Source organism: Aeromicrobium stalagmiti, assembly GCF_013283745.1.
In the GTDB taxonomy this organism is placed as follows: Bacteria; Actinomycetota; Actinomycetes; order Propionibacteriales; family Nocardioidaceae; genus Aeromicrobium; species Aeromicrobium stalagmiti.
On the sequence record NZ_JABSTZ010000001.1, the window covers coordinates 225941 to 282693 of the forward strand.

Below are 56753 nucleotides of genomic sequence, written 5' to 3' on the forward strand. Positions count from 1 at the left end.
TTCAACGGCACGTCGATGGCATCGCCGCAGGCGGCCGGCGGAGCAGCGCTGCTGCTGTCGGCATCGTCGGCGAGCGACCTGCCTGTCACGCCGCGCAAGCTGAGGGACGCTCTCTACTCCTCGGCCGACCGCATCCCGTCGGTGCAGTCGATCGCCCAGGGCACGGGCCAGATGGACGTCCCGGGTGCATGGAGCCTGCTCAACAAGGCCGGCAACGGTCGGACGTTCAAGGTCACCGCGCCCGTCTGCTCGCCGCTGTCGGGCCTGCTCGCGACGCCGCAGCAGGGATCCGGCATCTACAACCGGTGCCCCGCCGGCGCCGGAGGTCAGAAGCTCAACACCGCCAAAGCCTACAAGCTCAAGGTCACCCGCACGTCCGGCAAGACGGGATCGATCCGGCACAACCTGCGCATCGTCGGCAACGACGGCACGTTCTCGGTCGCCAAGTCCATCTCGTTCACCCGCGGCAGCACCAAGACGATCAACGTCACGGCCAAGGCCAAGACAGCCGGGCTGCACTCGGCGATCCTCGAGATCGACGATCCGGCGAGCCCCGTCGTCGACCACCGGGTCATGCTGACCGTCGTCCAGTCGACGGCGTTCACCGAGCCGAGCTTCTCGCAGACCAGCACCGGCGAGGCGCAGCGCAACCTGGCGTCGTCACGGTTCGTCACGGTGCCCGAGGGCACCAAGGCGCTGCAGGTCAACCTGACGGGCATCGCGACCAAGAGCCAGACCCGGTTCATCGCGATCAACCCCTACGGCGTACCGGTCGACCCGACGGCGACGACGGCCTGCTACACCAACTACAGCGACCCGTCGGTGTGCAAGCCGACCTCGCGCAGCTACGCCGACCCGATCCCGGGCGTGTGGGAGATCGTCACCGAGTCACGGCGCACGTCGCCGTTCCTCAAGAACCCCTACACCCTCAAGGCCGCGATCCAGGGCGTAACGGTCGATCCGGCGTCGCAGACGCTCGAGTCGGTCACCACGGGCGCCGCCACCCCCCTGGAGTGGGACGTCAAGAACGACTTCGGTCCGGTCACCATCAAGCCGACCGGCGGCGACCTCGGCAGCGCGCTGTCGGAGCGCAAGACGATCGGTGACGGCGACAGCCAGGAGTTCGAGGTCGAGGTGCCCGAAGGTGCGTCGACGTTCACCGCCACGATCGGCAGGACGGCGGACGCCTCGGCAGACCTCGACCTGACGATCTACGACGCCGAGGGTGCCGTGGCCGGGCAGTCGGCCGACGGTGACTCCGAGGAGTCGGTGACGCTGGATGCTCCGGCGGCCGGCACCTACTCGGTCGTCGTCGACGGCTACTCGGTCCCGGCCGGCAGCACCGAGTACGACTACCTCGACGTGTTCTACTCCGGCGGCCTCGGCACGCTCGACGTCGCCGGCACGGAGGTCGAGCTGGCTCGCGGCGCGACGGTGAAGATCACCGGAGCGCTCACGGCCGAGACCGCGCCTGAGGAGGGACGCCGGCTCTTCGGCGAGCTGCGCGTCCTGTCGGGCGAGGGTGCCGTGCTCGGCACCGGGTCCGTCACGGTCGGCGGTGTGACCGCCGAGTAGTCGCGCGTCGAACGGTCAGCCCGGCTCCACGGCCTCGACCACGAACGGTGTCCCCTGCTGGCACCGCGTGGCGAGGTCGGGGGCCGGGCTTCCGCGTACGGTGACCCGGTCGCCCGCGACGACACCCGCCGTCGACCCGACCAGCAGCCACGTCGTGCGGGTGCCCGTGGTGGTCGTGAGCGTCAGGCAGCCGCTCTCGTCGGTTGCACCGACCACTCCCGTCAGGACGACACCCTGGGCTGTCGGAGTCGTGGGGGCCGGCTCGTCAGGCGTCGTCGTGCTCGCGGACGTCGTCTGCGGCGTCGGATCCTCCGGCTCGTCGGAGCCGGCTCCGCATCCCGCGGCGAGCAGGAGCGCCGTCACCGCCAGCATCACGCGCATCGTCATCGCTCCATCGTGCCCCAGCCGTCCACGGACGACGCCCGATGAGGCAACTGAGTCGCTACTGCGGCACCACGGCAAACTCGTTGCCGTCGGGATCGAGCATGTCGACGGCACCGTCCTTGCGGGTGGTGACTCTGGTCGCGCCGAGCGCGACCAGCCGGTCGACCTCGGCGCCCTGCCCGCTGCCGGCCGCAGGCACCAGGTCGAGCTGCAGCCGGTTGCGACCCGTCTTGGAGTTGACCGGCGGCCCGCCCCAGGAGATCTTCGAGCCACCCTGCAGCGACTGGATCGCCGTCTCCTCGTCCTGGTCCCAGACCAGCGGCCAGCCGAGCGCCTTGCTCCAGAAGTAGCCCACTGCCTGCGTGCCGTCGCTCGACAGCGCGCCGATGAACGCCGTGTCGGCCAGGAAGTTGTTGCCGGCCGCGATGACGCAGAGCTCGTTGCCCTCGGGGTCGGCCATCACGACATGGGTGTCGTCCGGTCCCTGCCCGATGTCGAGGTGGCGTCCGCCGAGCTCCAGGACGCGCGCCACGGTCACCTTCTGGTCGCCGGGCCAGTTGCTCGTGAGGTCGAAGTGCATCTGGTTGGGTCCGGTCTTGTCGCCCGGCTGCTCGACGAACCGGACCGGGAAGTCGGTGGCCTCGCCCGGCAGCACGGTCACCCCGTCCTCACCCAGCTCCCGGCGCAGGACACCCGCCCAGAAGTGCGCCAGCTCGTGCGGTTCGTTCGCGCCGAACGACATTGCGTGCAGGTGTGCCGTCATGAGTTCTGCCCCCTGATCAGATGCCCACCGGCTGCGGGCCCGTCGCTTCCACGCTAGGGCGCCCCTGCGGATGCTGCAAAAGCGGCCCCTGACGGGCAGGGCACTCAGTCTCGATACTGCAGCTCGGCGGTGACCCTCAGCCCGTCGTGGTGCTCCACGGTCCACGCGTCGCAGATGTGCTCGACGATCGCCAGGCCACGCCCCCGCGCGCCGTCGTCGCTGAACGAGACCTTGCGCAACGTCGAGGGCGGCCCGCCGTCGCACACGCTGATGCGCACCACGCCGTCGTCGATGCACCACGAGATGTCGATGAGCCCGTCGGCGTTCGGCCTGCCGTGCTCGAGGCCGTTGGCAGCCAGCTCGCCCAGCACCAGCTCGGCGTCGTGCACGAAGGTGTCGCGCATCCCCAGCATCCTGAGCTCGGCCACCAGCTGCTTGCGGGCCACTCGTGCACTGGCCGGCTCGAACGGCAGGTGCAGCGCCGTGCAGGGGTCGTCGTCACGTTGCTGCCGGTCGTGGCGCGAAGTCATCGTGAGTGCCTCTGTGCGGGGAAGGTGCGGATGACTAGGTCTACCCCGAACAGCCACTTTCATGCCATCCGGGCCCGCGGTACGCGTCGGGGGCATGAGTCGCGGCACCTCACGGCCACCTGCAGGTTCTCAGGATTTTTTCAATTGCCGCCCTTGAACGATCACGAGATCCACGTCTATAACTATCCGTAGTTGAGTCATGTCGGCTCAACTCTGACTGAGAGGAGAACTGCCATGAACGCAATGACTTTCGATCCTTTCGGAGGGCTCGACCGCCTGGCCCAGAACCTGACCCAGATGAGCACCGGTCCCCGCGCCGTGCCGGTCGACCTGTTCAAGGACGGCGACCGCTACCTGCTCAACGCGGACCTGCCCGGCGTCGACCCCGGCTCGATCGACATCGACCTCGACGGACATCTGCTCACGATCCGCGCCGAGCGCACCGCCGCCGCACACGAGGGCGTCAGCTGGATCGCTCGGGAGCGACGCGCCGGCAGCTACGTCCGCCAGTTCACGCTGGGCGAGGGCCTGGACACCGAGCGCATCTCGGCCAGCTACGACAACGGCGTGCTGTCGCTCGTCATCCCGTTGACCGAGCGGGCCAAGCCGCGCAAGATCCAGCTCTCGACCGCAGACGGCCGGGCATCCATCTCCGCGTGACCTGATCGTCGCGTCCTCGCCCACCCTCGAGGGCGCGGGCCGTGCCGACTCACGCAGACGGCGCGGTCCGCGTCCTCCACTGCTGGCGTCCTTGCTGTGGAGCCTCCGACAGTGTGCTGCTTCAGGACATACCGGACAGATGTCTCAAGACATCCCGGACATGGCGATGATGCTCCGTGAGTGAGCAAAGCCCGCCTGGTCATCACCGCCGTCATCGTGGAGAAGCGCAAAGTGGCCGAGGTCGCCAAGACCTACGGCGTCTCGCGGTCCTGGCTCTATGAGCTCCTCGCCCGATATCGAGACGAGGGCGAAGCGGCATTCGAACCCCGGTCCAGACAGCCCAAGACAGTGCCGCGGGCAGTGCCCGCGACCACCGTCGAGCTCATCCTCAAGATCCGTCGTGCCCTCACAGCCGCGGGCCTGGACGCAGGCCCCGACACGATCGGCTGGCACCTGGCGCAGCACCATCAGGTCGTCGTCTCCCGGGCCACGATCTCCCGCCACCTGACCCGCGCCGGCCTCGTGACACCGGAGCCGAAGAAGAAGCCGAAGTCGTCCTACATCCGCTTCGCCGCGGCGATGCCGAACGAGACCTGGCAATCAGACTTCACCCACCACCGACTCACCAACGAAGACGGCAGCACCGGTGCTGACGTCGAGATCCTGACCTGGCTCGATGACTGCACCAGGTTCGCGATCCGCGTCACCGCCCACCCCCGAATCACCGGCCCAACCGTCGTCGCTGAGTTCCGCCAAGCGATCAAAACCCACGGAATCCCAGCCTCAACACTGACCGACAACGGCATGGTCTTCACCACCCGCTTCTCCGGTGGCAGAGGCGGACGCAACGGATTCGAGTCCGAACTCAGACGCCTGCACATCATCCAGAAGAACGGCAAAGCCAACCACCCCACCACCCAGGGCAAGGTCGAGCGCTATCAGCAGACCATGAAGAAGTGGCTACGCGGACAACCCGAACAGCCCGCAACGATCGACCAGCTACAGACCCTGCTCGACACCTTCGTCGACGAGTACAACCACCGCCGACCACACCGCTCCCTGCCCCACCTGGCCACCCCAGCAGCCCTGTTCACCACCATGCCGAAGGCTCTGCCCGGAGCCAGCCGAGACGCCGACACCCTCGAACGCGTCCGCCACGACCGCATCGATGAATCCGGCTGCGTCACCCTGCGAGTCAACGGGAAAATGCACCACATCGGCCTCGGACGAACCCTCGCCCGAACCCACGTCCTGATCCTCGCCCAAGACCTCGAGGTCCGAGTCATCAACGCCATCACCGGCGAGCTCATCCGAGAACTCACCATCAACCCCGACCGCGACTACCAACCCACCGGCGCACCCAAAGGACCCACCCGAAAATGACGAACCCCGGACCAGTCGTGGGTCCGGGAGTCCGGGATGTCTTGAGACATCACATGGAGCCTCCGACAGGATTCGAACCCGCGACATCCTTATTACAAGTAAGGCGCTCTACCGACTGAGCTACAGAGGCGACGGGCCAAGGCCCGGTGTCGAGTGTAGTGGCCGACCAGACTGCCCACCGAACGGCCCGAGCGGCCAGAAAAACAATTGCGCCCAATCTCGTACGAGACATTCTCTCAGCCCTCTACCGTGGCCAGACCAACATCTGCGAATGGGAGTACGCGATGAAGAGAACAGCAATTCTGCTCGCCGGGGGAATGATCTCGGTGGGACTGGTCGGCGGGCCTGCACAGGCCTCGGGGAGCGACGATCCAGACGACGTGAACGCCTGTGGTGCGGACTACGTCCTCGCCGGGCACACCAAGATCGAGGGTCCGACGGGACGCGAGTCGCTGGGCAAGATCGTCCAGACGACCAACCTGCCACCCTCGACGCCTGCACGTTCGTGGTGCTCAAGAAGGACAGAGGCACCACTGGAACGCTCACGGTGACGGTGCGGACGGCGGGGGCCGAGACGCCCGAGGGCACGTGGGACACCACGACCCCGACCGACACCGCGATCGACCTGGGCGAGAGCTTCGTGTCGCCGCCGACCTATCTTGCCGCCGCGGACGTCAGCCGCGCCTCCGTCACGGTCGACATCGTCGGCGAGGCGCTGCAGGGCAAGCAGCACGGCAAGAAGAGGCTCGTCGTCGTCCCGGCCACGAAGGCCGAGAAGAAGGCCGCGCTGAAGGCGTACAAGGACGCCGTCAAGGCTGCCCGCAAGGCGCTGCGCAAGCACGATGACGACGACCGCTACGACCGTGCGGTCGAGCGGGCCCGCGACCGGCGGGACGACAAGCTCGACGGGCGCAAGAAGCACGTGATCGTGCAGGTCGGCGTCGCGACGCCGTTCACCACGACGGCCACGCACGAGTTCGAGCTCGCGACCGCCATCCCGACACCGGACGACGACTCGGATGAGCCGGTGGTCGACCCGATGCAGGGCTGACCGACCCGTCACCACGAACGGCACCTCGCACCGCGGGGTGCCGTTCGTGCGTCAGACGGCGCCGTCGCGGCAGCGCTTGAGGTAGTCGGCGTCCACCTGCTCGTCGACGTCGAGGTCGGGCATCTCGACGTCATCGGCGTTGCCCACGCGAGCGAACGTCCTCAGGTCGGACGTCGTCTCGTCGAGGTCGGCATCGGGCACCAGGTGGTCGTCGAGCGCGAGCGCGCAGTCGCCGGCGCCGAACTCCTGCCAGCCTCCGCTGACACCGAAGTCGTCGGTCGTGTCGTCGTAGGCGCTGAGGCCGTGCACCCGCAGCACCCCGATCACGCGGGTCGGGCCGTCGTCGCCGAGCCGCACCTCGTACGCAGCGCGGGTCTGCAGCTCCAGCACGACGTACGGCTTGCCGTCCTCGTCGTCGGCTTGCGACACCTGCCACGCGGTCGTGACCTTGGGCTTGCCGATCACCGTGACGTCGTCGGCGAACACGTTGGCGACCGCGAGCCGCGGGGACACCGCGTCCTTCGTCTGCCGCCGCAGCGCGTCGCCGGCCTTGCCGCTGAGCACCTTCCCGACAGCGTCGACCGGTGCCGCGCCGTGCCACACGGAGGTGTCGAGGGTCGTGACCTCGGCCCAGTCGCTGAGCGTCGTGACCATCCGGTCGTACGTCTCCGCGTCGAACCCGCCGGGACGAGCTGGCGGGTCACCCGGCTCCAGCTCAGTGCGCCACCCGAGGTCGAGCGACGCCAGCGTCAGGTCGGTGTCCGGGGCCGACGTCGGCGCGGCCTTCGCGTCCGATCCGCCGGTGCACCCCGCGCACACGACGAGTGCTGCCACGACCAACCCCAGAAGCCTGCGCATCGCCCCAGTATCCGTGACCCCGCCAACCGATCCGGTTGCGACATACTGACCAGATGCCACAGCCGTACGACCGACTGCTCGCCGCGACGTCGTCGCTGGACACCCCGTTCGCGGTCGTCGACGCCCCTGCGCTGTGGTCCAACGCCGACGACCTGGTCCGGCGCGCGGCCGGCGTGCCGATCCGCGTCGCCAGCAAGTCGGTGCGCGTCCGGTCGATCGTCGAGCAGACCCTCGCCCGCGACGGGTTCGCCGGCGTCATGTCCTACTCGCTCGCCGAGTCGAACTGGCTGGTCGACCAGGGCCTCGACGACGTCCTCCTGGCCTATCCGACGACGAGCCGTCAGGCACTGGCCGACCTCGTCGCCGACGACCGCCGCCGCGCCGCCATCACCGTCATGGTCGACAGCACCGAGTCGCTCGACCACATCGACGCCCTGCTGGGCGCCGACCACCCGGCCATCCGGGTCTGCATCGACGTGGACTCCTCGCTCAAGATCGGGCCCGTCCACCTCGGCGTGCGTCGCTCCCCCGTCCACACGGCCGAGCAGGCCGGCACGCTCGCCGCCGCGATCGAGAAGCGCGCGGGCTTCGACCTCGTCGGCGTGATGTTCTACGACGCGCAGATCGCCGGGCTCCCCGACTCCTCACCCGCGGTGCGCCTGGTCAAGAAGCGCTCGGCCGCCGAGCTGCTCGAGCGCCGGACGACAGTCGTCGAGGCAGTTCGGCTGCACGCCGACCTCGAGATCGTCAACGCCGGCGGCACCGGCAGCCTCGAGGTCACGGGGCTCGACCCGTCGATCACCGAGCTCACCGCCGGGTCCGGGCTGTTCTCCCCCGTCCTGTTCGACGGCTACGACGCCTTCGAGTCGCGCCCCGCCGCCTACTTCGTGCTCTCGGTCGTGCGCAAGCCCGCTCCCGACATCGCCACGCTGTTCGCCGGCGGCTACATCGCCTCGGGACCGACCAACAAGAACCGCCAGCCCGCGCCGACCTGGCCCGAGGGCCTCTCCGCGATCGGCACCGAGGGCGCCGGCGAGGTGCAGAGCCCGGTCAAGGGAGCGGCGGCCCGCGACCTGTCGATCGGTGACCGCGTCGTCATGCGCTACGCCAAGGCCGGCGAGATGTGCGAGCGGTTCGACCAGGTCGCTGTCGTCGACGCCGACGGCGGAGTCGACCTCGTCCCCACCTATCGCGGAGAGGGCAAGAACTTTGGCTGAGACCCGTTCGACGCAGACCTGGCAGAACTGGGGCCGCAGCGTCGAGACCCACCCCGTACGCATCGCGCACCCCGCGTCGACCGCCGAGGTCGTCACGATCGTCCGCGAGGCCGTCGCCGCCGGGCACCCGGTCAAGGCGGTCGGCGCCAGCCACTCCTTCACCGCGATCGGCGCCACCGACGGCGTCCTGCTCAGGCTCGACCGCATGAACGCGATCGTCGGCACCGACGTCGCGACCCGGCGGGTCCGCGTCCAGGCCGGCATCTCGCTGCACGACCTCAACCCCCGGCTCAAGGCCATGGGCCTGGCGCTGCCCAACCTCGGCGACGTCGACCCGCAGTCGGTGGCCGGAGCCATCTCGACCGGCACCCACGGCACGGGCGGACGCCTGTTCGGCATCTCCCGGGCCGTCGTCGGCGTGCAGATCGTCACGGCGACGGGCGACGTCCTCGAGATCAACGAGCAGCACGAGTGGTTCGGCGCGAGCCGGGTGACGCTGGGCGCGCTGGGCATCGTCACCGAGGTCACGCTGCAGTGCGTCCCGGCGTTCCTCCTCCACGCCCGCGAGGAGCCGATGGCGCTGCCCGAGGTGATGGGCCGCATCGACGAGCTCGTCGCCGACAACGACCACTTCGAGTTCTACTGGTTCCCCCACACCGAGAGGACGTCGATCAAGCGCAACAACCGTGTGCCCGAGGGCACCGAGCGCCGGCCGATCGGACGGTTCCGGCACTGGCTCGACGACGAGTTCCTCAGCAACACCGCCTTCGAGGGCATCAACCGCGTCGTGGCGAAGCGGCGATCGTGGATCCCGCGGGTCAACGCGATCGCAGCCTCGACGCTGAGCGCCCGTGAGTACGTCGACGACTCGTTCAACGTCTTCGTGTCGCCGCGCACCGTTCGCTTCCGCGAGTCGGAGTTCGCGATGCCCCGTGAGGCACTCCCCCACGTGCTCGGCGAGCTGGCGGCGTGGTTCGGCGCCGGCCACGAGAACGTCTCGTTCCCCATCGAGGTGCGGTTCACCGCCGCCGACGACGTCTGGATGTCGACCGGCCACGAGCGCGACAACTGCTACGTCGCCGTCCACCAGTACTGGCGCAGCGACTACACCGACTACTTCGCCGCCGCCCAGGACATCTTCACCGCCCACGAGGGCCGTCCACACTGGGGCAAGATCCACACGCTCGACGCGTCGTACTTCGCCCAGCGGTATGCCCGCTTCGGCGACTTCGTCGCGATCCGCGACGAGCTCGACCCCGGGCGGACGTTCAGCAACGCCTACCTGGACCGCGTCCTCGGCTGACCCCCGCTGCGTCATACCTTCTGAGGTCCCGGACCCACAGAAGGTATGACGCAACACCGGGGATCACTCAGGCAGGAGAGTTGACGACGACCAGCGAGGTCGGGACGTCCTCCAGGGTCGAGCGCTCGCGCTCCTTCCCGCTCGTGAGGTCGAAGACCGCGACAGAACGGTCACGCGGGTCGGTGACCCAGGCGAAGCCGCCGCCGATCGCGACCTGCGGCTTGGGGTCGCTGAACTCCTCCGTCATGGTCCACGGCTCCACGACCTTCAGCGTCCGGACGACCTTGCGCGACTCGTCGTCGACGACGTGCAGGGCCCCGTCGGTGCCGAGCGCCACGGTCTGACCGTCGGCGCGGACGAAGCCGGAGTACTCGACGCCCAGGTCGACGGATGCGACCTCCTTCGCCTCGACGTCATAGAACGCGATGCGCTGTGCCATCTCGGCGTCCTGCTCGCTGAAGAGATTCCCGACCACGACATCGGAGTCGTCGGCTCCCACGAGGGTGCTCGTCCCGGAACCCTCGAACGGCGCCTTGATCAACGACCCCTCGCCGTCCTCGACGACGAGCACGCCGTCGGAGCAGCCGAAGGCGTAGCCGTCATCTCCGACGTGCGTCTCGCCGTGCAGCCCGTTGCAGCCGTCGATGCGGTCCGTCTCCTTGCCCTGGGCGTCGAGCACCAGCAACCCGGCAGCCTCCTCGCCCTCGGGGTAGGACGCGAGAAATCCACCGTCGGCCGTCGGTGCTGCGACACCGTGGTGAGGCGCGCCGGTCTCGACACGCTGGACCTCGACGTCGTCGTCCTCGAGACCTGTCCAGTCGAAGGCCTCGAACGAGCCGTCGTCATCGAACCAGACGATGCTGCGCTCGTCGTCGCTGACGGCGTGATAGCTCGTGCCACGATCGAAAGTCGTGTCGAGCACCGAGGGAGCCGTGACGTACGCGTGGCTGTGGTCGCCGTGCGCCTCGGACCACGTGCCGGCGTCGACGACGCCGACCTCCTTGGCATCCGACTGCAGCGTGAACACGTGGCGGCCGTCGCCCGCGACCTGCAGCTTGGGACGGCTGGCCATCGGAAAGCGGCCCAGGCCCTCCAGGTCGGAGCCTGCGACGAGCTCGACACCCGCGTCCGAGCCGATCACGAGGCGTGGCTGGGCGGTGGGGGTCGACTGGCGTCCGGAAGTCTCCGCGGTCGCCCCCGCGTCGGTCTCTGGTCGAGGGTCGGACTCCGCGCAGGCGGCCACGGTGGCGCCGAGAGCGAGGAGGGTGATCACGGTGCGGGTCATGTGCTGTCTCATGAGACGACATCCCACCCTTAACGAGAATGATTGTCAAATTCATCTAGAGGTCAGCGAGCATCTAGCACGCCGGAGGGGATGCCGGGCGGCTCGTCCACGTCGTGAGAGCCGCCCCGCCCGCCGGCGGATCGGCCTACGTTCGAGGCATGTTGACGACGGCACAGCGCACCGCGCAGGGACGCCCTTGTCCGTCCTGCCGCTGTCTCCGCTGAGCACCGCTCGCACACCGCTCCCACCCATCCACCTCCCTGAAGGGACAGCCTTGCCATGCCCATCTCCCCCGACCCGCTGAAGTTCGCCTACTGGGTCCCCAACGTCTCCGGCGGCCTCGTCACCAGCACGATCGAGCAGCGCACCGACTGGTCGTACGACTTCAACGTCGAGGTCGCGCAGCTCGCTGAGAAGGTCGGCTTCGAGTACGCCCTGAGCCAGGTCCGCTACACCGCGTCGTACGGCGCCGACCAGCAACACGAGTCGACCAGCTTCTCGCTCGGCCTGCTGACGCAGACCGAGAAGCTCAAGGTCATCGCGGCGGTCCACCCCGGCCTGTGGCACCCCGCCGTCCTCGCCAAGCTCATCATCACCGCCGACCACATCTCGGGTGGCCGGGCTGCGGTGAACGTCGTGAGCGGCTGGTTCAAGGACGAGTTCACCGGCCTCGGCGAGGCATGGCTCGAGCACGACGAGCGCTACCGCCGCAGCGAGGAGTTCATCCGCGTCCTGCGCGGACTGTGGACCGAGCAGGGCTTCGAGCACCGCGGCGACTTCTACAGGATCCACGACTTCACGCTGCAGCCCGGCCCGGTCGACGTCCCCGGCCGCCCGCACCCGGAGATCTTCCAGGGCGGCAACTCCACCGCCGCCCGTCGCAACGGCGGCACGGTCGCCGACTGGTACTTCTCAAACGGCAAGGACTTCGACGGCTTCACCGAGCAGTACCTCGAGGTCAACCAGAACGCGGCGCTCGCCGGCCGCGAGGGACAGGTCAAGTTCGGCCTCAACGGATTCGTCGTCGCCCGCGACTCCGAGGAGGAGGCACACGCCGTCCTGGAGGAGATCATCGAGAAGGCCAACCCCGACGCGGTCGAGGGGTTCCGCCAGGCCGTCCAGCAGGCCGGCAGCTCGACCGGTGACGGCAAGGGCATGTGGTCGGACTCCACGACCCGCGACCTCGTCCAGTACAACGACGGATTCCGCACCGGCCTCATCGGCACGCCCGAGCAGATCGCGACCCGGATCGTCGACTACAAGTTGCTCGGCGTCGACCTGTTCCTCCTGGGCTTCCTGCACTACCTGGAGGACATCGCCTACTTCGGCGAGAAGGTCCTGCCCCTCGTCCGCGAGCTCGAGGCCGACGCCGTCCGCGCCGGCGAGCTGGCACCCACCCGCTGAACCACTCCCCCACGAAAAGTGCCTGCCGGGTCGACCAGGACCCGGCAGGCATGTCATCCCCAGTAGAGAGACAAGGAAAGACTATGACCATCACCGTCCAGGAGGCCCTGTCCTCCTCCCCCTGGGCCGACCAGCCCCGCCCGACCACCGCCGCCGGATGGCTCGACCGGGCCGCGGAGGTCGCGGGCATCCTTGCCGTCGACGCCGTCGAGCGCGATCGCGCGCAGGCCGTCCCCGCAGCCGAGGTGCAGCTGCTCAAGGACGCCGGCCTCGTGACGCTGCTCGGCCCCGTCGAGCACGGCGGCGCCGGCCAGACCTGGGAGACCGCCTACCAGATCATCCGTGAGATCGCCTCCGGCGACGGCTCGATCGGCCAGCTCATCGGCTACCACTACCTCTGGGCCTGGGCCGTCCGTCTCGTCGGTACACCCGACCAGATCGCCGCGGTCGAGGAGCTCTACACGACGCAGAACTTCTTCTTCGGCGGCGCGGTGAACCCGCGCGACAACGACCTGACGATCACCGAGGACGGCGACGAGCTGGTCTACAACGGCCGCAAGTCGTTCTCGACCGGCTCGAAGATCAGCGACCTGACCGTTCTCGAGGGCGTCTTGGAAGGGACCGAGAAGCACATCTTCGCGATCGTCCCGACCCAGCAGGAGGGCATCGTCTTCCTCGACGACTGGGACAACCTCGGCCAGCGCCTCACCGAGTCCGGCGGCGTCACGATCACCGATGTCCGGATCCCGTGGGCGGCCGCGGCCGGCTACGTCGACAAGGAGCCGGTCGAGCTGACGTACGGGACGCTCAACCTGCCGACGATCCAGCTGGTCTTCGCCAACTTCTACCTCGGGATCGCCAAGGGTGGCCTCAAGGCCGGCACGGCGTACGCCCGAGAGAAGACGCGTGCCTGGCCCTACGGCGGCGACGACAAGGAGACCGCCGGCGAGGAGTGGTACCTGCTCGAGGGCTACGGGCGTCTGCAGTCGCAGCTCTGGGCAGCCGAGGCCCTCGCCGACGATGCCGGCCGGGAGATCGCGGTCCTGCTGCACGCCGACCGGGAGGCCCTGACGCCCGAGCAGCGGGGTCACGCCGCCGTCCGCATCGCAGCCGTCAAGCAGCTCGCGACCGACGTCTCGCTCGAGGTCGGCACCAAGATCTTCGAGCTCACCGGTGCGCGCGCCTCGAGCAACGCGGTCGGTCTCGACATCTTCTGGCGCAACGCCCGCACGCACACCCTGCACGACCCGGTCGCCTACAAGCGCCGGGAGGTCGGCGAGTACGCGCTGCTCAACAAGATCCCCGAGCCCACCTGGTACACGTGAGCCGCACCTAGCACGGGACGTCGTGTCCCGCTCGGCGGTCCGGATCGCAGGAACGAGCGATCCGGACCGCCGTTGCGGGTCACGATCAAGACATCAACCCCTGAGAGGAACACCATGAGCAAGCAGATCGTCCCGTTCGTCGTCGACGGCCGCGGCACCGGCGTCGCCCAGCAGCTGACCGTCGCCGGCGACAACGCCCACACGTTCTCGGCCGACACCTATCCGGCGTTCGGCGGCGCCGACGCGGCACCCAGCCCGCTCGCCTACACGCTGGGCGCCCTGACGTCGTGCAACCAGATCGCGGCCCAGCTCGTCGCCCAGGACCTCGGCGTGACCCTCGGCGAGTTCCGGATCTCGGCACGCGGCGACTTCGACCCGTCGGTGTTCGTCGGTGGCGCCGACGGCAACGCCAACTTCGACGCCGTCACGGTCACCGCCTCGGTGCAGACCGACGCGGACGAGGAGACGTTCACGACCTTCGTCAGCGAGCTCGAGCGCCGCTGCCCCGTCACGCAGCTGTTCAAGCGCAGCGGCCTCGAGTACGTCTCGAGCTGGACCGCCGTCCCGCTGGACACGGCCTCCTGATCGTGTCCGAGACGCTGCTCCGTACCGCCCAGCTTGCCGCGACGTTCGCTGTGGGTGCCGTTGATCGCGACCGTGACCGCACGCTGCCGCGCGACGAGCTCGACGCCCTGTCGTCAGCCGGCGCACTGGCGGTCACCGTGCCCACCGGGCACGGCGGTCCCGGTGGTGGTGCGGCGGCAGCGTTCGAGGTCACCCGCCTGCTGGCCACCGCCGATCCGAGCATCGCGCAGATCCCGCAGAGTCACTTCGTCTACCTCCGCCTCGTCGAGCTCGCCGGCACGCCCGCGCTGCGCGACGAGATCTTTGACGCCGTGCAGACCGGCGCCCGGGTCGCCAACGCCCAGTCCGAGCGTGGCGGCGCCACGATCACCGACATCCGCACCCGGGTCCGCGCCGAGGGCGAGGAGGCCGTCGTCGACGGCGAGAAGTTCTACAGCACCGGCAGCCTGCTGGCCGACTGGCTGGCCGTCCTCGCCCGCGACGACGGCGGGGTCGACCACATCGCCTTCGTGCGCGCCGACGCCCCGGGCGTCACGATCGTCGACGACTGGACCGGCATGGGGCAGCGCACGACCGCGAGCGGCACGGTCCGGCTCGACGGCGTACGCCTGCCGCTCACCCACCTGGCGCCCCGGTCGGCCGCCGTGACCGGCCCGTTCGCGTACGGTGCGTTCGCCCAGGGTCTGCACGCCGCGATCGACACCGGGCTGGCCCGGGGAGCCCTCGCGGAGGCGGCGCACTTCGTGCGCGTCTCGAGCCGTCCGTGGTTCGAGGCCGGGGTCGATCGGGCAGACCAGGACCCGTTGCTCCTGCAGCGCTTCGGCGAGCTCGAGGTCGAGGTACGGGCCGCGGAGTCCGCCCTGACCACGGCCGCGACAGCCGTCGACACCGCCGACGAGCGACGGTCCGACGACGCAGCCGCCGAAGCCTCCCTGACCGTCGCGACGGCCAAGGTGCTGGCTGATCGCGCCGCGCTCTCGGTGACCAACGCCCTGTTCGAGCTCGGCGGCACCCGCGCCAGCGACGACCAGCTCAACCTGCACCGGCACTGGCGCAACGCCCGGACCCACACCCTGCACGACCCCGTCCGCTGGAAGCTGCAGCACCTCGGGCGGTGGGCCGTCCGCGGCGAGCTGCCCCCGCGCGGCCCCCAGCTCTGACCCCGACACCAAGGACCCCCATGAGCCTGACGTTCGACTGGTTCCTGCCCACGACCGGCGACAGCCGCGCCCTCGTCGGGGGCGGCCACAGCGTGCCGAGCGACCTCGGCCGGGCCGGCGGCTCGATCGACACCGCCGGACGCTTTCGCGAGCCCGACCTGCGCTATCTCGCCCACGTCGCCCGGACGGCCGAGGACCTCGGCTTCGACGCCGTCCTGACCCCGACCGGCACACCGTGCGAGGACGCATGGGTCGTGGCGTCCGCGCTGATCCCCGAGACCGAGCGGCTCAAGTTCCTGGTCGCCCTGCGGCCCGGTCTCATCACGCCGACGCTGCTGGCCCAGATGTCGTCGACGTTCCAGCGACTGTCGGGCAACCGGCTGCTGCTCAACGTCGTGGTGGGTGGAGACCCGTCCGAGCAGTTGCGCTTCGGCGACCGGGTCCAGAAGGACGACCGATATGCCCGAGCTGCCGAGTTCCTCCAGGTGTTCCGGGAGTCGTTCACGGAGGCGGGCAGCAGCTTCACCGGCGCCTTCTACGACGTCGAGGACGCGCGGACCCGGCGGCCTGCACCCGTCCCCGAGATCTACCTGGGTGGCTCGTCGGCGGCGGCCGGTCCGGTCACCGCGGCCCACACCGACGTCTACCTGACGTGGGGCGAGCCACCGGCCGCCGTCGCGGAGAAGATCGCGTGGATCCGGGGACTCGCCGACGAGGAGGGTCGCACGGTTCGTTTCGGGGTTCGCCTGCACACGATCAGCCGCGACCACTCCGAGGACGCCTGGCGCTTCGCCGACGCCCTCCTCGCCCAGCTCGATCCTGCGGAGGTCGCGAAGGCTCAGGACGTCATCGCAAGCAGCGAGTCGGAGGGGCAGAAGCGCATGCGCGACCTCCACGGCGGCCAGTACGACCCCCAGGACGCCCGGTCACTCGAGGTGCACCCCGCACTCTGGTCGGGCATCGGCCTGATGCGCAGCGGCGCCGGGACGGCCCTCGTCGGCAGCCACACCGAGGTCGCCGACCTCATCGGTGAGTACGCCGAGGTGGGCATCGAGGAGTTCGTGCTGTCGGGCTACCCGCACGTCGAGGAGGCGTACTGGTTCGCGGAGGGAGTCCTGCCGATCGTTCGGCGGCGCGGCCTCATCGCGCCGTGACGGGGTGCAGAATCGCACACTTTTTGCACTGTAATTGTAATGAATTATGGTCAGATGCGCCTTGCACTCGAACATCTGTTCGAGTAGGCTGGAGTCATGAATCCGCAGCCGACGATCGAGGCGATGCGCACTGCTGCGCGGGTCCTGTCGTCGGGGGATGTGCGGGAGTCGTTGCATGCGGTGCAGGTCGCCCAGGACGCGTTGGATGCGGCGAAGTCCATGTTGCTGGCCGAGCTGCAGGCGTCGAAGGAGTTCGAGCTCGATGGTGCGTCGACCCTAAATGCGTGGGTCCGCAACCAGCTGCGGTTGAAGCCCGGTCAGGCCAGCATCTTGGTCAGGAACGTTCAGGCGTTGTCCGATCTTCCGGGAGTCGCGGAAGCTGCTCTGGCCGGCAAGATGTCCGCGGCTCATGTGGCGGTGTTCGCCTATGGTTTGCGGCACATCGGTTTGGAGTCGATGCGTGAGTTCGAGGCCGAGTTCGTCGACGTGGCACTGGCTCGTGTGCCGGGTGATCTGTTCGAGGCGGTCAAGCATCTGCAGGACGTGCTGCATCCCGAGGACCTGGATGAGAAGTACCTCGACGGGATGGAGAAGGAGGACTTCTCGATCGACGCCCTGCCGGACGGTTTCCACGTGACCGGGTTCTTGAACACCGTCACCGGGTCGAAGCTGAAGAAGGCCATCGACGCGTTGTCGGCCCCCAAGGACGCTGACGACAAGCGCACCGGGGCCGAGCGGCGGGTCCAAGCGGTCGACGACCTCGCGTCGGCGTTCCTCGGTTCGGGTCTTCCGGCTGACAAGGGCGTGAAGCCGCACATGAGCGTGTTCGTGGACGCTGAAACGCTCGCTGCCGCGGCCGAGCACGTGGAGCAGACGACCAAGAAGCCTTATCTGAATCCTCCGGCGATGCCGGCGACGGAGCCCGCGGTGCTGGCCGGTCACGGAGCGATCGGCCCACAGCTGTTGATGATGCTGACGTGCATGGCTGCTGTGACGCCGATCGTGCACACGGTGCAGGCCAACCCCTCGGACGTCACCACAGGCCGAGCGAAGCGAGGCAGGTGCCCGGGCGAAGCCCGGCAGCGACGTAGTCGCTGATGCGGCGAGGAACGAGCCGCGCACCCCATCACTCGATCTGGTGGTCCATGGGTGGCCCGACCGACATCGACCTGCTCGTCGGGTTGTGCACGAGGTGCCATCACCTGGTGCACCGCAACCTCCTGCAGATCAGCGGGGACGCCGTCACCGGATTCACCTTCACGACCCGCGACGGCAGACGACTACGCCGCCGACGACGAACCGGCTACCGCCAAGCCGCCTGACCAGCCACCGCCCCTGGTCCGGCGGCCCACCGGCACGCCCGGACTCAGAAGCGTTGGTGCGTCCCGAAGGCGCGCTGCCAGTAGGTGAGAGGAGCGACGTCGCGGGCATCCGCGGCCTCAACAAGACCCAGCACCAGCGTGTGGTCACCGGCCACGACGAGACTGTCGACCGTCAGCGACACCCATGCGTGGCGGTCGCGCAGAGCAGGTGCACCGTCCTCGAGGTCCCATGGGATGTCGAGGAACTTGTCCTCTCCCTTGCCCGCGAACCGCAGGGCGATCTGGTCGTGGTGGGCGGCGAGGACGTTGACCCCGAACCGTGAGCCGACCGCGAGCTTGCTCAGCAGGTTCGAGGTGTTGTCGAGCGAGACGAGCAGCATCGGTGGGTCCATCGAGAGCGACGAGAAGGCGCTGACAGTCGTCCCGTGCGGGCCGCCGTCGTGGAACGTCGTCACCACCGACACGGCAGTGGCGACGTTGCCCATCGCGGACCGGAACGACTTCTGCAGCACCTCGGCATCGACGTCGGGCCCGTCCTGGTGCTTCATGCTCATGCCATCGACGGTAGGTCGAACGAGCGTCGACACCTGACCGTTCCCGGATGGCGGACGCGGGCCCGGATCGTCACCTGATGAGGTACGCGACCGCGTCGTCGGCTGACCCCGTTGCGTCATACCTTCTGGGGTGCGGGGGCCCCGGAAGGTATGACGCAGGGTCGGAGGGTCAGCCGCGCTGCTTCGAGATCGCGTAGAGCGCGATGCCCGCCGCGACGCCGGCGTTGAGAGACTCAAGACCCGTCGACATGGGGATCGACACGATCTCGTCGCACGTCTCACCGACCAGGCGTGACAGGCCCTTGCCCTCGCTGCCGATCACGACGACCAGCGGGCCGTCGATCATCTGGGAGTCGGCAACGTCGACCGTGCCGTCGGCGGCCAGGCCGATGACCATGCAGCCGTCCTCCTGGAACTCCTTGAGCGTGCGGGTGATGTTGGTGACTCGCGCGACCGGCACCCGGGCCGCAGCACCGGCGGACGTCTTCCACGCGGCGGCCGTGATCTGCGCGGCCCGACGCTCCGGGATGACGACGCCGTGCGCGCCGAAGCCGGAGGCCGACCGGATGATCGCACCGAGGTTGCGGGGGTCGGTGATGCCGTCCAGCACGAGGATCAGGGCCGGCTCGTCGCGCTCGGCGGCGAGCTCCATGAGGTCCTGCGGCGCGGCGTACTCGTAGGCGTTGAGCTTGGCGGCGATGCCCTGGTGGACGGCGCCACCGGTGAGCTTGTCGAGCTCGATGCGGCCGATCTCGAGCAGGCTGACGTGCTGCTCGGCGGCCAGCTTGAAGATCTCGCGGACCTTCTCGTCGCGATCGGTGCCCTCGGCGACGTAGAGCCCGTGCACCGGGACGGTGGCCTTGAGCAGCTCGAGGACGGAGTTGCGTCCAGCGACCCACTCGGCGGCGTCACCCTGCTTGCGCTTGGGCCGAGCGGCCTCGCGCTTCGCGGTGGCGTTCTTCATCTTGTAGATCTTGTGGTTGGGACGGTCCTCCGCGCGCGGAGTCGGCCCCTTGCCCTCAAGACCCTGACGGCGGCGTCCACCGGAGCCGGCAGTGGGGTTGCCCTTGCCGGTCTTCTTGATGGCGCCTCTGCGCTTGCTGTTGCCTGGCATTGCTCAGCCCTTCACGGACCAGCGCGCACCCTGCGGCGTGTCCTCGATCTCGATGCCGGCCGCCATGAGCTGGTCGCGTACGCGGTCTGCGGTGGCGAAGTCCTTGGTGGCGCGTGCCTCCTGGCGCTGCTCGAGCAGTCCCTCGACGAGGGAGTCGATCACCTGCGCATAGGCCGCATCGTCACCCCTAGTTTCCCACGTGGAGGACAGAGGATCCAAACCGAGCACGTCGAGCATGACCCGGACGTCGGCCAGGGCGGCCGAGAGGTCAGCCGATGCGCCCGCCGCGAGCAGCTGGTTGCCGTCGGAGACCCGCCCCTGCAGCACCGCCAGGGCGGCCGGCACGGACAGGTCGTCGTCCATCGCTGCGGCGAAGGCCGCCGGCACCTCGCCGAGCTCGCCGGGGCCGACCAGCTCGGTCGCGCGGGTCACGAACCCCTCGATGCGGTCGAACGCCGTCGCGGCCTCGGCCAGCGACTCCTCGGAGAACTCCACGATCGAGCGGTAGTGCGACGCCGCGAGGTAGTAGCGCAGCGCGATCGGACGGACGCGCTTGACGACCTCGCTCACCATCAACGTGTTGCCGACCGACTTCGACATCTTGGCGCCCGCGAGGTTGAGCATCGCGTTGTGCATCCAGAATCGGGCGAACGGCTGTCCCGCCGCCCGCGACTGGGCCAGCTCGTTCTCGTGGTGCGGGAACCGCAGGTCGAGGCCGCCGCCGTGGATGTCGAACTCGTGGCCCAGATACTTCGCGGCCATCGCCGAGCACTCCAGGTGCCAGCCGGGACGTCCGCGCCCCCACGGGGTCGCCCACGAGGCGGACTCCGGGTCGCCGACCTTGTGGCCCTTCCACAGGGCGAAGTCGCGACCGTCGCGCTTGCCCTCCGGCGGAGCGTCCTCGGCCGGGAGCATGTCGTCGACCTTCTGGTTCGACAGCTCGCCGTAGGCCGGCCACGACCGGACGTCGAAGTAGACGTCGCCCGAGCCGCCGGCCGCCGGGTAGGCGTGACCCCGCTCGATGAGCTCTTGCATCATCTCGATCATCTCGGGCACGACGCCCGTCGCGCGCGGCTCGTACGTCGGCGGGATGCAGCCCAGCACCTCGTACGCCGCGTGGAGCGCCCGCTCGTTCTCGTAGGCGACCGCGAACCAGGGGCGTCCTTGCTCGACCCCCTTGGCGAGGATCTTGTCGTCGATGTCGGTGACGTTGGCGACGATCGCGACCTCGAGGCCCGACCGCTCGAGCCAACGCCGCAGGACGTCGAAGACGACCTCCTTGCGGATGTGACCGATGTGCGGCGGCCCCTGCACCGTCAGCCCGCAGTGATAGATCGAGACGCGTCCGGGGATGACCGGGACGAGCTCGCGAATCTGCCGGGATGCGGTGTCGTAGAGGTGAAATGCCACATGGCAACCCTATCGGCTCCGACGACCTCCGCGGCCCGCGAACGACCAGCGATCACTTGTCACATCTGCCCCATGCGTCACAGATCTCGCCTAGCATGGACAGATGCGTCGTCATCTTCCCCTGCTCGTCGCCGCCGTGCTCGGTCTCACCCTGCTGCCGGGCCTGCCCGCCACGGCCGCCACCGACAAGGCCGCGTTCGCCCGCTGGACCCTCAGCCGTGACTTCGCGAAGGGCGACTCCTACGGGCTCAAGGCCGGCACCGGGCAGATGACGCTCGGCTCGGGCACCGTCCTGCACCGCTACGACGACCCGGAGGTCTCGGGCGGCACCAAGACCTACGACCGCGGCTACTGGAAGGGTCCGTGGCAGAAGGCGGGCTTCGACGCCAAGGCCCTCATTCCGTCGTGGAGCATCACGACCCCCGGCGGCACCTGGGCGCGCATCGACGTGCGGGTGCGTGACGGCGCCACCGTCGGCAGCTGGGACACCGTGGCCCGTTGGGCCGGCGGCACGTCGAGCATCAAGCGCTCGTCGTACGGCTCACAGTCCGACGACCTCGCCAGGCTGTCGACCGACACCGTGCTCGCCAACAGCGGCAAGACGTTCGACCAGTGGCAGGTGCGGGTGCTGCTGCTCAAGCCCCGCGGCACCAAGACCAGCCCCACCCTGCACGCCGTCAACGGCGTCGCGTCGACCTACACCGCGCGCAACCTCAACAGCGCGAGCAGCACCACGATGACCTCGACCAAGGACCTCGCCGTCCCGATGTCGTCGCAGATGATCCACGAGGGCGAGTTCCCGCAGTACGGGGGTGGCGGCGAGGCATGGTGCTCGCCGACCTCGACGTCGATGGTCATGCGCTACTTCGGCAAGGGCCCCGCCAAGGCCGACTACACGTGGTCTCCCTACGCCGACTCGTTCGTCGACCACGCCGCCCGCTACACGTTCGACCACGCCTACGACGGCACCGGCAACTGGCCCTTCAACACCGCCTACGCAGCCGGCTACTCGCTCGACACCTTCGTGACCCGCCTGCACACCCTGCGAGACGCCGAGGCGTTCATCAAGGCCGGCATCCCGCTGGTCGCCTCGGTCGCGTTCGGCAAGGGCGAGCTGTCGGGCTCGCCGATCTCCGCGACCCCCGGGCACCTGATGGTCATCCGCGGCTTCACGTCGTCGGGCCAGGTCATCGCCAACGACCCGGCTGCGCCGAAGAACTCGACCGTCCGCCGCACCTACTCGCGCGCCCAGTTCGAGCGCGCCTGGCTGCGCGGCTCCGGTGGCGTCGTCTATGTCATCCGACCGACGAGCCGAGCCCTCCCGGCCGACACGCCCCGCTGGTAGGGCGCGCTGCGGTGCTCGGTCGGGCTGCGGTCAGCCCGCCGACACCTGGATGCCGTGATAGCCCGTGGCGCCGTCGGGCAGCACGTCGGCACGCTCGGCCGTCTGGGTCTCGCCCGTGCGATCGGTCGCCCGCACCTGGATGACGTGGTCGCCCTTCTGGGCCGACCAGTCGATCTTCCACTGCACCCACGTGTCGACGCTGGGTGACTCCGCGATCGTGGCCTCGCGCCACTCCCCTTCGTCGACGCGCACCTCGACCTTCTCGATGCCCGTGTGCTGCGCCCAGGCGACACCGGCGATCGTGACGTCGCCGACGTCGACCGAGTCGCTGTTGCGCGGCACGTCGATCCGCGACTGGGTCTTGATCGGACCGCGCTCGCCCCAGCCGCGCTGCGTCCAGTAGGCCTGGAAGTCGGCGAACCGGGTGACCTCCCAGTCGGTGACCCACTTGGTCGCCGACACGTAGCCGTACAGCCCGGGGACGACCTGCCGCACCGGGAACCCGTGCGGCACGGGCAGCGGCTCGCCGTTCATGGTCAGCGCCAGCAGCGCGTCGCGGCCGTCGGTGAGGGCGGCGAGCGGGGTGCCGCACGTCCACCCGTCCTCCGACGTCGACAGCAGGGCGTCTGCGCCGGACTGGATGCCGACCTCCTCGAGGATGCCCTTGATCGGGACACCGCCCCAGACCGTGTTGCCGATCAGGTCGCCGCCGACGGTGTTGGACACGCAGCAGATCGTGATCCACGCATCGGTCAGGCCGCGGTCGAGCAGGTCCTGATAGGTCAGGGTGATCTCGCGGTCGACCATGCCGTGGATCCGCAGGGTCCAGTCGGCCGGGTCGATCAGCGGCGGCGAGAGCGTCGTGTCGATCCGGTAGAAGTCGCGGTTGGACGTCAACCACGGCTCCTGCCCGGCCACCTGCAGGTCGGTGCCCGCGGGAGCACTGACCCGGCGCGACGGGAGCGTCAGCGAGGCACGGACGTCCTCGATCTCCTGACGGCGGCGGCGCCGGGTCGCCAGCGCCTGGCTGCCCACGCCCACCACGGCGGTCGCGACGGCGATGATGCCGAACGTCCGCAGGAACCCGCGCCGGGCGAGGTCGGCCGGCTTGCGCTCCCCCGCGCTGAGCAGCAGCTCGAGGACGCCCATGACGACCACCCCGGCGGCGACACAGGCGAAGACGCCGGGCGCCGAGGCGTACGGGCGAGACAGGATCGACGCCGCCGCCAGCACCACGAGCACGCCGACCAGCGCGCAGGCTGCGACCCGGCGGGCGACCCACCACCGGCCGGCCAGCGCCCCGAGCAGCAGGATCGCCACGATCACGCTCGCGATGGCGAGCGGCTTGTCGGCCGTGCCGACGACGCCGATGATCGCCTCCGCGATCGGGCCCGGCGTCAGCTCGATGACGGACTGGCCGACAGACAGCACGGGCGACTCCCGCAGGTCGAGCACGGCGGCCAGGGCCTCGCTCGCGGCGATGCCGGCCAGGGCAGCCAGGACGCCGGCGGCGGTCGTCATTCGAGATCTCACGTCTCCATCGTCCCTCGCCCACCGGGGGTGCGCCGCGCGAACTGGCATGATCAACCTGTGACATCTGCACGCATCGGCATCGGCACCGACGTCCACCGCCTCGTGGACGGCCGCCCGATGTGGCTGGCCGGTCTCGAGTGGCCGGGCGAGCCCCAGGGCCTCGAGGGCCACTCCGACGGCGACTGTGCCTCGCACGCGATCGTCGACGCCGTGCTCGGTGCCGCCGGCCTCGGCGACATCGGCGGCCACTTCGGCACCGGTGACCCCGAGTGGGCCGGCGCCTCAGGCGTCGACTTCCTGGTGGAGACCGCCCGGCGCCTGCGCGAGCACGGCTGGGCCGTCGGCAACGTGTCGGTCCAGGTGATCGGCAACCGGCCCAAGATCGGCACACGGCGCGACCAGGCCCAACGCGTCCTCTCCGACGCGATCGGCGCCCCGGTGGGCCTCTCGGCCACGACCACCGACGGCCTCGGCCTCACCGGTCGCGGCGAGGGCATCGCCGCGATCGCCACGGCGCTCGTGCACCCGCTCTGAGCCTCCCGGCCACACCGTCCCGCCGCACCGTCCCGCCGCACCGTCCCGCCCGGGAACGACGAAGCCCCGGCTCGCGAGTAGCCGGGGCTTCGTACGGGTCAGATCAGGACGCGAGGACCTCGTCGAGACGAGTCTCGGCCTTGTCCTCGTTGGTCTTCTCGGCGAGCGCGAGCTCGGAGACCAGGATCTGGCGGGCCTTGGCCAGCATGCGCTTCTCACCAGCGGACAGTCCGCGCTCGTGGTCGCGGCGCCACAGGTCGCGGACGACCTCGGCCACCTTCAGGACATCACCGGAGTGCAGCTTCTCGAGGTTCGCCTTGTAGCGACGCGACCAGTTGGTCGGCTCCTCGACGTGCTCGGCACGCAGGACTCCGAACACCCGCTCGAGTCCAGCCTCGTCGACGACGTCGCGAACACCGACCAGATCGAGGTTGCACGCGGGGACGCGGACGACCAGATCGTTCTGCGAGACGATGCGCAGCACGAGGTAATCACGCTCCTCGCCCTTGATCGTCCGGGTCTCGATGTCCTCGATGACTGCAGCGCCGTGATTGGGATAGACAACGGTTTCGCCGACAGTAAAAGTCATAGAGAAAACACCCTTCGTAGAATCCAAGAATACCATGAAGAGCCGACAAGAGCCCCTGCCGTTTCAGGGGTCGGACGCCATAGCAGACGACGTGTCTGCAGGTCAAAGGCAATGTGGCGGGCCGTCTCCGATACCATCGTCCCGGGGTCTCGCACCCCTCGAAACCCACCGACCGAAAGAGTGATCTGGTGAGCTCTGCACGACGTCGTCCTCTGGCGGCCGCATCCCTGGCCGTGGCCATGACCCTGGGCCTCGGTGGCTGCGGGACCGGTTTCAGCGCCCAGACCAATCAGGTCTACCAGCCGGGAGTCGGAGCCAACGCCCGCGGCGACGTCGACTCGCTCAACACGCTGCTCGTCGCCAACAGCGACGGCACGGCCACGCTGTCGGCCTCGCTGCACAACAACCTCGACGCCGAGCAGTCGCTCTCGTCGGTCAAGGTCGCCTCGCTGAGCGGCGAGGAGCTGGTCGTCCAGAGCCCCAAGATCATGCTGCCGCTGCCCGCAGATGGCGTCGAGACGCTCGGCGGCCCGCAGTCGGCCGGCATCTTCACCGTCACCAAGGACGCCCCCGCCGGTGCCTACGTCACGGTGACCTACACGTTCTCCGACTCGCCCGCGCTGACGGTGCAGGCCCCGATCGTGGCGCGCTCGGCCGAGTACGCGTCGGTCTCCCCCGGCGGTGCCGGCGAGCCCGACGCGGAGCCCGCCGCCGAGTAGTCCCGGGGGCTGCCTGGCAGGTGGCCCCGGACAGACAGAACCCCCGCTGCGGCAGGCAGCAGGGGTTCTCGGGTGGGTCGGACGGTCTCAGGTCAGCTGACCCGTGACCAGGTACACGACCCGGCGCGCCATCGAGACCGCGTGGTCACCGATGCGCTCGTAGTAGCGGCCGAGCAGGGCCACGTCGACAGCCGGCTCGACGCCGTGGTCCCACGAGTCACCGAGCAGCGAGCGGAACAGGTCCTTGCGGAGCAGGTCCATCTCGTCGTCCTCGGACTCCAGCTGCGCGGCCTTCGCGACGTCGCGGTTGGCGACGATGCGTGAGGCGGAGTCGATCATCGAGTCGGCGACCGCAGCCATCGACAAGATGGTCGGGTGCAGGTGCTCCGGCACGGCGGAGTCGGGCATGCGACGCCGGGCGATCTTCGCGACGTGCACCGACAGATCACCCATCCGCTGCAGGTCCGCGAGCATCCGCAGCGTCGCGATGAGCTGACGCAGGTCGGTGGCGACGGGCTGCTGGGTGGCGAGGAGCAGCAGGGCTCGCTCCTCGATGACCTCGGTCGTCTCGTCGATGTCCTTGTCGCCGGCGATGACCGCCTCCGCGATCTGGCCGTCTGCTTCGAGCAGGGCCTTGGTCGCATTGGCGACGGCACGGCGGACCGTCCCGGTCAGGTCCACCAGGTCGTCGACGATGGCATCGAGCTGTTCGTAATACTGATCGCGCATGCCCTGCACTCTAGGCAGGCGCGGTGAACGGACGGCGACCCCCGGTGAACGGGATGTGAACGCCAGCGGAAAGGCCTGTCGTACCGGGCCTCGCAACGGGCCTCCGCAGCGTCGCGCCCCCTATCCTCATGATGTGGACACCAGCGCAGGAGTGTTGATCGCCGGAGCTATCGGCGCTGTCATCGGCGCGATGGTCACCTACCTCTGGCGCTACAGCGAAAGGCAGCAGCACACCGTGGACGAGCCGACACCCGTGGTTCCCGCCGGCGCCGAGCTGGTCCTCTCGGTGCTCTCCTCCTCGGCAGTGCTGATCGACTCGGCCGACACGGTCGTCAAGGCGTCCGCACCCGCGTTCGCGATGGGGATCATCAACGACGACCGCCTCGAGCCCGACGAGCTGATGGGTCTGGTGCGCCAGGTGCGCCGCGACGGCCAGGTCCGCGAGGCCGACATCTCCCTGCAGCCCAAGCGCGGGACGACGGCCTACATCCACGCTCGCGTCGCCCCGCTGACCTCCCGGCTGATCCTCGTGCTGGCCGACGACCGCACCCGCGAGCAGCGGGTCGAGTCGATCCGCCGCGACTTCGTCGCCAACGTGAGCCACGAGCTGAAGACTCCGGTCGGCGCCCTCAACCTGCTGGCCGAGGCCGTCGGCGAGGCCAAGGACGACCCCGAGGCCGTGGTCCGCTTCTCCAGCCGCATGCACCTGGAGAGCGAGCGGCTCACCCGCCTGGTGCAGCAGATCATCGACCTGTCCCGCCTGCAGAACGACATCCTCAGCGACGACGCCACCGTGGTCAAGATCGGCGAGCTGGTGTCCGAGGCGTGCGAGCACTCCGCCACCGAGGCCGAGCACAAGGACATCGAGATCGTCACGTCGCTCGAGCCCGACCTCTTCGTCCACGGCGACCGTGCCCAGCTGCACGCCGCGGTGAGCAACCTGGTCGAGAACGCCGTGACCTACAGCCCGTCCGGCTCGCGGGTGACCGTCACCGCGCAGCTCACGGACGACGACGTGCGACTGACCGTGACCGACAACGGCATCGGCATCCCCGGTGACGAGCTCGACCGGATCTTCGAGCGGTTCTACCGCGTCGACCCGGCCCGCGCCCGCGCCACCGGCGGCACCGGGCTCGGCCTGTCGATCGTCAAGCACGTCGCCGCCAGCAACGGCGGCAGCGTCGAGGTGTGGAGCGAGCCGGGCCTCGGCTCCTCGTTCACCCTCGTGCTGCCCGCCCACAACGAAGACATGGAAGAGGAGCACGCGTGACGAAGGTACTGGTCGTCGAGGACGAGACGAGCTACAGCGAGGCGCTGTCGTACGTCCTGCGCAAGGAAGGGTTCGATGTCGCCATCGCGGAGACCGGGCCCGACGCGCTGACCGAGTTCGACCGGGGCGGGGCGGACATCGTCCTGCTCGACCTCATGCTGCCCGGGCTGTCGGGCACCGAGGTGTGCCGCGCCCTGCGCCAGATCTCGTCGGTGCCGATCATCATGGTCAGCGCCAAGGACACCGAGGTCGACAAGGTCGTGGGCCTCGAGCTCGGTGCCGACGACTACGTCACCAAGCCCTACTCGCCCCGCGAGCTCGTCGCCCGCATCCGAGCCGTGCTGCGCCGCGGTGTCACCGACGAGATCGACGACAACGCGTCGCTCGAGGCCGGACGGGTCCGCATGGACGTCGACCGGCACCTCGTCACGATCGACGGCGAGGTCGCGAAGTTCCCGCTCAAGGAGTTCGAGCTGCTGGAGTACTTCCTGCGCAACCCCGGCCGGGTGCTGACGCGGGGCCAGCTCATCGACCGGGTCTGGGGCGCCGACTACGTGGGCGACACCAAGACCCTCGACGTCCACGTCAAGCGTCTGCGCGCCAAGATCGAGCCTGATCCGACCAACCCCGTCACCCTGACGACGGTCCGAGGCCTCGGCTACAAGTACGACTCGTAGCCGAGGGCCGGGGCGTCAGTTGCGGACGCGGATCGTGCTGGCGCTGTACCACCGGCCAGCGTCCTTGATCGAGAACGACACAGCCTCGCAGGTGTCGTCGGCGACGATCATGGTGGTCTGGGCCCCCCGCATCGGCCCGGCTCCGCTGCCCGCCGCGCCCAGCTGCCGACCGCACACGCCGTCGACTCGTACGTAGGTCGCCTTGCCGGTGCTGCCGGTGACCGTCCGGCCACCGGTCTGGAACTGCACGCAGTAGCGGTGGTAGTTGGCCACGGTCCCGGTCACGACGAGCCGGCCGTAGGACAGCGTGTCGCCACCGTTCGTGAGCTGGTAGACCTCGCGGCGGTCGGGGTTGAGCTGCTGGCTGCAGGCGTCGGCGGTCGCTGCCCCTGCTGACGCACCGATCACCCCTGGGCCGACGATGGTGAGACCGATGACTCCGACGGCGCCGATGAGCGTGGCCATGATCCTGCGCATGATGTGTCCTCCCGATGACGTGCCACGCCCCCTGCGCGCACCGCGCCACGATACCGACACGCCTCGGCCGGCCGGCACCTTGGCCGGCCGAGCGGTCCGGTTCAGCGACCCTGGTTGGCGACCGCGGCGATCGCGGCCTCAGCGGCCGACGGGTCGAGGTAGGTGCCGCCCTTGACGGTCGGCCTCAGGTCGGCGTCGAGGTCGTAGACCAGCGGGATGCCGGTGGGGATGTTGAGGCCCACGACCTCGTCCTCGCCCAGCCCGTCGAGGTGCTTGACCAGAGCGCGCAGGGAGTTGCCGTGCGCCGTCACCAGCACGACCTTGTCGTCGAGCAGGTCGGGGACGATCGAGTCGTACCAGTAGGGCAGCATGCGGTCGAGCACGTCCGCCAGGCACTCGGTGCGCGGCAGCAGCTCGTCGGGCAGCGCGGCGTAGCGCGGGTCCTCGGCCTGGCTGAACTCGTCGTCGTCGGCGATCGCCGGCGGCGGGACGTCGTAGGAACGGCGCCAGGTCATGAACTGCTCCTCGCCGTACTCCGCCAGCGTGGCCTTCTTGTCCTTGCCCTGCAGCGCCCCGTAGTGACGCTCGTTGAGACGCCACGACCGCTTGACCGGGATCCAGTGACGGTCGACGCCGTCCAGCACGATCTGCGAGGTGCGGATCGCGCGGCGCAGCAGCGACGTGTGCGACACGTCTGGCAGCAGACCGGCGTCGGCCAGCATCGTGGAGCCCTTGCCGGCCTCCTCGACGCCCTGCTCGTTGAGGTCGACGTCGACCCATCCGGTGAAGAGGTTCTTGGCGTTCCACTCGCTGTGGCCATGACGCAGCAGGATCAGGGTGCTCATCGACGTGCTCGCTTCGCTCCGTGCGCCGACGAGGTACGCCGAACGCTGTGCTGAATGATTCGCTCGCTCATGCCAGTGAGCCTAGTCGGCGGCTTCGGCGCCCTTCCACTCCGTGTAGATCTGGTGCAGCGCCTGCACGTAGTCGTTCTGCGACTGCACCCCGGTCAGCGTCCACTGCTGCTCGATCGCGATGTAGGGCAGCTGGGTGATGCCCAGCGCCTCGCCCGTCTCGCGCTGCGTGCGGACCTCGTCGGCGTACTCCGTGCTCGCCAGCAGCGCCTCGGCCGTCTCGAGCTCCAGGCCGACCAGGGCGGCGCGGGTCGCGAGCGTGAAGTGGTCGCCGATGTCGGCGCCCTCGAGGAAGTGACCGCGCCACAGCTGGTGCGCGAGGTCGCGCTGCAGCCCCGGGCCCGCTTCGTCGGCCCAGGTGAGCAGGCGCCACGCGTCGAAGGAGTTGGCCTGGACAGCCTCGTCGAAGTTGAGGTCGATACCGGTGATCCGCGCGGCGGCGGTGACCTGCGCGTTGATCAGGTCGACCTTGTCGCGGCCCCCGAGGCGCTCCTCGAGCGCCTCCAGCAGCAGCCGACCGTCGCTGGGCTCGTCGGGCTCGACCTGGAAGGCCCTATACGTGAGCTCGACCGGCTCGCCCGTCAGGATCGAGAACATCGCCGCAGCACGCTCGAACCTGGTCGATCCGATGTATGCCCACGGGTCCGTCACGTCGGCGAACACGATGACCTTCACGCGTCCCACGCTACGCGAGACGCGGTGACCACGCCCCTAGGGCTTGAGGTGCTTGAACGCCTCGAGGTTGTGGGTCGGCTCGCCGCGCGACTCGCGCCACTCCCACTCCTTGCGGATCGAGGTGGCGAAGCCGAGCTCGAGGATCGTGTTGAACGACTCGTCGGCGTAGGTGAGGACGGCGCCGAGCACGCGGTCGAGCTCGTCGGCCGTGACGGCCTCGAGCGGCATTCGGCCGTCGAGGTAGATGTCGCCGGAGGAGTCGACCGCGAACGCGACGCCGAACATCTTCAGGTTGCGCTCGAGCAGCCAGCGGTAGACGACCTGGTGGTTCTCGTCGGGGTTGCGCGCGACGAAGGCGTGGATGCCGAGCGCGTGCTTGCCGATCTCGAGCCGGCACGTGGTCTGCAGCTTGCGCTCGCCCGGCAGGGTCACCTCGAACGTGCCGGTCTGGTGCTCGGTGTAGGCGAGCTCGGACGCCTCGAGGGTGTCGATGATCGTGGCGCGGACGGTGCTCATGCAGTGGCCTCCTGGTGGGCGATGACAGCCTGGTCGTAGACGGCGAGCGTGCGGTCGGCGGTGACGTCCCACCCGAAGCCCTCGGCATGACGGACGGCCTTGTGGCTCATCGCGTCGCGCAGGCCCGGATCGGTCAGCAGCGGGTGGAGCGCCGAGGCGTAGTCGGCCGGGTCGTGACCGTCGACGAGCACGCCGGTGACACCGTCGGAGACGGCGGTCGACAGGCCGCCGACGCGGGCGGCCACGACGGGAGTGCCGCACGCCTGGGCCTCGATCGCGACGAGGCCGAACGACTCGTTGTGCGACGGGACGCACGCGACCGTCGCTGCGGCGTACCAGTCGGCGAGCTCGCGCTGGCTGACGGTCGGGACGAATCTGACCACGTCCTGCAGACCCAGCTCGACGTTGAGGTCGGCGAGGGCGGTGGGGTGCTCGAGGCCCGACCCGGAGGCGCCGCCCACGACGGCCACGACCAGCCGCTCGCGCAGCGCCGGGTCGCGCTCGAGCAGCACGGCAGCGGCCTTGAGGACGACGTCGGGCGCCTTGAGCGGCTGGATGCGGCCGGCGAACAGGATCAGCGCAGCATCGGCAGGGATGCCCAGCAGCTCGCGGGCCTCGGCGTGACGCCCGGGACGGAACACCTCGACGTCGACGCCGGGGTGCACGACGGCGACCCGGTCGGGTGCGGCGTCATAGAGCTCGATGAGCTCGCGGCGCTCCTCGGCGGTGTTGGCGATGAGACGGTCGGCCAGCCGGACGATCTCCTCCTCGCCGTAGATGCGTCCGATCGGCTCGGCGGCATCACCGTCGGCGAGCATCGCGTTCTTGACCTTCGCCATGGTGTGCATGGTGTGCACGAGCGGGACGTTCCACCGCTCGCGGGCGACCGTGCCGACCTGGCCCGACAGCCAGTAGTGCGAGTGCACGAGGTCGAAGTGGCCCGGCTCGCGCTCGACCTCTGCCCGCAGGACGTCGCGGACGAACGAGCACAGCTGCGACGGGAGGTCGTTCTTCTCCAGGCCCTCGAACGGCCCCGCGGCGACGTGGTGCACTCGGATGCCGGGCTCCGCGTCGTGGACCGCAGGCTGGTGGCGGGACGTGGCACGGGTGAAGACCTCGACCTCGATGCCCCGGGCGGCGAGCTGGCGGGACAGCTCGAGCACGTAGACGTTCATGCCACCGGCATCCCCGTCGCCGGGCTGCTCGAGCGGCGACGTGTGCGCCGAGAGCATCGCAATTCGCTGGAGCATCTGCACCCGCCTTTCGGCTCCATCGTCCCACCCACGTCCCACTCCGTCATTCCCAGTGCGCGGGCCCCGGCGCCGGAGCAGTCGCGCTGCACGTGCTGCGCACGCCGCCGCGACCGCCCTCTGCGACGATGGAGCCATGCCCACAGCCGTCGTGACCGGAGCCAGCAGCGGCATCGGCGCCGCCACCGCCCGATCCCTCTCCACCGCCGGATTCCACGTCTTCTGCGTCGCTCGACGCACCGAGCGCGTCGAGGCGCTCGCCGCAGAGATCGGCGGCACCGCCATCACCTGCGACGTCACCGACGAGGCGCAGGTCTCGGCCCTCGCCGAGGCCGTCGGGCCCACGCTCGACCTGCTGCTCAACAACGCCGGTGGCGCGATCGGCACCGACGCGGTCGCCGACGCCGACCCTGCCGACTGGCGGCGGATGTACGAGGTCAACGTCATCGGCACCCTGCTCGTGACGCGCGCCCTGCTGCCCGCCCTCGTCGCCAGCGGCGCCGGCACCCTGATCAACCTCGGCTCCACCGCGGGCCACGTCACGTACGAGGGCGGGGGCGGTTACACCGCGGCCAAGCACGGCGTCACCGCGATGACCGAGACACTGCGCCTCGAGCTCAACGGCCAGCCCGTGCGGGTCACCGAGATCGCGCCGGGCATGGTGCGCACCGACGAGTTCGCGCTCAACCGGTTCGAGGGTGACGCCGACAAGGCCGCCTCGGTCTATGCCGGCGTCCGCGAGCCGCTCGTCGCCGAGGACATCGCCGACGCGATCGCGTGGGTCGCCACCCGGCCCCAGCACGTCAACGTCGACCTCATGGTGCTCAAGCCCATCGCGCAGGCCGCGCAGCACAAGGTCGACCGCTCGGGCTGACCACGACCGGTGGGCGCGATCCACTCGTGCCGGTCACACCCCAGACGACGACGGCCCCACCGGGAACCCGGTGGGGCCGTCATCGTCAGCGGGCGATCAGTGCATCATGACCGGCGGCGTGGCGCCGTCCTCGCCCTCGAGCAGGTGGGACTCCTCGCGCTTGCGCGGCAGGAACGCCACCGGCACCAGGGTCACGACCAGCACGAAGAACGCGACCCAGTACGACGACTGGAAGGCGTCGGCGAGGTCCTGGAAGCCCCTGGCCAGCACGTCCTTCGAGACGTCCAGCGCCTCGACGATCCCCGCACCCTGTTCGGTGTTGGAGGTGGCCGCCAGCTGCGCCGCCGTCAGACCGCCGTCGACACCCGGCAGCTGCTGCGAGCCGGCGAGGACGTCGCCGCTCTTCATGGCGTTGGTCAGGACGACCGAGATCGTCGCGATGCCGGTGGCGCTCGCCACCTGCTGCGTCACGTTGAGCAGCGTCGAGCCACGGGCGACGTCGGCCGCCTTGAGCGTCTTGAGCGCCGACGTGAACAGCGGCATCATCGTCGCCCCCATGCCGAGGCCGGTCACGAACAGCCAGCCCATGATGGTCACGTCGGACGTGCCCGGATCGGTGCTCTGGGTCAGGCCGAACATGCCGACCAGGATGCCGAGGAAGCCGAACGGGACGATGCGTCCGACCGGCATCTTGTCGGTCAGGGCGCCGGCGATCGGCATCGTCAGCATCGCGCCGATGCCCTGGGCCGCGATGAGCAGTCCGGCCTTCTTGACCGAGTAGCCGTCGACCTGCTGGAAGTAGGTCGGGACCAGCAGCAGCGCACCGAAGAACGCCGCGGCGAACAGGAACATCGTGATGATCGAGACCGTGAGGTTGCGATCCTTGAACAGGCGCAGGTCGAGCAGCGGGTGCTGCGGCTTGAACGACCAGAACACGAACGCGCCGATCAGCAGCACGCCCAGGATCGCGGGGACCAGGACCTTCGCCGCCAGGACGGTGCCCTGCTCGGGGATCGTCGAGACGCCGTAGAGCAGCGCCGCGAGGCCCGGCGACAGCAGGAGCATGCCGACGACGTCGAGCGACTCGCTCGGCTCGGGCGCGTCCTTGGGGAGGACCCGCTGCGCGTAGAGCAGGCCGACGATGCCGATCGGCAGGTTGATGATGAACACCCAGTGCCACGACGCAGCATCGATCAGGATGCCGCCGATGATCGGGCCCAGGATCGGTCCGAGGAGCATCGGGATGCCCAGGATCGCCATGAGGCGGCCCATGCGGTGAGGGCCGGCGGCCTTGGTCATGATCGTCATGCCCAGCGGCATCAGCATGCCGCCGCCGAGCCCCTGGAGCACGCGGAACCCGATGAGCGCCTCGATGTTCCACGCGGTCGCGCACAGCAGCGAGCCGAGCGTGAACAGGCCGATCGCGGTCATGTAGAGGCGCTTGGTCCCGAAGCGGTCAGCAGCCCATCCCGTGAGCGGGATGACGGCGGCCAGGGCCAGCATGTAGGCGGTCGCCGTCCAGGCCACCGTCGAGTAGGCCAGCGCCTCGCCGTTGCTGGACAGCTCGGTCTGGAAGGTCGGCAGCGCGACGTTAACGACGGTCACGTCGAGGATCGACATGATGGCGCCGAGGACGACGACACCTGCGATCTTGAGCAGCTCCGGGGTGATCTTGTCGTCGTCGGATATCTGTTCGGCTTGCGTGGTCATAGGCAGGTCTCCTGATCTTTGCGCGGGCCGAGGGTGCCGCCCGCGAGGATGTCGGACAGAGCGCGATGCAGGTCGTCGCGCTGCTGGGGTGGAAGGGCCGCTGTGAAGGCCTTGATGGAGTCTCGCTTCGCCTCGAGCTGGCTGTCGGCGATCTTCTCCCCGACCGGCGTCAGGGAGACGAGCTTGACCCGACGGTCGTCGGGGCTCTCCCGCCGCTCGACGACGTCGAGCTTGAGGAGACGGTCGACGTTGCGACCTGTGGCCGCGTCGGACAGGCCCAGCCGTGCCGCGATGGCATGGATGGGCATGGGCTCACCGTTCTTGGCCAGGAGGAACAGCGTCCGGGCCTGGGAGAACGAGAGGTCGAGCTCGACGAGGGCGTCCATGCTGTCGGACTCCGAGAGGTGCATCAGGCGCATCACGAAGTCCTCGAGCGAGTCGTAGAGCTCTGCAGGAGTGGTCACCGGAAAATAGTAACGTTTGCGCAACTATTGATCAAATGAAGTCTTTGTTAACACGCAATGACTTCGGTGCGTCGGCACCTGGCACCGCGATTCGTCCCCGGAGGCCTGCCACCCGTAGAATGTCAAGGCTCCGACTTCTGTGAGCATTCCCCACGCTTAGGACATTTTTTCGCATGCCCATTCGCTCTGATCTGCGCAACGTCGCAATCGTCGCCCACGTCGACCACGGCAAGACGACGCTCGTCGACGCCATGCTCCAGCAGCAGGGCCACTTCGACGAGCACCACCAGCTGACCGAGCGGGCCATGGACTCCGGTGACCTCGAGCGCGAGAAGGGCATCACGATCCTCGCGAAGAACACCGCCGTCCGCTACAACGGCCCCGGTTCGCCCGAGGGCGGCGTCACCATCAACATCATCGACACCCCCGGCCACGCCGACTTCGGTGGTGAGGTCGAGCGCGGCCTGTCGATGGTCGACGCGGTCATCCTGCTCGTCGACGCGTCGGAGGGCCCGCTCCCCCAGACCCGCTTCGTGCTCCGCAAGGCCCTCGCGGCCAAGATGCCCGTCGTCCTGGTGGTCAACAAGGTCGACCGTCCCGACTCCCGCATCGCCGAGGTCGTCGACGAGACCTACGAGCTGTTCCTCGACCTGCTCGAGGACGGCGCGAGCGAGGACGCCCTCGACTTCCCCGTCGTCTACGCCTCGGCCCGCGCCGGTCGCGCCTCGCTCAACCAGCCCGAGGACGGCGGCCTGCCCGACAGCGAGAACCTCATCCCGCTGTTCCAGACGATCATGGACGCCGTGCCGGCCCCCGAGTACACCGAGGGCGCGCCGCTGCAGGCGCACGTCACCAACCTCGACGCCTCGCCGTTCCTGGGCCGCCTCGCACTCGTCCGCGTCTTCGAGGGCACCCTCAAGAAGGGCGCACAGGTCGCGTGGATGAAGCAGGACGGCACGACCGAGCGGGTCAAGATCACCGAGCTGCTGGTGACCGAGGAGCTCGAGCGCGTGCCCGGCGAGAGCGCCGGCCCCGGTGACATCGTCGCGATCGCCGGCATCCCCGAGATTACGATCGGCGAGACGCTGGCCGACCCCGAGAACCCCGTCGCGCTGCCGCTCATCACGGTCGACCAGCCGGCCATCTCGATGACGATCGGCACCAACACGTCCCCGCTCGCCGGTCGCGAGAAGGGCACCAAGGTCACGGCCCGCCTGGTCAAGGACCGCCTCGACCGCGAGCTCATCGGCAACGTGTCGCTCAAGGTCGTCGACACCGAGCGTCCCGACGCCTGGGAGGTCCAGGGACGTGGCGAGCTCGCCCTGGCGATCCTGGTCGAGCAGATGCGTCGCGAGGGCTACGAGCTCACGGTCGGCAAGCCGCAGGTCGTCACCAAGGAGGTCGACGGCAAGGTGCACGAGCCCATGGAGCGCCTGACGATCGACGCCCCCGAGGAGTACCTCGGTGCCATCACGCAGCTGCTCGCGGTCCGTCGCGGTCGCATGGAGCAGATGATCAACCACGGCACCGGCTGGGTCCGCATGGAGTTCATCGTCCCCGCACGTGGCCTGATCGGCTTCCGCACCGAGTTCCTCACCGACACCCGCGGCACCGGCATCGCGCACCAGACGTTCGAGAAGTACGAGCCGTGGGCCGGCGAGATCTCGACGCGTCCGTCGGGCTCGCTCGTCTCCGACCGCGCCGGTGCGGCCACCTCCTACGCGATGACGAACATCCAGGAGCGCGGCACGCTGTTCATCGAGCCCGCGACCGAGGTCTACGAGGGCATGATCGTCGGCGAGAACTCGCGCGCCGACGACATGGACATCAACATCGTCCGCGAGAAGAAGCAGACCAACGTCCGCTCCAACGCCGACGAGTTCGAGAAGCTGGTCCCGCCGCGCAAGCTGTCGCTGGAGCAGTCGTTGGAGTTCTGCCGCGAGGACGAGTGCGTCGAGGTCACCCCGGCGTCGGTCCGCATCCGCAAGATCATCCTCGACGCCACCGAGCGCAACCGCGCCAACCGCGGCAAGAAGTGACGTAGCGGCCACACCTCCCCCGGCGCGGTGTGCTGGCGTCCACTCGGCTCGAGTTCTTGGACGCTGGCGCACCGCCCCGGGTCAGGGGGATGGCCGTGGGACTGGACACCCTCCACCGTCGAACGTCCCGGGCGATCGCTGCGACGACCGACGTCAGACCTGTGGACGCCAGCGCACCGCCTTGATCAGAGGACGCCGCGGGGGCGGAACTGGACGCTGATGCGGGGGCCCACGGGCCGGGCCGTCTTGAGGATCGCGTGGTCCCACGTGCGCTGGCAGGAGCCGCCCATCACGACGAGGTCGCCGTGACCGAGGGCGAAGCCGATCTGCGCGCCACCGTCGCGGGGCCGCAGCGACAGGCGTCGGGCAGCGCCGAGCGACACGATCGCGACCATCGTGTCGTCGGTGCGCCCGCGGCCGATGCGGTCGCCGTGCCAGGCGACGCTGTCGCGGCCGTCGCGGTAGTAGCAGAGCCCGGCCGTGGCGAACCGCTCGCCGAGCTCGGCCTCGTAGTGGTCCGAGAGCGCCTCGCGCGCCTCGAGCAGCAGCGGGTCGGGCAGCGGGTCGCGGGCACCGTAGGCGGCCAGCAGGCGCGGGACGTCGACCACCCGGTCGTACATCTCACGGCGATCGGCTCGCCACGGCACCTCGGACTGCAGCCGCAGGAAGACGTCGTCGGACCCACCGATCCATCCCGGCACGACGTCGACCCACGCCCCGCCGGCCAGCACCGTGCGCTGCACCGCGAGCGGCCCGATCTCGGGCGCTGCGCCGGCGTCGAGCAGCGACCCCTGGTAGTAGTCCGTCACACGACGATCGTACGCCTGATCGAACACATGTTCTAGAGTCAGTCGATGTCGCGCCGCTCGAGTGCCGCGATGCCGGCGATGCCGAGCACTGCCACGAGCACCGCCTGGCCGATCCAGGGACCCGGCGAGAACGACTCTGCGGGCACCAGGGCGAGGGCGTTGAAGGGCGAGAGGTCCATCAGCCAGCCCGGCAGCTGTAGGGTCGCCCCGAAGAGCAGGACGACGAGGCCGAAGACCAGCAGCACCCAGCCGGCCCGCGCCCATGCGGACCTCAGCGACCACGCCAGCGTCGTGACACCGCCGAGCACCAGGGCGGGCACGACGTACGCCGAGGCTGCCGCCGCGAACGTCGCAGCCGTCCCGACGTCGCCCGTCACCAGGGCGAACCCCAGCCCCAGGCCGAGCGCGCCGGCCGCCACCACCGCGACGGTGCCGATCACCGCGACCGCCAGGTGCGACACCGCCCACCGGCGACGGGAGAGGCCCGTCGAGAGGAGCAGCTCCGCGAAGTGGTCGGACTCCTCGCCGCGCAGCCGCAGCACCGACGAGATCGTGAACCCGGCGGCGAGAAGACCCAGCATCACCGCGAGCGTCGCGTAGAAGGAGTCGACGATCGATCCGCCGCCCTGGGCGAAGACGTCCTGCGAGAAGCTTGAGTCGCCCACCAGGTCGCCGACGTCGTCGCCGATCGACCCGAAGGCGAGCCCGCCGAGCAACAGACCGACCAGCCAGCCGACGACGCTCCCCCGCTGCAGCCGCCACGCGAGCCCCCACGACGACCCGAGCCGACCGCGACCGGGCCCGGGACGCGTCGCCCAGAGGCCTGACCCGAGGTCGCGCCGATCCAGCAGCCGTACCGCCACCGCGGCCAGCACGACGACGGCTGCGACCGAGAGGAGCGCCGGCCGCCACGACTCGTCCGCGTACGGCCGCATGGACTGCCCCCAGCCGATGGGCGAGAGCCACGACAGAGCGCCGTCGCCGGTGTCGCCGACCGCCCGCAGCAGATAGGCCACCGCGATCGCCGCACACGTCATCCCCACCGCGGCCCGGCTGCCCTCGGCCACCTGGACCGCGACGAGCGCGACCGCGCCGAACACGAGCCCCGCGAGCGCGGCAGCGAGACCCAGGGCCCACGAGCCGGCCCCGGGCAGCCCGTACGACAGCAGGCTCGCCGCGACCAGGCTGCCCAGCAGGACGTTCGCGACGACCACCACGAGTGCCGCCGCAGCCACGGGCGCGTACCTCCCGACGACGGCCGCGCGGACGAGCTCGTCGCGTCCGTTCTCCTCCTCCGCGCGGGTGTGCCGGACGACGAGGAACATGCTCATGAGGCCGGCCACCACCGCTCCGAACGCCGCCGCCTGCCAGGCGACCTGGCCACCGATGGTGTCGAGCGCACGAGCAGGCCCGGCCATCGCGATGAACGCGACGTTGGACTTGATGCCGCGAGCCGCCCGGTCGAGCTCGGCCTGCGTCGCGTAGAGCGAGTCGGTGCTGACCGCCTGCGAGTAGTAGAGGAGCACGCCTCCGAGCACCCACCACGTGAGCATCAGCCGGTCCCGACGCAGGTGGAACCGCAGGAGCGTGAGGGTGCCCGTCACGCCGGGTCCTCGGCCGAGTAGTGCCGCAGGAACAGCTCCTCGAGCGTCGGCGGCCGGCTGGTGAGGCTGCGGACGCCGAACCCGCCCAGGGCCGCGAGCGCGTCACCGAGGTGCACGGTGTCGACCTCGAACGTCGCCCGCACCCCCTGCACAGCCAGGTCGTGGACGCCCTCGAGGCGCTCGAGCCCGGTAGGGGTCGCCGCGAGCTCGGCGGTGATCGAGGTGCGCGTGAGGTGGCGAAGGTCCGCCAACGTCCCAGACTCCACCGTCCGGCCCGCCCGGATGATGCTGACGGTGTCGCACAGACGCTCGACCTCGGCCAGGATGTGGCTCGAGAGCAGCACGGAGCGACCGGCGTCCTTGAGCTCGTCGACGCAGTCGGTGAACACGGCCTCCATCAGCGGGTCGAGGCCGGAGGTGGGCTCGTCGAGGATCAGCAGCTCGACGTCGGCCGCGAGAGCCGCGACGAGCGCGACCTTCTGGCGGTTGCCCTTGGAGTAGGTGCGGGCCTTCTTGGTCGGGTCGAGCTCGAACCGCTCGACCAGGTCGGCCCGGCGTGACTCGTCGAGCCCGCCGCGCAGCCGACCCAGCAGGTCGATGATCTCGCCGCCCGACAGGTTGGGCCACAGGTCGACGTCACCCGGGACGTAGGCGAGCCGGCGGTGCAGCTCGGCAGCGTCGCGCCACGGGTCACGGCCGAACAGGCTGACCGCTCCCCCGTCGGCGCGCAGCAGCCCCAGCAGCACGCGGATCGTGGTGGACTTCCCCGAACCGTTGGGGCCGAGGAATCCGTGCACCTCGCCCGCCGGCACCCGCAGGTCGAGGCCGTCGAGCGCCGTGGACCGCCCGAAACGCTTCACGAGCCCGGAGACGTCGATGACGGTGTCCATGAGGCCGAATCTAGACCTCCCAGCGGCCAGTCCCGCAATCCGTGGAGCCGCCCGGCGCTCCGATCAGGCCCCCACTAGGCTCGGCCCATGGACTCCGCCTGGGACCGACTGCTCGACCTGGTCGACCACCTGGCCGCGGACCCGGCCAGGTCGCTCGACGCCGAGGTCGAGCAGACCTTCGCGACCCTGTGCGCCGAGGCGATGCAGGTGCGCGACATCGACGGCGAGCTGCACGTGCCGGACGTCGCCCGCTGGCTGGTGGGGCTGCTGCACGGCCACCGCGCACTGCGCGACAACCGTCCGCAGGTCGACGCCGACCGCGACCTGGCCGACCTGCGCCTCATCGCGACCCGCTGGCTGCACCCGCCGCGTCCGCGCTGACCTCGCACCCCGGCCGGTGAGCGGGCGCCGCCACGAGGCAGCGCCCGCCCTGGTCAGGTCGTGCCGGACGAGCCCTTGTCGTCGGACAGTCCCACGTCGCCGGGCTCCGCCGGCTCGACCACCAGCACGAAGTCACCGTCGTGCTCCTCGACGCCGGTGACGACGGCCGTCTCGACCATCTCCTCGCCGAGGCGGGACCGCACGACCATGGGATCGGTCTGCAGGTCCTTCCAGAGCGAGACGCACAGCGCCGCCATGACCAGCACGAACGGGACCGCGGCCACGATCGTGATCTGCTGCAGCCCGTTGAGCGCGTCGTCGCCGCCGATCACGAGCATGATCGCCGCCACGCCGCCCATCACGGTGCCCCAGAAGACGACCGTGCGCTTGGAGGGCTCGATCGAGCCCCGCTCGCTGAGGGTGCCCATGACGATCGACGCGGCGTCGGCGCCGGACACGAAGAAGATGCCGACGAGCACCATCACCAGGACGGTCGAGACCGACGCGAGCGGCAGGTGGTCGAGCATCGCGAACAGCGCCGAGTCGACGTCGACCGAGCCGGCCTTGCCGACGAGGTCACCCGTCGAGCGCTGGATGTCGATCGCCGATCCACCGAAGATCGCGAACCACACCAGGCTGACCAGCGACGGGACGATCAGCACGCCGGTGACGAACTGACGGATCGTGCGGCCGCGGCTGATGCGGGCGATGAACATGCCGACGAACGGCGTCCACGAGACCCACCACGCCCAGTAGAAGATCGTCCAGCCCGCGAGCCACTCCTTCATCGCGTCGTCGCCGCTGGCGGCGGTGCGCGAGGCCATCGTGGTCATCTGGGTCGCGTAGTCGCCCAGCGCGGTGGGCAGGAGGTTGAGGATCAGCAGCGTCGGTCCGGCGACGAACACGAAGAGCGCGAGCGTGAGCGCCAGCACCATGTTGATGTTCGACAGCCACTGGATGCCCTTGGCGACGCCGGAGACCGCCGAGGCGATGAAGCCGATCGTGAGCAGCACGATGACCGCCACGAGGATCGCCTTGCCGACGCTGTCGACCCAGCCGTTGAACTCGATGCCGCTGCCGATCTGCAGGGCACCGAGGCCCAGCGAGGCGGCCGACCCGAACAGGGTCGCGAAGATCGCCAGGATGTCGATGACCCGACCGATCGGCCCCTCGGCGCGTCGCTTGCCGATGAGGGGCTGGAACGCCGACGAGATGAGCTGCGAACGGCCCTTGCGGAACGTGCCGTAGGCGATCGCGATGCCGACGACGGCGTAGATCGCCCAGGGGTGCAGGGCCCAGTGGAACATCGTCGTGGCCATCGCGGTCTGCATGGCCTCGTCGGACTCGGCCTTGGCCGTGCCGGGCGGCGGCGACGCGAAGTGCGACAGCGGCTCGGCGACACCCCAGAACATCAGGCCGATGCCCATGCCGGCGCTGAACATCATCGCGATCCAGGAGACGGTCTTGAACTCCGGCTCCTCGCCGTCCTCACCCAGCGGGATGCGGCCGTACTTGCTGGCGGCCAGCCAGATCACGAAGATGACGAAGAAGGTCGACGCGAGGACGAAGAACCATCCGGTGTTGGTGATCACCCAGTCCTGGGCGTTGGACGAGGCGGTGCCGAGGCTCGGCGTGCTGATGAGACCCCAGGCGACGAAGGCCACGGCAATGACCCCGGTGACCCAGAACACCACCGGGTCGATGCGCTCTCGCCACGACGTTGACGGCTGATTCATACGATCCCCCATGATCGAATAGACGTACGGTGCAACCTTTCGACCGTACGCGACTCACGCGGGGAAGGCGATTCAGCGGGGGTCGGAGCCCCTCACCTGCGCGAGGTAGACCAGCGCCCCGACCGTGCCCAGCAGGTTGAAGATGCTGAGCGGGTTCCACCAGATCAGGTGCGCAGCGAGGGCCACCCCGAGGATGATCAGCCAGTTCCGCTTGGGCAGCGTGTCGAGGTAGGAGAACTGCGACGCCCGTCGGACGACACAGTCGACCAGGGCGAAACCCTTCGCCGCGAAGAGGCCGATCGACAACGCGATGAGCAGGCCACCCTGCAGCTCGAACATGACCGAAGAGTACGGGACGCACCAGAGGCGGGCCCCCCGAAGGGGACCCGCCTCTGGCGGTGGTGCTGGTGGTCAGGCCTTCTTGGCGGCCGGAGCCTTCTTGGCAGCCGGAGCCTTCTTCGCGGCCGGAGCCTTCTTCGCAGCCGGAGCCTTCTTCGCAGCCGGAGCCTTCTTCGCAGCCGGAGCCTTCTTCGCAGCCGGGGCCTTCTTGGCGGCCGGAGCCTTCTTGGCCGGCTCGGGCGTCTTCTTGACGGTCGTGTCGACCTTCTCGGCAGCCTTGCGGGCGGTCGTCGGCGCCTTCGAGGTCACCTTGGTGACCTGCGTCTTGGCGACGGTGACGTACTCGGCGGCGGTCTTCTGCGCGTCGTCGGCGAGACCCTTGGCGGTCTTCTGCGCGTCGTCGGCGAAGCCCTTGGCGGTCTTGGTGGCGTCCTCGACCGAGCTGTCGACGGTCTTCTTGATGTCGTCGAGCTTGATGCCCTTGGCCTTGGCGACGAAGCCCTCACCCTTCTTGGCGAGGTCGGTGTAGGTCGCGGTGGCGGTGCCGACGGCGGTCTGCACGAGGCCCTCGGCCTGCTTCTGCAGGTCGGCGATGTCGATCTTCTTGAACGTCTCGGGCAGTCCCTTGACGTCGTCGACGAGTGCCTTCACCTGCGTGGTGATGGTGTCAGTGATGGTCATGCTTCCTCCTGATGGGGTTCGGACTCCTGGTTGGCCTCGGTCACGGTCGCGGCCAGCTCGGTGTCCGTGGCTTCGTCGGTGCCGACGAAGGAGCGGTAGATGTCGAGCAACGCGGTCTTCTGGCGCTCGGTGAGCCGCGGGTCGAGGGCGATGGCGTCCTCGACCATGCGGGCTCCACTCTCGTCGGCATCGAGGATGCCGGCGCGGACGTAGAGCGACTCGGCCGAGATCCTGAGCGCCTTGGCGATCTGCTGCAGCACCTCCGCCGACGGGCGACGCAGGCCCCGTTCGATCTGGCTGAGGTACGGATTGGACACATCCGTGAGCTCGGCCAGCTGTCGAAGCGACATCTGCGCCTGACCGCGCTGCTCACGCAGGTAGTCGCCGAGTCCCTCGACGGTCTTCTGCATGCTCAGCTTGGCCATGACTCCATGGTGCTTGCAAAAGTTAGCAAATGCAAGCAGTCCTGCTTGCGACATGAGTCACATGGCGGTGAAACCGCAGGTCAGAAGGCTGGACGGACCTCTCCGACCGGGTGCCCGCCACCCAGCACGACGGGGTGCTCGCGCAGCAACGGGGCCTGGACCCCGGCCAGCTCCAGGGCCCTGTTCATGACGGCGTAGAGCGGCCTCTCACCGCCGTCCTCGATCTTGAGCGCGAAGGCAGAGCCGTCCGGCAGACCGACGACATAGACGCTCTCGGCCCCCGACTTCGCCACCAGGCCGGGGACGGCCCGCATCAGCGCGAGCTCGGCCCGACGGGTCCCGCTGACGTACTCGGGGTGGGCCGTCATCGCGCCGACCAGGCGAGCGCCCGGCGTGCCGGCCGGACCCTGGATGATCCGCCCCACGGCCCGCGCGAGCTGCTGGAGCTCGGTGGCCAGCAGGGGCGCACCGCAGCCGTCGACGCCGACGACCGGCGGCGGGCCGCCGGTCAGCTCGGTAAACGTCTCGGTGATCTTGACCTGCAGGGGGTGCTCAGGGTCGAGATAGGTGTCGAGCGACCAGTCGTTGACGACGCACGTGAGCAGCATGGCCGCATGCTTGCCGGAGCAGTCCATGAAGATCGGGGCACGGCCGCCCCCGGCGCGCAGGACGTCGGCGTGCACGTGCGGATCGAGCGGGTAGGACGCGGGCGTCTGCAGGGCCGACTCGTCGAGGCCGGCCAGTCCGAGGATCTCGCGCACCGCCTCGAGGTGGAACGGCTCACCGGAGTGGCTGGCCGAGGCGAGGGCCAGCAGGCGACCGTCCAGCGGCAGCCCGGCCCGCAGCATCCCGAGCGCCTGGATGGGCTTGTTGGACGACCGCGGGAACACCACGGTGCCCGGATCACCCATCGACCAGACGACATCGCCGGCGGCGTCGACGCCGACGGCGACTCCCCGGTGCCGGCTCTCCACGAGCCCGGAACGGACGACTTCAGCGAGAACTTCCACACCACCCACCCTAGGCGGATCCTGCGCATTCTCTTTCCCCCCGGTGAATTCTTGGCTTACCCTCGTAGGACTGGTTGGTCCGTCCGGGCCGCTTCCCCACCAGCAAGGTTGTTCGCATGGATTCTCGGTTCCGTCGCGCCTGTGCGCTCGGCGTCCTCCTCTGCCTGCTCACCGCCGGCCTGTCGGGCACGGCTCACGCCGCCACGACACCGTCGACGCCGACCGGTCTCAAGGCGGTGACGACCGACTCGACCGCCGTCCTGACGTGGAACGCCTCCGACAACGCGACGAAGTACCGCGCCTGCCTCAAGGTGGCCCGCGACAAGCCGTGCATGAGGTTCTCCCCCACCTCGTCCAAGCGCAGCTGGAGCCTGAGCAACCTCACGCCGACCGCCGACACCGACTACTACTTCCTCGTGACCGCCTACAACGGCGACCGGTCGAAGACGTCCTCGCTCAAGGGCTTCAACCTCCGGCAGGTCGTCGTCCCCGACGCACCGACCGCGATCAAGCAGACCGTGTCGTGGTCGAAGGCCACGATCACCTGGCCCGCGGCCAAGAACGCCACCGAGTACTCCGTCTGCATGTCGGCCAGCGAGGCCATGACGACGTGCTCGCGCCAGTCGCCCCGCTCCACGGAGCGTTCGGTCACCTTCCGCGACCTCACGCCCAACGGCGGCGGCGACTACTTCTACCGCGTCAGCGCGCACACCGGCTCGCAGACCGTGCCGTCGGCCCGCCAGCGCATCGACCTGCCCGTCGCCAAGGTCGCCGACATCGCCCCCGTCCGCGGCGCCGCCACCGGCCAGGCGACCGCGACGTGGACCCCCGCGCTCAACTCCGAGTCGTACGAGATCCAGGTTGCGCGGAACTCCGCGATGACGTCGGGAGTACGGACGCTCACGAGCCCTCGCACGTCGGTGTCCCAGTCCGGCCTCACGATCGGGACGACCTACTACTTCCGTGCCCGTGGAGTGAACAGCCCCCGCCACGGCGCCTGGTCGCCCGTCCATGCCGTCCGCCTCCCGTCGCTGCCCGCCCGCATCACCGTGATGACCTACAACCTCTGCGGCCAGGACAAGTGCGTCACCCGTTCCAACGGCATGATGAAGTGGTCGACCCGGCGCACGTTCGCCGGAGGGATCGTGCGCGACTCCGGCGCCGACATCGTCGCGACCCAGGAGTCGCACGACAAGGACACCCAGTTCGGTCGCGAGCTGCCCGGCTTCGGCCTCGCCGCCTACTACAGCGCCAAGTCGCTGTTCTACGACAAGGCGAAGTACGACGTGCGCCGCTCCGGCAAGATCACGCTGAGCGCCAAGGAGAGGAAGTACGCCGTCTGGGCCGAGTTCCGCGAGACGGCGACCCGCACGACGTTCATCGTCGTCGACGTCCACCTGCAGCCGTTCAAGGGCCGAAGGCTCGACGACATGCGGGCCAAGCAGTCCCAGATCATGCTCGACAAGATCAGGTCGGTGAACCCCGAGAACCTGCCCGTGGTCTATGCCGGCGACTACAACTCCAACAAGAGCAACGCCGACCAGTCGCGCTACAAGGGTGGCTACGACGCCCCCAAGAAGGTGCTGACCGCCGCCGGTCTCGTCAACACGGTGTCGCGGGCCGCGAACCCCGTCCACCGGACGTTCAACAGCGCCAACCAGGCCATCAACCCGCCGCTGCGCAACGGCGACCACGTCGACCACGTCTACGTCGACCGTCGCATCGCGGTCCTGCAGTGGCGGATCGCGGTCGAGATGGCCCCCGGTGGCAAGAGGTACGCGACCCCGTTCGCGACCGACCACAACCCCATCCGCACCGTCCTCGAGGTGCCGGGCCGATGACGTTCCTCCGTTCCAAGCCCTCCTGCCGTCCCACCACCTAAGGTTCACCCATGCGCAGATCAGCCGTCGCGGCCGTCACGGGCCTGCTCGTGCTCGCCGGCCTCCAGCCAGCCAGCGCGGCCACGACACCGAGCCAGGTCGGCCTCGTGTCGTTCGTCGGGGCCAACTACTCGCGCACCTCCGACACCGGCAGCCTCTCGCTCGACTGGCCCGATGCGCGCGCCGCGAGGTACTACCAGGTCTTCATGTCCCGCTCGTACTCGATGAGCAGCGCCAAGACCTTTGCGGTGAAGTCGAGTCGCATCACCGTCTCGGGGCTCTCCCGGGGCCGCGACTACTTCTTCCAGGTCCGGGGCGTCAACGGCAGCAAGCACGGCACGAAGTCCCAGCGTGTGGGTCGCACGACGATCGTCCGGCCCGGTCCCACGTCCGCGACGCCGTTGCGCGTCATGACCTACAACGTCTGCTCCGCGGTCTGCGACGAGAAGCAGACGACCCGCTACCCGTGGACGCCGACCGGCCCCGACAGTCCGCCTGCCCGGCAGCCCCGCGCGCTCGAGCGCATCGCCGCGGCGTCTCCCGACGTCCTGGCCACCCAGGAGGCCGGCGAGCTGGTGACGGCGCCGCCCGGCTACACCGAGGCCATCAACGTCAGCGCCAAGCGGCTCTACTTCAAGACGAGCCGGTTCGCACTCGCCGACGCCCCGCGATACGCCTACGGCACCAAGGACAAGAACGGCTGCCGCGCCAGCACGGCCTTCGACGCGCAGACCGGCCACATCTTCCTCGGCCGGCACTCGCAGGGCTGCCGCTACGCGGTCTGGGCCGACCTGGTCGACAAGGCCTCCGGCAAGCGGTTCCTCGTCGTCGACGTCCACACCGTGGCGGGGACCTCCGACGGCGCCGTGGCCAACCGGTTGATCGAGATGAATGTCCTGATGGCGGCCGTGAAGCAGATCAACAACCGCGAGACCCCCCTCCCGGTCGTCTTCGCGGGCGACTTCAACTCCCACAAGAACCGCGACGACGACGTCGTCGGCACCGTCATGAACCGCAACGGCTTCCGCGACGCCTACGACCTCGCGCGGACCGTCGAGCGCCAGCACCTCAACAGCTACAACGACTTCCGCACCGCACCCGTGATCAGCTACAAGTGGGGCGACCACGTCGACCACGTCTACGTCAGCCCCTGGACCAGCCGGGTCGACGCGTGGCGCAACATCGTGCTGATCGGGAGCGACGGCCGGCTGGTCAAGCCCATCCCGTCCGACCACAGCCCCATCGTCGTCGACGTGAGAATCGGCTGAATCTTCCCGGACCGGCAGAGACGGCGCCCGGGGTCGTCGTAGAATTCATCCACCCTGTCCGCACGTCCCGGGAGTACTGCCGTCGCCACCCGAAGAAAGATCGCTCCAGCGCGACGCCGCGCCGAGCCCGCCGGGCGATCGACCACCCCGAAGCGTGTCGCCCGCCGCCGACGACGACACGACCGTCGCCGACTCCTGATCGGTCTCGTCGCCGCGCTCGTCGTCGTCGCGCTGGGCGTGGGCCTGTCGCTGACCTACGCCGAGACGCAGAAGCTCGAGGCCCCCACGGCCCTGTCGGCCAAGCCCCTGACGCCGACCAGCGTCGAGCTGGACTGGAAGGGCTCGTCCAACGCTGACGAGTACGTCGTCAAGGTCGGCTCCGACCGCGCCCTGACCAAGGCGCTCAGCACCAAGGTCAAGGTCACGTCCGACGACTCAGGCAAGAGCACCAAGGTCACGCTGTCGGACATCAAGGCCACCACGCCCGGCATCGACCAGTTCTACCGCGTCGACGCCATCAAGGACGGCAAGGTCCGCTCGTCGCGCACCGCACGCTTCAGCCTCAAGCCCGGGTCGGTGCGCAAGCTCGCCGTGCCGAGAGTCACGGCTGGCGGCTTCAAGGCCACCTGGAAGAAGGTGCCCAACGCCCGGCAGTTCGACATCACGGTCGCTCGCAACAAGAGCTTCTCCCGGCAGGCGACGACCGTCCGCACCCTCAACAGCGACCACACCTTCACCACCTCCGGGCTCAAGCCCGACACCGACTACTGGGTCAAGGTCCGCCCGGTCAACGGTGCGCAGGTCGGCGCCTTCACCGAGCCGGTCAAGCTCACGACCATGGTGCGCGAGACGTCATTCCGCGTCGGCACGTGGAACGTCTGCTCCGAGAAGTGCTCGGGCTACGCCGGCCGTGCCCGCATCATGGCGTCCTACATCAACGCCAACAAGATCGACATCTTCGGCCTGCAGGAGTCCGGCGGCCAACGGGTCGGCGCCACGACCAACGCGATCTTCAGCGGGGGCACGCAGAAGTTCGTCCGCGCCGACGGGGGCGCCCGCGCCCGCTACATCTTCTACCGCCCCGCCCTGTTCACCCAGCTCAGCGGCGGCAGCTTCCCGATCGGTGACGGCCGCGACACCACCTGGGCGAAGTTCGAGGTCAAGAAGAGCAAGCGCGTGTTCTACTTCGTCGACGTGCACCTCGAGAACGGCAAGAGCGGCGGTGCCAACGCCAAGCGGTCGCGCGAGATGGACGTGATGCTGGCCCGGATGGCGCAGATCAACGACACCGGCAAGCCCATGATCTATGCCGGTGACTTCAACTCCGGCACCCACCGCTCGGCCGACGCCCCCGGGGTCAAGATGCGCGCGGCCGGCTTCGCCAACTCCTTCCTGCAGACCAAGGACGTCACCAACGGCCGCATCAACACCAGCCACACGTTCGCGACGACCCTGCTGAGCTCCGGCGCCCACGTCGACCACATCTGGATCTCCAAGGAGTTCGACGTCGAGTCCTGGGCCCAGCTCGTGCGCCTGAGCGGCAACAGCTACACCCGTCCGGTCGTATCGGACCACAATCTCCTGAGCGCCGTCGTCGCGCTCGACGCCGTCACCGCGTCCCTCGGCGACCCGACCCCGACGACGACCGTCGGCGGACTCGCACCCTGACCCCAAGGACATCATGACCTCCCCCGAGAGCCTCGACTCGTTCCACGCCGTGATCCCCGCCGGAGGCGCCGGCACCCGGCTGTGGCCGCTCTCGCGAGCCGCCCGTCCCAAGTTCCTGCTCGACCTCGACGGCTCCGGTCGGTCGCTGCTGCAGCAGACGTGGGACCGCCTCAACGACCTGATCCCGGCCGAGCGCATCCACGTCGTCACCGGTGCGGCCCACGCCGACGCGATCCGTGAGCAGCTGCCCGAGCTCACCGGCCTGCTCGTCGAGCCGTCCCCCCGTGACTCGATGCCGGCCATCGGGCTCGCGGCGGCCGTGATCGGTTCGATCGACCCCGACGCGATCATCGGCTCGTTTGCCGCCGACCACATCATCGACGACCAGGTCGCGTTCGCCGACGCCATCGGCCAGGCCGTGGCCGTCGCCCGAACCGGGCTCGTCACGACGATCGGCATCACGCCGACCGGGCCGTCGACGGCCTTCGGCTACATCGAGTCCGGTGACCAGCTCACGGTCGAGGGGGGCGGCTCCGCCCGGGCCATCGCGGCGTTCGTCGAGAAGCCCGACGCCGCGACGGCTGCCGCGTACGTCGCCGGCGGCCACCACAGCTGGAACGGCGGCATGTTCGTGACGCGCACCGATGTGCTGCTCGGTCACCTCGCCCGGCTGCAGCCGGCCCTGCACACCGGACTCACCACGATCGCCGCCGCATGGACGGGCGAGAAGCGCCAGGCGGTCCTCGAGGCCACCTGGCCGGCCCTGACCAAGATCGCGATCGACCACGCAATCGCCGAGCCCGTCTCGCTCGAGGGCGGCATGGCCGTCGTGCCCGGCGCATTCACGTGGGACGACGTGGGCGACTACGCCGCGCTGCAGGACGTCGGGGCCGCCTCGTCGCCCGAGACGGTGTGGATCGACGCGAGCGGTCTCGCGATCGCCGAGGACGGCACGACGATCGCGGTCGTCGGCCTGCACGACGTCGTCGTGGTCCGCACGCCCGACGCCCTGCTCGTCACCACCCGCGACCACGCGCAGCGGGTCAAGGAGGTCGTGGCCGAGCTCAAGGAGCGCGGCCGCACCGACTTGGTCTAGTCTCCGGCCGGCCTACTGGTCGCTCGCGCGTCGTCCGCCCTGCATACGGCGCTCACGGCGCACCCGACGCTCGCCGAAGGGCAGCACGAGGTCGACCAGCTCGGCGGTCGGCGCATCCGGGCTCGGGGTGTAGGCCTGGGCGACCTCGCCCGTGCCGATCACCCGCACGTCGCCGTCGTCGGGACCCGCGTAGATCGAGTCGCCGCGTGACAGCTTGAGGTGGTCGCCGGCGGCGTTGACCAGCTCGACCTCGCCGCCGGTGCAGACCACGATGCGGTGAGGCGCAGGGGGCAGCAGGACGCCGTCCGGCTCGGCCCTGGACGACTGCGTGACCGCGAGCGCGAACTCGCGGACGTCCGGGTTGAAGATGTCGGTCGACAGGCCGAAGGGCTCCGGGGTCACCCGGGCGAGCCTCGACATGCCCCGGTCGAGGCACTTGACGAGCCCGGCCGGGTTGAGCGGCTTGGTCGTCAGGCCGGCTCGCAGGACGTTGTCCGACGCCGCCATGACCTCGAGGCACATGCCCTTGAGGTGTGCGTGGATGATGCCCGCACCGAGGAAGGCGGCCTCGCCCGGCTGCAGCGTGAGGCGGTTGAGCGTCAGCGAGATGATGACGCCCACGTCGTGCGGGAAGTACTCGGCGATCTCGACCGCCGTGACGTAGGCGCGCTTGACGTCGATGCCGGCCTCGACGAGCTCGCGGCAGGCCTCGACGACGGCCGTGACCTCGGCGGGCTCGATGCCGTCGGTGAGCAGGCGCTCGACGAGGCGGATGATGCCGTGGAAGCCCGGGGCCGCGTGCAGGTCGTCGACGAGGCTGCGGGTGAGCGGCGTGTCGATGCCGTGCAGCACCCGCAGGATCTCCGCCGTGGGTCGAAAGCCCACCAGGGTGTCGAACGTGGTCAGCGCGTAGGCCATCTCCGGCTTGTGGTGCGGGTCGCGGTAGGTGCGCTCCGGGGCGTCGACCGGCACACCGGCAGCCTGCTCCTCGGCGTAGCCGGCCTGCGCCATCGCCTCGCTGGGGTGCACCTGCAGCGACAGCGGACGGTCGGCGGCCAGGATCTTGAACAGGAACGGCAGGTCGCCGGCGACGTCGGCCAGCGGCACGCGCTCGGGCGCCTCGAGGGTCGAGGACCCCAACGGGTGGGTGCCCATCCAGATCTCCGCGAGCGGCGTCCCGTCGGGGGACCGCCCCATGAATCGGGGGATGTCCGAGGCAGAGCCCCAGTCATAGCTCCGGGAGGCGTTGTCCAGCAGGAACATGAGCGACCTTGTCAGGGAAGGGGCCGGCGGGTGCCGCCAGTCTAGTCACGGCCGTTACTTGTGACGGGGCTTTCTGACAGGCTTTCCATCGGTTGTGGTCTTCGTCTCGTACGGCTTCTTGTCGGCCGCCTTCGACGGGTAGGGCCGGTTCTCGTGCGAGCCCTTTCCACTGGCCGAGGACTTCTTGTAGGGCTTGCCCTTGCGGTCCTCGCGCGTGCGACGGATCGGCGGCCCGGTGTCGGGCTGCAGCTCGATCAGCTTGCCGGAGATGCGCGTGTTGGCCAGTGCCTCGAACACCGCGTCGGGCAGGTCGGCCGGCAGCTCGACGAGCGTGTGGTCCTGGCCGATCGTGATCTTGCCGAAGTCGGAGCGCTTGAGGCTGCCCTCGTTGGCGAGCGCGCCGACGATCGCGGACGGACCGATCTTGTGGCGCTTGCCGACCGCGACGCGATAGACCGCGGCGCCCTCGGCCGGGAGACGGTCCGAGCGCTCGTAGCCGGCAGGCTTCGGGCGCGGCTCGAAGTCCCGCGCACGGGCCGGGGCCTTCGGCGGATCGGGCCGCAGGAAGAACTCCTTGTCGGTCTGGCTCATGACAGCCAGGGCGGCGGCGACGTCGGTCATCGCGACGTCGTTCTCCTGCGCGTACTCCTCGACCAGCGTGCGGAACGCATGGAACTGCAGCGACCCCATGCTCGAGGTGATGGCCTGGGCGAAGCGACCGGCGCGACGCTCGTTGACCTCCTCGGCCGTGGGGACGGACATCTCCTCGACCGGACGACCCGAGACCTTCTCGATCGCCGAGAGCATGCGGCGCTCACGCGGCGTGACGAACAGGATCGCCTCGCCGGTGCGACCGGCGCGGCCGGTGCGGCCGATGCGGTGGACGTACGCCTCGGTGTCGTGCGGGATGTCGTAGTTGACGACGTGGGAGATGCGCTCGACGTCGAGGCCGCGGGCCGCGACGTCGGTCGCGATGATCAGGTCGATTGCGCCGGACTTGAGCTGGGCGACGGTGCGCTCACGCTGGGCCTGGACGAGATCGCCGTTGAGGGCCGCAGCGGCGTAGCCACGGCCGCGCAGCTTGTCGGCGAGCTCCTCGGTGGCCGACTTGGTGCGGACGAAGACGATCATGCCGTCGCCCGTCTCGACCTCGAGCAGACGCGTCAGCGCATCGAGCTTGTGGTGGTGCGAGACCTGGATCCAGCGCTGGCGGACCGTCGCGGTCGATGTCGTGGCCTTGGGCGTCGCGATGTCGACCGGGTCGTGCAGGTACTTCTTGGCGAGGCCGCGGATCGTCTTGGGCATCGTCGCCGAGAAGAGCGCGACCTGCTTGTACTCCGGGGTGTCGGCCAGGATCCGCTCGACGTCCTCCGCGAAGCCCATGTTGAGCATCTCGTCGGCCTCGTCGAGCACGAGGAACTCCAGCGCCGTCAGGTCCAGGCTGCCGCGCTCGAGGTGGTCGATGACGCGGCCGGGCGTGCCGACCACGATGTGGGCCCCGCGCTGCAGCCCCTGCAGCTGGAAGCCGTAGCCCTGGCCGCCGTAGACCGGCAGCACCCGGACGCCGGGGATGTTGACAGCGTAGGCGGTGATGGCCTCGCAGACCTGGAGCGCGAGCTCACGGGTCGGCGCGAGGACGATCGCCTGGGTCTTGCTGTTGCGCGGATCGATCTTCTGCAGGATCGGTAGCGCGAAGGCGGCGGTCTTGCCGGTGCCGGTCTGCGCGAGGCCGACGACGTCCTTGCCCTCGAGCAGCGTGGGGATCGCCCGGGCCTGGATCGGCGTCGGCGTCTCGTAGCCGAGCGAGGCGAGGCGCTCGACGAGGGTGTCGACCAGGCCGAGGTCGGCGAAGGTCGGGGTCTCGGCGGGCAGTGCGGTGGACAGGTCGGACGTCATGAAGGGCTCCTGGGATAGGGGGCGCGGGACCGGATCGGTCAGTCCCGGTGACCCCGTCGGCAGCCCCAATGCATGCCCAGGTCGTGCGGAAACGTACGCGCTAGGACTCCACGATATCGGTCGAGGACCGGATCGGTGAAACCCAGCGGACGTTAGATGCGACTCAGTAGGCGCCGGACGACGACCGCACGGCCTTGATCGTCTTCCACAGGATCAGCAGGTCGCCGACGATCGACCAGTTCTCGACGTAGTAGAGGTCGAGTCGCATGGTCTCCTCCCAGTCGAGGTCGGAGCGCCCGGAGATCTGCCACGGACCCGTCATCCCCGGGCGGACGAGCAGCCGCCGTCGCGCCTCGGGTGCGTAGCCCGAGACCTCCGAGACCAGCGGCGGCCGCGGTCCCACCAGGCTCATGTCGCCCTTGACCACGTTGATGAGCTGAGGCAGCTCGTCGAGGGAGTAGCGCCGCAGGAAGCGGCCGGCGCGCGTGACCCGCGGGTCGTCGCGCATCTTGAACATGACCGCGTTGCCGGTGTCGGGCGTCAGGTCCTGGACCATCTCGTGGGCGCCGTCGACCATCGTCCGGAACTTGATCATGCCGAACGTCTGCCCGTCGTGCCCCACCCGCTCCTGGACGAAGAAGACCCGACCCGGGCTCGTCAGCTTGATCGCGACCGCGATGACGGCGAACACCGGCATCGCCACGAGCAGCAGCGCGCTGCCGCCCAGGAAGTCGAGCAGGCCTTTGGCCCACCGCGACGCGCCCCGGTAGGACGGCTGCTCGACGTGGAGCAGCGGCAGGCCCGAGACCGGACGGATGTGGACACGGGGTCCGGCGATGTTGGCGAGCGACGGCGCCACGATGATCTCGACGTCGTAGCCCTCGAGGTCCCAGCCGAGGCGGCGCACCATGTCGGGGTGCGTGGCGTCGGACGACGTCACGATGATCGCGTCGGCACCGTAGGAGAGGGTCGTCGTCATCAGGTCGTCGACGCCGCCCAGCACCGGGAGCCCCGCGACGTGGGTCGGCCGAGACGGCTCGGTGATGCAGGCGCCGACGAGACGGTAGCCGTAGGACTGGTTGCGCCCGACCACCGCCGACAGGTGCTCGACCGACGCCAGGTTGCCGATGACGATCGCGTTCTGGGTCATGTGCCCGTGCTGCCGCTGCACGAGCAGCCACTGCCGCCACGACCAGCGGCTGACCGTGAGCAGGGCGATCCCGAAGGGCAGGGTCACGAGCACGTAGCTGCGCGGGACGGTGAGGCTGAACAGGTAGCCGAAGAAGGCGATCAGGGAGAAGATCACGATCGTCGAGTTGATGACGCGCTTGTACTCGTCCGGCCCGCCCCCGAGCACCCGCGGGTCACGGGTGCCCGCCAGGGTCAGCACCACGTGCCAGGTGACGAGCAGGTTGAACGAGACGAACATCCACGTCCACTCGAGCGCCGGGTTGGCGTCACGCCAGGCGGGGACGCTGAACCACACGACGTGGTTGATCACGAACACCCAGGTCAGGACGACGGCGTCCGAGACGGCGAGGATCCGCCCGTAGCGCCGGTGCCAGTCAGGCCCACGGACGCGCTCGGGCTGACGCTTCACCAGAACCCCCGAGGATCGTCGCGGCGGAGCGGCAGGCAGGTCCTGCCGCGTGCTCACGCGCCGGAGGGACGCCGAGACACTCGACGAGCAGCCTGCCACACGACGGTGGCAAGCGCTGCGAACGTCATCGCAACGACGGTGCTTCCAACGACGAGCACGAGCCCACGGTAGCCGTCGCCGCCGAGCCCGAGGAACCCCAGGGACCACGTGGTCGAGCTCATCGACACGGCCACCAGCGGCAGGAGCGCCATCATGATGGTCAGCGAGAATCCCAGCACCACGCGGCGCGCGCTGATCGGCGTGTAGTCCATCGTCGTCACTCCTCGGGGGAAAGAGCTCCCAGGCCAGGGCGAGAGACCCTGTTGCCAAGAGAACGAGCCACGTCCGCCGGAGTTACGACCTCCGGGCCTGCTTTGCCAGATGGTCATCTGCCGCACGTCGATGCGTTATCTTTCCGACAAGGCGATCGCACCTGGAAGGGGACCTGACGTGAGGCACACGCTCGGCGTGCGACAGCTCCTGAGACGGTGGCCCTCGATCCTGGTCATCACGCTGATCGGCATCGGCGTCGCAGCCGGCGCCCTCTCGCTGGCACCGACGCAGTACGCGTCCCACGCCGACGTCCTGATCAGCCCGCCGGCCAACCGGAGCACGACCGCCGTCGCCGAGCGACTCGTCGAGTCCTACGCGCACGTCCTGGGCGGACGGGCGACCGCGGCCGACGTCGTCGACGCCCTCGGCCTGACCCGCGGCACCGGGGCCGTCGACCGCGACCTGTCGGCCGAGGTCGTCGACGGCACCTCCGTGCTCCGGGTGACGGCGACCAGCGACTCCGGCGGTCGCGCTGCCGAGATC

General features: G+C 69.5%; 55 protein-coding genes and 1 tRNA gene (2 of these 56 running past the window's edge). 25 read left to right on the top strand and 31 right to left on the bottom strand.

The features are described from left to right. Positions 1-1575 carry the final stretch of a S8 family serine peptidase gene (locus HQK15_RS01090; protein ID WP_173489596.1) on the top strand. It extends 1719 nt beyond the left edge of the window, so only the last 1575 of its 3294 coding nucleotides appear in the window; its start codon lies beyond the left edge, outside the window; its stop codon occupies positions 1573-1575. A 15-nt stretch (positions 1576-1590) separates the two neighbouring features. Here the strand turns inward: HQK15_RS01090 and HQK15_RS01095 are convergent, their stop codons facing one another. The 3 genes from HQK15_RS01095 to HQK15_RS01105 all read right to left on the bottom strand — a co-directional run bounded on the left by HQK15_RS01095 (position 1591) and on the right by HQK15_RS01105 (position 3252). Continuing rightward, entirely contained in the window at positions 1591-1962 is a 372-nt protein-coding gene (locus HQK15_RS01095) for a hypothetical protein (protein ID WP_173489597.1), read from the bottom strand. 55 nt (positions 1963-2017) lie between these two features. Beyond that, entirely contained in the window at positions 2018-2722 is a 705-nt protein-coding gene (locus HQK15_RS01100; RefSeq protein WP_173489598.1) for a VOC family protein, read from the bottom strand. Positions 2723-2826: 104 nt separating this feature from the next. Further along, positions 2827-3252 (bottom strand): ATP-binding protein, encoded by a 426-nt coding sequence (locus HQK15_RS01105; protein WP_173489599.1) that lies wholly within the window; start codon positions 3250-3252, stop codon positions 2827-2829. Between the two features lie 234 nt (positions 3253-3486). Here HQK15_RS01105 and HQK15_RS01110 point away from each other — a divergent pair, with 234 nt between their 5' ends. Beyond that, a complete protein-coding gene (locus HQK15_RS01110; RefSeq protein ID WP_217361311.1) occupies positions 3487-3912 on the top strand; it encodes an Hsp20/alpha crystallin family protein in 426 nt (141 codons plus the stop codon). A gap of 180 nt (positions 3913-4092) precedes the next feature. Then, positions 4093-5295: an IS481 family transposase gene (locus tag HQK15_RS01115; protein WP_173489600.1), complete on the top strand. Its 1203-nt coding sequence runs from the start codon at positions 4093-4095 to the stop codon at positions 5293-5295. A 54-nt stretch (positions 5296-5349) separates the two neighbouring features. On the opposite strand, the gene HQK15_RS01120 is transcribed toward HQK15_RS01115, so the two are convergent. Then, positions 5350-5425: transfer RNA gene (locus tag HQK15_RS01120), tRNA-Thr, on the bottom strand. Between the two features lie 417 nt (positions 5426-5842). On the opposite strand from HQK15_RS01120, the gene HQK15_RS01125 reads away from it, so the two are divergent. Beyond that, a complete protein-coding gene (locus HQK15_RS01125; RefSeq protein ID WP_173489601.1) occupies positions 5843-6346 on the top strand; it encodes a hypothetical protein in 504 nt (167 codons plus the stop codon). A 51-nt stretch (positions 6347-6397) separates the two neighbouring features. On the opposite strand, the gene HQK15_RS01130 is transcribed toward HQK15_RS01125, so the two are convergent. Next, on the bottom strand, positions 6398-7204 hold the full coding sequence (locus HQK15_RS01130; protein ID WP_173489602.1) for a hypothetical protein: 807 nt from the start codon (positions 7202-7204) through the stop codon (positions 6398-6400). Between the two features lie 53 nt (positions 7205-7257). Between HQK15_RS01130 and HQK15_RS01135 the strand changes: the two genes are divergently transcribed. Continuing rightward, positions 7258-8421 (top strand): amino acid deaminase/aldolase, encoded by a 1164-nt coding sequence (locus HQK15_RS01135; protein WP_173489603.1) that lies wholly within the window; start codon positions 7258-7260, stop codon positions 8419-8421. Beyond that, entirely contained in the window at positions 8414-9724 is a 1311-nt protein-coding gene (locus HQK15_RS01140; protein WP_173489604.1) for a D-arabinono-1,4-lactone oxidase, read from the top strand. The genes HQK15_RS01135 and HQK15_RS01140 overlap by 8 nt, the downstream gene beginning before the upstream one ends. Before the next feature lie 67 nt (positions 9725-9791). Here the strand turns inward: HQK15_RS01140 and HQK15_RS01145 are convergent, their stop codons facing one another. Beyond that, positions 9792-11009 (bottom strand): hypothetical protein, encoded by a 1218-nt coding sequence (locus HQK15_RS01145; protein WP_173489605.1) that lies wholly within the window; start codon positions 11007-11009, stop codon positions 9792-9794. Between the two features lie 279 nt (positions 11010-11288). Here HQK15_RS01145 and sfnG point away from each other — a divergent pair, with 279 nt between their 5' ends. From sfnG to HQK15_RS01175, 6 genes are all read left to right on the top strand, one after another. Continuing rightward, a complete protein-coding gene (gene sfnG, locus HQK15_RS01150; protein ID WP_173489606.1) occupies positions 11289-12413 on the top strand; it encodes a dimethylsulfone monooxygenase SfnG in 1125 nt (374 codons plus the stop codon). Positions 12414-12496: 83 nt separating this feature from the next. Next, positions 12497-13738, top strand: a complete 1242-nt coding sequence (locus HQK15_RS01155; protein ID WP_173489607.1) for an acyl-CoA dehydrogenase family protein — start codon at positions 12497-12499, stop codon at positions 13736-13738. Positions 13739-13852: 114 nt separating this feature from the next. After that, the gene (locus HQK15_RS01160; RefSeq protein ID WP_173489608.1) at positions 13853-14323 is read left to right on the top strand and encodes an OsmC family protein; all 471 of its coding nucleotides are present in this window, start codon (positions 13853-13855) and stop codon (positions 14321-14323) included. A gap of 2 nt (positions 14324-14325) precedes the next feature. Next, positions 14326-15483 carry an SfnB family sulfur acquisition oxidoreductase gene (locus tag HQK15_RS01165; RefSeq protein ID WP_367649016.1) on the top strand — a complete coding sequence of 386 codons (1158 nt, stop codon included), beginning with the start codon at positions 14326-14328 and terminating at the stop codon, positions 15481-15483. Positions 15484-15503: 20 nt separating this feature from the next. Beyond that, positions 15504-16637: an LLM class flavin-dependent oxidoreductase gene (locus HQK15_RS01170; protein WP_173489609.1), complete on the top strand. Its 1134-nt coding sequence runs from the start codon at positions 15504-15506 to the stop codon at positions 16635-16637. A gap of 180 nt (positions 16638-16817) precedes the next feature. Continuing rightward, complete coding sequence (locus tag HQK15_RS01175; protein WP_173489610.1) at positions 16818-17735, top strand: DUF222 domain-containing protein; 918 nt, start codon at positions 16818-16820, stop codon at positions 17733-17735. Between the two features lie 268 nt (positions 17736-18003). On the opposite strand, the gene HQK15_RS01180 is transcribed toward HQK15_RS01175, so the two are convergent. The 3 genes from HQK15_RS01180 to cysS form a co-directional block, all read right to left on the bottom strand. Further along, on the bottom strand, positions 18004-18513 hold the full coding sequence (locus tag HQK15_RS01180; protein ID WP_217361312.1) for a flavin reductase family protein: 510 nt from the start codon (positions 18511-18513) through the stop codon (positions 18004-18006). A gap of 169 nt (positions 18514-18682) precedes the next feature. Continuing rightward, entirely contained in the window at positions 18683-19627 is a 945-nt protein-coding gene (gene rlmB / locus HQK15_RS01185; protein WP_173489611.1) for a 23S rRNA (guanosine(2251)-2'-O)-methyltransferase RlmB, read from the bottom strand. A 3-nt stretch (positions 19628-19630) separates the two neighbouring features. Then, a complete protein-coding gene (gene cysS / locus HQK15_RS01190; RefSeq protein ID WP_173489612.1) occupies positions 19631-21037 on the bottom strand; it encodes a cysteine--tRNA ligase in 1407 nt (468 codons plus the stop codon). Between the two features lie 103 nt (positions 21038-21140). On the opposite strand from cysS, the gene HQK15_RS01195 reads away from it, so the two are divergent. Beyond that, the gene (locus tag HQK15_RS01195) at positions 21141-22382 is read left to right on the top strand and encodes a C39 family peptidase (RefSeq protein ID WP_173489613.1); all 1242 of its coding nucleotides are present in this window, start codon (positions 21141-21143) and stop codon (positions 22380-22382) included. Between the two features lie 30 nt (positions 22383-22412). On the opposite strand, the gene HQK15_RS01200 is transcribed toward HQK15_RS01195, so the two are convergent. Further along, complete coding sequence (locus HQK15_RS01200; protein WP_367649017.1) at positions 22413-23915, bottom strand: molybdopterin-dependent oxidoreductase; 1503 nt, start codon at positions 23913-23915, stop codon at positions 22413-22415. 57 nt (positions 23916-23972) lie between these two features. Between HQK15_RS01200 and ispF the strand changes: the two genes are divergently transcribed. After that, the gene (ispF, locus tag HQK15_RS18365; RefSeq protein ID WP_173489614.1) at positions 23973-24449 is read left to right on the top strand and encodes a 2-C-methyl-D-erythritol 2,4-cyclodiphosphate synthase; all 477 of its coding nucleotides are present in this window, start codon (positions 23973-23975) and stop codon (positions 24447-24449) included. Between the two features lie 103 nt (positions 24450-24552). On the opposite strand, the gene HQK15_RS01210 is transcribed toward ispF, so the two are convergent. Beyond that, complete coding sequence (locus HQK15_RS01210) at positions 24553-25038, bottom strand: CarD family transcriptional regulator (RefSeq protein ID WP_056612020.1); 486 nt, start codon at positions 25036-25038, stop codon at positions 24553-24555. A gap of 188 nt (positions 25039-25226) precedes the next feature. Here HQK15_RS01210 and HQK15_RS01215 point away from each other — a divergent pair, with 188 nt between their 5' ends. Beyond that, complete coding sequence (locus HQK15_RS01215) at positions 25227-25757, top strand: hypothetical protein (RefSeq protein WP_173489615.1); 531 nt, start codon at positions 25227-25229, stop codon at positions 25755-25757. An 87-nt stretch (positions 25758-25844) separates the two neighbouring features. Here HQK15_RS01215 and phoU read toward each other — a convergent pair whose 3' ends face one another. Next, positions 25845-26486, bottom strand: a complete 642-nt coding sequence (gene phoU, locus HQK15_RS01220; RefSeq protein WP_173489616.1) for a phosphate signaling complex protein PhoU — start codon at positions 26484-26486, stop codon at positions 25845-25847. A gap of 133 nt (positions 26487-26619) precedes the next feature. On the opposite strand from phoU, the gene HQK15_RS01225 reads away from it, so the two are divergent. Both HQK15_RS01225 and HQK15_RS01230 read left to right on the top strand, forming a co-directional pair. After that, the gene (locus HQK15_RS01225; protein WP_173489617.1) at positions 26620-27756 is read left to right on the top strand and encodes a sensor histidine kinase; all 1137 of its coding nucleotides are present in this window, start codon (positions 26620-26622) and stop codon (positions 27754-27756) included. Beyond that, positions 27753-28433 (top strand): response regulator, encoded by a 681-nt coding sequence (locus HQK15_RS01230; protein ID WP_173489618.1) that lies wholly within the window; start codon positions 27753-27755, stop codon positions 28431-28433. The genes HQK15_RS01225 and HQK15_RS01230 overlap by 4 nt, the downstream gene beginning before the upstream one ends. Before the next feature lie 15 nt (positions 28434-28448). On the opposite strand, the gene HQK15_RS01235 is transcribed toward HQK15_RS01230, so the two are convergent. The 5 genes from HQK15_RS01235 to mshA all read right to left on the bottom strand — a co-directional run bounded on the left by HQK15_RS01235 (position 28449) and on the right by mshA (position 32265). Continuing rightward, a complete protein-coding gene (locus HQK15_RS01235; RefSeq protein ID WP_173489619.1) occupies positions 28449-28910 on the bottom strand; it encodes a hypothetical protein in 462 nt (153 codons plus the stop codon). Between the two features lie 101 nt (positions 28911-29011). Then, on the bottom strand, positions 29012-29755 hold the full coding sequence (locus HQK15_RS01240; protein ID WP_173489620.1) for a phosphoglyceromutase: 744 nt from the start codon (positions 29753-29755) through the stop codon (positions 29012-29014). Positions 29756-29836: 81 nt separating this feature from the next. Continuing rightward, the gene (locus tag HQK15_RS01245) at positions 29837-30499 is read right to left on the bottom strand and encodes a DsbA family oxidoreductase (RefSeq protein WP_173489621.1); all 663 of its coding nucleotides are present in this window, start codon (positions 30497-30499) and stop codon (positions 29837-29839) included. A 36-nt stretch (positions 30500-30535) separates the two neighbouring features. After that, positions 30536-31015 carry a type III secretion system chaperone family protein gene (locus HQK15_RS01250; RefSeq protein WP_173489622.1) on the bottom strand — a complete coding sequence of 160 codons (480 nt, stop codon included), beginning with the start codon at positions 31013-31015 and terminating at the stop codon, positions 30536-30538. Beyond that, positions 31012-32265, bottom strand: coding sequence for a D-inositol-3-phosphate glycosyltransferase (mshA, locus tag HQK15_RS01255; RefSeq protein WP_173489623.1), 1254 nt, complete (start codon positions 32263-32265; stop codon positions 31012-31014). Before mshA ends, HQK15_RS01250 begins: the two co-directional genes overlap by 4 nt. A 136-nt stretch (positions 32266-32401) precedes the next feature. Here mshA and HQK15_RS01260 point away from each other — a divergent pair, with 136 nt between their 5' ends. Next, entirely contained in the window at positions 32402-33139 is a 738-nt protein-coding gene (locus HQK15_RS01260) for an SDR family oxidoreductase (RefSeq protein ID WP_173489624.1), read from the top strand. A gap of 96 nt (positions 33140-33235) precedes the next feature. Here HQK15_RS01260 and HQK15_RS01265 read toward each other — a convergent pair whose 3' ends face one another. Beyond that, the gene (locus HQK15_RS01265; RefSeq protein WP_173489625.1) at positions 33236-34849 is read right to left on the bottom strand and encodes a DHA2 family efflux MFS transporter permease subunit; all 1614 of its coding nucleotides are present in this window, start codon (positions 34847-34849) and stop codon (positions 33236-33238) included. Next, positions 34846-35313, bottom strand: coding sequence for a MarR family winged helix-turn-helix transcriptional regulator (locus HQK15_RS01270; protein WP_217361314.1), 468 nt, complete (start codon positions 35311-35313; stop codon positions 34846-34848). The genes HQK15_RS01265 and HQK15_RS01270 overlap by 4 nt, the downstream gene beginning before the upstream one ends. Before the next feature lie 173 nt (positions 35314-35486). Here HQK15_RS01270 and typA point away from each other — a divergent pair, with 173 nt between their 5' ends. Beyond that, on the top strand, positions 35487-37352 hold the full coding sequence (typA, locus tag HQK15_RS01275) for a translational GTPase TypA (RefSeq protein WP_173489626.1): 1866 nt from the start codon (positions 35487-35489) through the stop codon (positions 37350-37352). A gap of 185 nt (positions 37353-37537) precedes the next feature. On the opposite strand, the gene HQK15_RS01280 is transcribed toward typA, so the two are convergent. The 3 genes from HQK15_RS01280 to HQK15_RS01285 are packed head-to-tail and all read right to left on the bottom strand — an operon-like array spanning position 37538 to position 40655. After that, complete coding sequence (locus HQK15_RS01280) at positions 37538-38161, bottom strand: alpha-ketoglutarate-dependent dioxygenase AlkB (RefSeq protein ID WP_367649018.1); 624 nt, start codon at positions 38159-38161, stop codon at positions 37538-37540. A 38-nt stretch (positions 38162-38199) separates the two neighbouring features. Further along, complete coding sequence (locus HQK15_RS18370; protein WP_254450656.1) at positions 38200-39765, bottom strand: ABC transporter permease; 1566 nt, start codon at positions 39763-39765, stop codon at positions 38200-38202. Then, positions 39762-40655: an ABC transporter ATP-binding protein gene (locus tag HQK15_RS01285; RefSeq protein ID WP_173489628.1), complete on the bottom strand. Its 894-nt coding sequence runs from the start codon at positions 40653-40655 to the stop codon at positions 39762-39764. Before HQK15_RS01285 ends, HQK15_RS18370 begins: the two co-directional genes overlap by 4 nt. 87 nt (positions 40656-40742) lie before the next feature. Between HQK15_RS01285 and HQK15_RS01290 the strand changes: the two genes are divergently transcribed. Then, on the top strand, positions 40743-41036 hold the full coding sequence (locus HQK15_RS01290; protein ID WP_173489629.1) for a hypothetical protein: 294 nt from the start codon (positions 40743-40745) through the stop codon (positions 41034-41036). A gap of 53 nt (positions 41037-41089) precedes the next feature. Here the strand turns inward: HQK15_RS01290 and HQK15_RS01295 are convergent, their stop codons facing one another. The 5 genes from HQK15_RS01295 to HQK15_RS01315 all read right to left on the bottom strand — a co-directional run bounded on the left by HQK15_RS01295 (position 41090) and on the right by HQK15_RS01315 (position 45227). Beyond that, positions 41090-42772: a BCCT family transporter gene (locus tag HQK15_RS01295; RefSeq protein WP_254450657.1), complete on the bottom strand. Its 1683-nt coding sequence runs from the start codon at positions 42770-42772 to the stop codon at positions 41090-41092. Between the two features lie 72 nt (positions 42773-42844). Then, positions 42845-43111 carry a DUF2516 family protein gene (locus tag HQK15_RS01300; RefSeq protein ID WP_173489631.1) on the bottom strand — a complete coding sequence of 89 codons (267 nt, stop codon included), beginning with the start codon at positions 43109-43111 and terminating at the stop codon, positions 42845-42847. A 72-nt stretch (positions 43112-43183) separates the two neighbouring features. Beyond that, on the bottom strand, positions 43184-43792 hold the full coding sequence (locus HQK15_RS01305) for a hypothetical protein (protein WP_173489401.1): 609 nt from the start codon (positions 43790-43792) through the stop codon (positions 43184-43186). Beyond that, the gene (locus tag HQK15_RS01310) at positions 43789-44217 is read right to left on the bottom strand and encodes a helix-turn-helix domain-containing protein (protein WP_173489632.1); all 429 of its coding nucleotides are present in this window, start codon (positions 44215-44217) and stop codon (positions 43789-43791) included. The genes HQK15_RS01305 and HQK15_RS01310 overlap by 4 nt, the downstream gene beginning before the upstream one ends. An 80-nt stretch (positions 44218-44297) precedes the next feature. Continuing rightward, on the bottom strand, positions 44298-45227 hold the full coding sequence (locus tag HQK15_RS01315; protein ID WP_367649019.1) for an asparaginase: 930 nt from the start codon (positions 45225-45227) through the stop codon (positions 44298-44300). Between the two features lie 116 nt (positions 45228-45343). Between HQK15_RS01315 and HQK15_RS01320 the strand changes: the two genes are divergently transcribed. From HQK15_RS01320 to HQK15_RS01335, 4 genes are all read left to right on the top strand, one after another. Then, positions 45344-47068: an endonuclease/exonuclease/phosphatase family protein gene (locus HQK15_RS01320; protein WP_173489634.1), complete on the top strand. Its 1725-nt coding sequence runs from the start codon at positions 45344-45346 to the stop codon at positions 47066-47068. A gap of 50 nt (positions 47069-47118) precedes the next feature. Further along, positions 47119-48375, top strand: coding sequence for an endonuclease/exonuclease/phosphatase family protein (locus tag HQK15_RS01325; RefSeq protein WP_173489635.1), 1257 nt, complete (start codon positions 47119-47121; stop codon positions 48373-48375). A 237-nt stretch (positions 48376-48612) separates the two neighbouring features. Beyond that, positions 48613-50043 (top strand): fibronectin type III domain-containing protein, encoded by a 1431-nt coding sequence (locus HQK15_RS01330; RefSeq protein WP_173489636.1) that lies wholly within the window; start codon positions 48613-48615, stop codon positions 50041-50043. Positions 50044-50056: 13 nt separating this feature from the next. Next, positions 50057-51139, top strand: a complete 1083-nt coding sequence (locus tag HQK15_RS01335; RefSeq protein ID WP_173489637.1) for a mannose-1-phosphate guanylyltransferase — start codon at positions 50057-50059, stop codon at positions 51137-51139. A gap of 12 nt (positions 51140-51151) precedes the next feature. On the opposite strand, the gene manA is transcribed toward HQK15_RS01335, so the two are convergent. The 4 genes from manA to HQK15_RS01355 form a co-directional block, all read right to left on the bottom strand. Continuing rightward, positions 51152-52402 (bottom strand): mannose-6-phosphate isomerase, class I, encoded by a 1251-nt coding sequence (manA, locus tag HQK15_RS01340; RefSeq protein WP_173489638.1) that lies wholly within the window; start codon positions 52400-52402, stop codon positions 51152-51154. A gap of 54 nt (positions 52403-52456) precedes the next feature. After that, a complete protein-coding gene (locus tag HQK15_RS01345) occupies positions 52457-54298 on the bottom strand; it encodes a DEAD/DEAH box helicase (RefSeq protein ID WP_173489639.1) in 1842 nt (613 codons plus the stop codon). A 163-nt stretch (positions 54299-54461) separates the two neighbouring features. Next, positions 54462-55898: a sugar transferase gene (locus HQK15_RS01350; protein WP_173489640.1), complete on the bottom strand. Its 1437-nt coding sequence runs from the start codon at positions 55896-55898 to the stop codon at positions 54462-54464. 53 nt (positions 55899-55951) lie between these two features. After that, the gene (locus HQK15_RS01355; RefSeq protein WP_173489641.1) at positions 55952-56209 is read right to left on the bottom strand and encodes a hypothetical protein; all 258 of its coding nucleotides are present in this window, start codon (positions 56207-56209) and stop codon (positions 55952-55954) included. 178 nt (positions 56210-56387) lie between these two features. On the opposite strand from HQK15_RS01355, the gene HQK15_RS01360 reads away from it, so the two are divergent. After that, positions 56388-56753 carry the 5' portion of a tyrosine-protein kinase domain-containing protein gene (locus tag HQK15_RS01360; protein WP_173489642.1) on the top strand. 1005 nt of this gene lie beyond the right edge of the window, so only the first 366 of its 1371 coding nucleotides appear in the window; it begins with the start codon at positions 56388-56390; the stop codon falls past the right edge of the window.

Coding starts and splice junctions, on each gene's coding strand:
- HQK15_RS01095 (WP_173489597.1), bottom strand. CDS start 1,962: ATGACGATGCGCGTGATGCTGGCGGTGACGGCGCTCCTGCTCGCCGCG.
- HQK15_RS01100 (WP_173489598.1), bottom strand. CDS start 2,722: ATGACGGCACACCTGCACGCAATGTCGTTCGGCGCGAACGAACCGCAC.
- HQK15_RS01105 (WP_173489599.1), bottom strand. CDS start 3,252: ATGACTTCGCGCCACGACCGGCAGCAACGTGACGACGACCCCTGCACG.
- HQK15_RS01110 (WP_217361311.1), top strand. CDS start 3,487: ATGAACGCAATGACTTTCGATCCTTTCGGAGGGCTCGACCGCCTGGCC.
- HQK15_RS01130 (WP_173489602.1), bottom strand. CDS start 7,204: ATGCGCAGGCTTCTGGGGTTGGTCGTGGCAGCACTCGTCGTGTGCGCG.
- HQK15_RS01135 (WP_173489603.1), top strand. CDS start 7,258: ATGCCACAGCCGTACGACCGACTGCTCGCCGCGACGTCGTCGCTGGAC.
- HQK15_RS01145 (WP_173489605.1), bottom strand. CDS start 11,009: ATGACCCGCACCGTGATCACCCTCCTCGCTCTCGGCGCCACCGTGGCC.
- sfnG (WP_173489606.1), top strand. CDS start 11,289: ATGCCCATCTCCCCCGACCCGCTGAAGTTCGCCTACTGGGTCCCCAAC.
- HQK15_RS01155 (WP_173489607.1), top strand. CDS start 12,497: ATGACCATCACCGTCCAGGAGGCCCTGTCCTCCTCCCCCTGGGCCGAC.
- HQK15_RS01160 (WP_173489608.1), top strand. CDS start 13,853: ATGAGCAAGCAGATCGTCCCGTTCGTCGTCGACGGCCGCGGCACCGGC.
- HQK15_RS01170 (WP_173489609.1), top strand. CDS start 15,504: ATGAGCCTGACGTTCGACTGGTTCCTGCCCACGACCGGCGACAGCCGC.
- HQK15_RS01180 (WP_217361312.1), bottom strand. CDS start 18,513: ATGAGCATGAAGCACCAGGACGGGCCCGACGTCGATGCCGAGGTGCTG.
- rlmB (WP_173489611.1), bottom strand. CDS start 19,627: ATGCCAGGCAACAGCAAGCGCAGAGGCGCCATCAAGAAGACCGGCAAG.
- HQK15_RS01195 (WP_173489613.1), top strand. CDS start 21,141: ATGCGTCGTCATCTTCCCCTGCTCGTCGCCGCCGTGCTCGGTCTCACC.
- HQK15_RS01210 (WP_056612020.1), bottom strand. CDS start 25,038: ATGACTTTTACTGTCGGCGAAACCGTTGTCTATCCCAATCACGGCGCT.
- phoU (WP_173489616.1), bottom strand. CDS start 26,486: ATGCGCGATCAGTATTACGAACAGCTCGATGCCATCGTCGACGACCTG.
- HQK15_RS01235 (WP_173489619.1), bottom strand. CDS start 28,910: ATGCGCAGGATCATGGCCACGCTCATCGGCGCCGTCGGAGTCATCGGT.
- HQK15_RS01240 (WP_173489620.1), bottom strand. CDS start 29,755: ATGAGCACCCTGATCCTGCTGCGTCATGGCCACAGCGAGTGGAACGCC.
- HQK15_RS01250 (WP_173489622.1), bottom strand. CDS start 31,015: ATGAGCACCGTCCGCGCCACGATCATCGACACCCTCGAGGCGTCCGAG.
- mshA (WP_173489623.1), bottom strand. CDS start 32,265: ATGCTCCAGCGAATTGCGATGCTCTCGGCGCACACGTCGCCGCTCGAG.
- HQK15_RS01260 (WP_173489624.1), top strand. CDS start 32,402: ATGCCCACAGCCGTCGTGACCGGAGCCAGCAGCGGCATCGGCGCCGCC.
- HQK15_RS01265 (WP_173489625.1), bottom strand. CDS start 34,849: ATGACCACGCAAGCCGAACAGATATCCGACGACGACAAGATCACCCCG.
- typA (WP_173489626.1), top strand. CDS start 35,487: ATGCCCATTCGCTCTGATCTGCGCAACGTCGCAATCGTCGCCCACGTC.
- HQK15_RS01285 (WP_173489628.1), bottom strand. CDS start 40,655: ATGGACACCGTCATCGACGTCTCCGGGCTCGTGAAGCGTTTCGGGCGG.
- HQK15_RS01290 (WP_173489629.1), top strand. CDS start 40,743: ATGGACTCCGCCTGGGACCGACTGCTCGACCTGGTCGACCACCTGGCC.
- HQK15_RS01295 (WP_254450657.1), bottom strand. CDS start 42,772: ATGAATCAGCCGTCAACGTCGTGGCGAGAGCGCATCGACCCGGTGGTG.
- HQK15_RS01300 (WP_173489631.1), bottom strand. CDS start 43,111: ATGTTCGAGCTGCAGGGTGGCCTGCTCATCGCGTTGTCGATCGGCCTC.
- HQK15_RS01305 (WP_173489401.1), bottom strand. CDS start 43,792: ATGACCATCACTGACACCATCACCACGCAGGTGAAGGCACTCGTCGAC.
- HQK15_RS01310 (WP_173489632.1), bottom strand. CDS start 44,217: ATGGCCAAGCTGAGCATGCAGAAGACCGTCGAGGGACTCGGCGACTAC.
- HQK15_RS01320 (WP_173489634.1), top strand. CDS start 45,344: ATGGATTCTCGGTTCCGTCGCGCCTGTGCGCTCGGCGTCCTCCTCTGC.
- HQK15_RS01325 (WP_173489635.1), top strand. CDS start 47,119: ATGCGCAGATCAGCCGTCGCGGCCGTCACGGGCCTGCTCGTGCTCGCC.
- HQK15_RS01335 (WP_173489637.1), top strand. CDS start 50,057: ATGACCTCCCCCGAGAGCCTCGACTCGTTCCACGCCGTGATCCCCGCC.
- manA (WP_173489638.1), bottom strand. CDS start 52,402: ATGTTCCTGCTGGACAACGCCTCCCGGAGCTATGACTGGGGCTCTGCC.
- HQK15_RS01345 (WP_173489639.1), bottom strand. CDS start 54,298: ATGACGTCCGACCTGTCCACCGCACTGCCCGCCGAGACCCCGACCTTC.
- HQK15_RS01355 (WP_173489641.1), bottom strand. CDS start 56,209: ATGGACTACACGCCGATCAGCGCGCGCCGCGTGGTGCTGGGATTCTCG.